Raw genomic sequence first — 57,671 nt, forward strand, 5'->3', positions numbered from 1 at the left:
CGATGTCAGTGACGCTGGCGGGGGAAGGGATGAGTCAGGGGGTGATGTTTTTAGGCGAGCTACACCAGAGTCCGCCGCTGCTCTCGTACCGTCTTACCCAGGGTTGGCGCAAGTTGTGGGGGCTGACCCCTTATCCCCTCTATCGGGTGGCCTTGCCGACTTCTTGCATTGACCTTATTGCGCCGCCGCTGGGGTGACTGACCCCGGTTCACCGTTTGGCAGAATGCGGATCAGCAAGGTATTGGGGGCCAGCATGGGGTCATAGCGGGGCTCCAGCTCAATGGCGCGGGAGCCCAGCAAGCGGGTGAGGGCCGTCAGCCGCACGCTCGCCATCCGCGCACTCTCCAGCATGTCGGTTTGCAGCCCGGGGCCGCTTACCAGCGCAATCCGGGCCGGATCTTTGCGTCCTAAAAACTGATGCAGCAGTTGCTCCTGATCCGCTGGCAGTTGTGTCTCCGCTTGCTGGTACTGCAGTTGCAGCTGGGGCTGTTCGGCCATTTGCTGTTCCCGCAACTGGTTGAGGATCGGCAGGGTCTCATTGACCGGCTCCTGACGGGCGCAACCGGTGAGGAGCAGCAGCGGCAGCATCAGGGGCAACAGGCGGCGCAGGGCGCTGTCTTTGGCTGTGGGGCGGGGAGTCTGGTTGGCCATACGCAGTCACTTCAGGAGGATGAGTTGGCACCAGTTTGCAATGTTTTCAATCCCTTGGCCAGTTGTTCAATCTCGCGGCGCCACTGGATCCAGGCGGCAGAGGGCAGTTGCTCTGCCACCTGCCAGCGGGTCGGCAGCTGATCGCGCAGGCGCTCCAGCAGCAGGGCGGCTTCCACCTGATAGCGGGCCTCCTGCTCCAGCCAGGCGAGCCAGCGCAGATCCTCGATGGCTTGCTGCAACAGCAACAGATCGTGGGAGAGGCGGTGCGCCTCGCAGGCTTGCGGGCCGAGCAGCATAAAGTCGCTCTCCCGCCCATCGGTGGGGTCATAGGGCAGGGCGGTGGGCATGCGGCCATGCCACTGCAAATAGCCCTCGGCGCCGCTCTGCCACAGATAGAACCCGGCGGCTCTCGGGGTGCCCAGATTGTAAAACCAGGGGGTGACCTTGTGCTGGCGCACCCGCGCCACATCGGCCCTGTCGGCGCCAAAGCCTGCGTTGATCAGGGCAATCTCCACCTCTACCAGCAGACCAGCCTGACCCGGATGATTGAAGTGGCCTGCGCGGATCACCGCCGGATCCCGCCGTTTCATCTCCCGCGCCAGGGTGGTAATGGCGGGCAGGGTAGCAAGATCGGGCTCATCAAACAGGCTCCATGCCAGCGGGGGCAAGCCGCTGGCGGTCAGCCCCTGTTGCCGGGCCTGCCATTGATCAAGCTGGCTGGCAGGGTCTCCCCCCCAGCGCTTGAGCGGGGTATAGGCCAGCAGGGGCGGCACAAAACCGAGCCCGACCGCCTCTCCCATGATCTCCTTCATCCCCGCTTCATCCTGTGGCAGGGCGGGCGAGAGGCCGCTGATCCCGAGCTTGGCGAGCCGCTGCAGGTCGCAGCGACTGGCCGCGGCGATCTGCTCTTTTAACGCCTCGGGGTTGGGGCTCAGCCAGTTGAGATAGGGGGGCGCTTCGACATAGATGCCGACCGGCTTGCTGGCCGCGGGCAGGGTCAGCGGCAGCACCTCGATAGTCAGTGGCAGCTGCACCAGTTGCTGTTGGCTGAGCAGCTGAATATTGCCCAGATAGCGCCCCGCCGGGGCGTCTCTGGGGACGGTCATTTGCAGCACCAGACGCCGAGGTGCGTCTGCCAGCAGGGTGAGCCCGGCGATCCCCTCGACCAGCTCCTGATCCGAGGGAGCCAGCAGGGTGCCGCTCGCCTGCGGGCGAACCAGATGCCACTTGCCGTAATAGGGGGTCAGCGCCAGCGGCGATCCTGCCTGCTCGGGGGGCTGGATCACCAGCAAGGGGGCCGGATCGTCGGTGGCGGTGTGGATGGCAAATTCCAGCAGCAGCTTGCTGCCACGGGCGGCCAGCACCGGTTGTGCAGCCTGCTGCAATGCATCGGCCGCAGATGCCGGGGCGATCTGCAGGGTTGGGGCGGCATCCGTAATCGGCGTGAGGCTGAGCTGCTGCGAAGCTGGGGCTGGGGTTGGGGAATAGGGGGCCAGAGTCCACTTTTCCAAAAACAGCTGGCGCTGCTTGGTCAGCACGCTTGCGGTAGCGTCGGCCAATACGGCGAGATCTTTTCCACTATTCGGGAGAGCCTCTTTGCGGGTGCTGGCCGGATAGGGGGCAAGCAGCAGCCCCGCCAGGTATTTGGCATCCGGTGAGTGACCCACCAATGTGATAGTGAGCGGGCCGCCGGGGTGGTTCAGGGTGACATGAACCGGGCCGCCCTGTCGTGCCCCGAACAGCTGCCAGGGATCCGGATTTGGCAGTGCCTCGCGAGATTGCCCCGCCAGATAGCGCTGCGTTAGCCACTCCTGCGGTTGCCACTGCTCGGCCCAGATGGGCTCGCCATTGACCAGCACGCTGCGCTCGAAGGGGTGGGGCAGGTACTCCCATTCACCTGGGTCATCCAGCCAGAGGGTGAGCTGGTAGCGCCCCTTGGCGACCTCCAGCCGTACGCCATCCAGATTGCGCAGCCCATCGCGCACAAGGGCATCGCCGGAGGGGCGCAAGATGGGGGTGGGATGGCCAATCAGCCGGGGATCCCCCGGGCTCAGGGGCTCAAAGCCGGTAAAGCGGGGGGCGGTGGAGGCCCCCAGATCCAGCGCAATGGTGCCATCAGGCAGAGTCAGACCGGGCACCCAGTACCAGCGGTGAATGGTCATGGAGGGGGCGTTATCGGCCATAAAGAGATAGAGCTTGGTGAGTTTGTCCAACGCCAGCGCTCTGGGTTGGCTGGTGCGCCACTCGCTCAAGGCAAAGCGCTGGGTGAAGGGGCCGGGTGCGACAATCCGCTCCAGATTGACCCGGCTGCGGTAGTTGACCGAGGCCTCGTCGTCGATACGCAGGATCAGGGTTTGCGGGTGGGCGCTGGGGTTATGGCCCTCGATCACCAGTTCATCATCGCTGCCTATTGGCCAGTTGTGGGTGCTCATATCGAGCCGCTGGGGTGTCTGGTTACTGGTTAGGGGCAGCGGGGTCTGCCCCTCCAGCCGGGTAGTGGCCATTGCTGCATTGGCGCAGAGCAGGATAACCAGCCAGAGCCCTCTGCTCATCCGGGCAGCCCCTTCAACCAGTTGTTCAGCTCGGCAGCCTTGTGATCCCAGCTTTGCAGGGCCACCTGCTGTTGGCGCGTGTGGCGCCCTTCGCTGCGGGTGAGCCCCTCCCAGCCACTCTCCTGAAACCAGCCCGGATTGGATTGATCAAAGGCGGCCCGATTGATGGCCTGGGCCAGGCTCTCCCCATCGTGGGGGAGCTGGATCTGATCCCGATAGCCATCGAGAGCCGGAAAATCGGTGCTGACGATAGGGCGCCCTGCGGCCAGATACTCGCGCAATTTCAATGGATTGCAGGCACGGATCTGGGCGTTGTCGACAAAGGGCAGCAGACTCACCTGCCAGTGCTGGGCATAGGCCGCCAGCGTGTGGTGGGGACGGGGCCCCAGCAGATGGATATTGGGGAGCCCCTTGAGGGGGGAGATATCGGTCTGGACCGGGCCAATCAGCACCAGATCCCAGTGGGGCAGGGCGGCCGCCGTCTCTGCCAGCAGGGGGATATCAATCCAGTCGCTCAGGCTGCCGTAAAATCCGGCAATGGGACGGCCGGAAGGGAGATCCGCCGGGCGTTCTCTGGGGGGCATAAACAGCTCGAGATCCACCCCGTGGCTGAGCAGCCGGGTTTTATGGGGGGGAAAGCGGCTGGCCAACGCGGGGCTGGCGGCCAGAATGAGATCCGCTTTTTCCACCAGTCGGGCTTCGCAGTGGGCAATGGCTTGATGATCCACCCCCGCCAGCGCCGAGAAGTCATCGCCGCAGTAGTAGATCACCGCCCTCTCATCCAGCTTGCCAATCAGATCGACGGCGCTGGGCAGGGAGATCCAGAGCAAGGGGCGATCCAGCTCGGGCAACTGACGCCGGATCTGCGCCGCCAGCCAGTGGCCATTGATCTTGCCCGCCAGCCGACTGCCCGGCAGTGGCAAGGCGAGCGGCGGCAGAACCCGGGGGCTGCAGACCTCTGATGGCGCAACCGACTGGCCGCCAGCATGGCGCGCGCCGCGCAGCACCGCCCCCAGTTTGCGGACGATGCGGGTGAGATCATGAAGGGTAAAACGGGGGCAGCGCATGCCGATGGAGTTGACCCAGAGCACCTGATAATCGGGCAACAGACGCTTGATCAGGTGCTGGGTGCTGGAGGGGTGCTGGCCCCAATCCTCGCCCAGCACCACCAGTTGCGGCAGTGAGTGTGGTTTCATGCAAGGGTCTCCGAGGCGTGTGCGAGGTCGCTGTGATCCTGTGGTTGCAAGGGACGCAGTACGGTGGCCGGTACACCCGCTGCCAGCACACCTGCGGGCAGATCCCGGGTGACGACGCTGCCTGCGGCGACAATGGTACCGGCGCCTATGGTGACACCGGCCATCACCATCACCCCGGTGCCGAGCCAGACATCCTGCTCCAGCACGATGGCCCCCACCTGTTCATCGCGATCCGGTTTGCCAAGAGCGCGGTCGCGGGCGTTGACCGGGTGCCCCGGGTAGCCCGCCAGAAAGGCGCGCCCTGCAATTCTGACGTTATCCCCCAGCACTATCTTGCTGCCCACCGCCAGGGTGGTTTGCCAGCCAATCCCGACATTGCGGCCAATGACCAGCCTTGGTGTCTGGCTCGATGCCCGGCCGCTGATGGTCATGGCGGCGCTGAGGCGGCAGTCGGCACCAATTTCGATGGTGACCGGACCGCTGATATAGGGGATGCCACCATAGAGATAGAGGCGCGGGGCGGGGGCCGTCAGGCGAGATTGAAACAAGGGGGTCCACCAAAGGGTGCGGGTCAGGGTCGCCAGCGCGTTGCTGCCGAGCAGATAGAGCCGATAAAGCAGCCGGTGCAGGGGAGGGATCACGGGGAATGACCAGTGGCGGGCACTTTTGGCCAGTCGCCATACCCGGCGAGCCAGTGGCGTTTCCCCCTGTTTGGCCCAGCTTTTCATCCGGTGCAGGTTGATGGTGTTCATGGCGACCTCTCCCTCTGGTGCAGTCCGTTGCTCGCTATGCAGAAAGCAGGGATCGGGCCAACAGGACGACCCCAGCGGGATCGGGCCAAATGGGGCTAAGAGGAGGGGCAGATTGCGCCGGTCGGTGCAATTTGCAGCCCGCGTTGTGCAAAACGCAAATGCCAGTCTCATTCTGGGCCTGTTCAAGCCGGTTAAGCCACACAGAGAGGCTATCGCTTCAGGGCGGGAGTGAGTGGCGTGGGCTTTGCATTAGCGGTAGCTGACCCGAAGCGGGATGCTTCGGGTGGCTGGGAGGCCCTATGAAACTTGGTGTGAACCAGATTGCCATGCTCTATTACGCCGGCGGCTTGCTCTTGATGAAGGGGATCTCCCTGCTGATGCTGCCGGTGCTGACCCATCAGCTGCTGCCTCGTGAATACGGCCAGCTGGAGGTGCTGCTGACCCTCATCAATCTGGGTTCCCTTATTTTGGGCTTCGGGCTGGTGGATGCCCTCTACCGCTTTGCCGGATTGGCGAAAGATGAGCAGGAGCGCCAGCAGGTAGTGGCCCGCATGTTTGGTCTGGTCTGGCTGATCGCCCTGGCCAGTCTGGTGCTGCTCTGGCTCATGGCACCTGTGGTGCAAGCCTGGCTGCCGGTGGAAACCCGCCTTGCGGATGTGCGCTGGGTGCTCTGCGCCCTGCCGTTTGAAGGGGTGATCGGCGTGCCACTGGCATGGCTGCGGATGCGCAATCAGGCCCGGCTCTTTTTCGTGGCGACCGCAGGCAAGGCGGTGATCCAGTCGGTGCTGACCGGCTGGTGGCTCTGGCTCGGCTGGGGCGTGAGCGGGGTGTTGGCCTCCGGCACCCTGACCTGCGTTGCACTGGCGCTGCTGCTGAGCCTCTGGCAATGGCGAGATAGCGGGATCCGCTTTGACTGGCAGCACTATCGGCCGCTGCTGCGCTATGGATTGCCCCTGGTGGTGAGCGGGCTGGCAGGTTTTGCCCTGAGCGGACTGGATCGCTGGCTGCTGGCCGATGTGGTGGGGGAGGCGCTGCTTGCCTACTACGCCGTAGCGGGCAAGCTGGCGCTGGCGGTGGGGTTGTTGCTGCAACCCTTTGCCCTCTGGTGGTATCCCCGCCGTTTCATGCTGCTGCGCGAACCGGATGGACTGCGACTCAATGCCCACTACAGCGTAATGGGGTCGGTGCTGGGGTTTGTCACCGCGGGGATTGTCGGGCTCACCGCCCCCTTGCTCATTCGCTGGCTGACCCCGGAGAGCTATCACGGGGCGATTGCCTATATTCCGCTGCTGGTGCTGGGTATGGCGGTGCGCAATGTTTCGGACTTGCTCAATGTCGGCTGCTTTAGCGGCGAGAAGAGCAATGCCCAGATGGTGATCAATCTGGGCTGCAGCGCCCTTGGGGTGGCAGGCTTTCTGCTCGCCATCCCCCCCTTCGGGGTTGCCGGGGTGATCTGGACCCTGCTGCTGGTCTATCTGGTACGGGCGCTGGCCTTTTATCTGGTGAGCCAGCGGTTGCTGCCGCTGCCGTATCGCCTTTCCACCCTCTGGGCCAGTTCGCTTGGGGCGCTGGCGATGGTCTGGCTCGGCCAATGGTGGGCAGGATCATGGCTCGTCTAACGCCAGCCATCTGGGCAAGCGCCATCTGTCTGGTGCTGGCCCTGCTCTGGTGGCGGCTGCCCCATCCCTTGCTGCTACCGGTGCTCGGTCTTGCCATTCCCGCCATCTGGTTTGCCCTGCGCTGGCCCTTCTTGATGGTGCTGGGGTTTGTCACCTTCTCCTTTTTCCGGCTGCATGAGGTGTTCCCCCAGCTCTATCCCCTCAAGATCCCGCTGCTCTTCTCGCTGGCTGCCATCGGCGCGCTGGTCTGGCACATTTTGTTGACCGGCCGGATCAAGCCCTACTGGAGTCCAGCGCTGAGCTGGCTGACGGCCTTCTTTGTGATGGTCTCCATCGGTGTGCTATTTGCCAGCAACCGGGGCGAGGCGATCGCCACCTGGACCGGCAGCTATAGCAAGATCTATCTGATGACCCTGGCCACCGCCTGGCTGGTGCGCACCCCGGGGGATTTTGCGCTGGCGGTGCGCACCTTCGTGGTTGCGGGCTGTATGGTGGCGCTGGTGGCCCTCTACAACAAGGCGAGCGGGATCGGGCTGGTGGAGGGCACCCGGGTGACCATAGGGCGCGAGCTGGGCTCTGTGCTGGGGGATCCCAACGATCTGGCGCTGGTGCTGCTCTTTCCTGCCGGTTTTTCGCTGAGCTTGCTGCTCAATCAGGGCAATGGGGTGGGGGGGCGTTTGCTGGGGGGGCTCGGCTTTGCGTTGACCGCCGCCGCCATTATCGCCACCCAGAGCCGCGGCGGCTTGCTTGGCGTGTGTGCGGTCAGCGGCCTGTTTGCCTGGCAGCGGGTGAAGTCGAAAACCCTGTTGATCTCGCTGGGGATGGTCGCGCTGGTGGTGCTGTTTGCCGCCGCCGGGATCAGCGACCGGGCATCTGGCGGCGCCGCCGAGAGCGGGGTCGATGCCTCGGCCATGGGGCGGATCTACGCCTGGCAAGCGGCCTGGGGCATGGCGTTGGGCCATCCGCTGGTGGGGGTGGGCTTGTCCAATTTCTATTACAACTACTTCTTCTACAGCCCCCATTGGGATGGACTCAATCATGCGGTGCACTCCACCTGGTTCGGGGTGCTGGCTGAAACCGGCTTTGTCGGGCTGGCGCTGTTTATCGGCATGGTGACGGTGACCCTGCGCAGTTGCTGGCGTTGCCAGCTTGCTGGCATGCCTCCTGCAGTGATCACGGCGATGCAGGGGGTGATGGCCAGCATGGTGGGGTTTGTGATTTCGGGATCCTTCCTGACCCAGGGCTTTACCTGGCCCATCTATCTGGAGTTGGCGCTGGCCGTCGCCGCCATCAAGTATGTGCAGCAGGCGGCCACAGAGGTGAAGGCCACCGCTGAGGATCATCAGGAGGCAACCCGGTTGCCGGCAGTGCCACCAACGGGAGCAAGAGGATGAACGCAACCCCTGTTTTGCTGGTTCACTACGGAGAGGACTGGATCCGCGGCAGCGAACGCTGCCTGCTGGATCTGCTGGCCCACCTCGATCGCAGCCGGTTTACGCCCCTGCTCTGGTGCAATAGCCCGACGCTGGCGGCAGAGGCGACCACCCTCGGGGTCGAAACCATGGTCGAGCCGTTCAGCCTGCTGCTGGGATGGCAGGCGCCACGTTTTGATCTTGCGGCCCATCGACGCCTCTCCCGGCGAGCCAGAGAGCTCATCACCGAGCGGCAGATTGGGCTGGTGCACGCCAACAGCGCGGCTCCTTGTCAGTGGCTGGCGGGGGTCTGTCGGGCGTTGCAGGTACCGCTGGTGTGCCACCTCCATGCCCGTTACCAGCCAAGAGACAGGTTCAGCCTGCGGGTCCATCAGGCAAACGTGCTGATCGGGGTGAGCGAGCCGGTGTTGACCGGTTGGCGCCAGGATGGCTGCACGGCCGATCGGTTGATCCGGGTTCCCAACGGGGTGGATGCCGCTCGTCTGAATGGCGGTGCTCACTGGCCGGTCGTCGGCATGCTGGGCTTGCCCCCGGGGGATATGATCATCGCAACCGTCGGCTCATTGATCAAACGCAAGGGGATTGATCTGCTGATCCGCTCGCTGGCTGCCCTGATGGCATCGGGGGAGGAGGCCCAGTTGCTGATCATTGGCAGCGGTCCGGAGCGGGAAGCATTGATGGCGTTGGCTGTCGAGCTCGGGGTGGCCGAGCGTGTCCACTTTCTTGGCGAGCGGCCGGACAGCGCCGCTATCTTGCGAGGCGGGGTGGATCTGCTGGTCTCCGGAGCCCGTGAGGAGGTGTTTGGTCTGACGTTGGCGGAGGCGGGCATGTTGGGGCTCCCGGTCAGTGCCTACCGAGTGGGCGGCATCCCCGAAGTGGTGGAAGAGGGGGTGACCGGTTTGCTGGCAATCCCGGGGGATTGGGCCGAGATGGCTGATCACTGGCGGCAATTGAGCAATCCGCAGCGCCGATGTGAAATGGGGCGGGCCGCTCAGTTGCGTGCCGCACAGTTGTTCACGGTGGCGCGCTATGTCGACGGGATCACGGCGGTGTGGGACGCCGCGCTGGCTGGTCGTTGGCACGCCACGGTCCCCACACCCTTCCGACCACTCATGCATTGGGCGGGACAACGACTCCTTGCCAGAGGTCGCAATATGCTGGCGAGTGGGATGGCAAGAGTGGCGCAAAAAGTGCAACTGGGGTTTGGCCGCCGCAAGGTGCCAGAGTAAGGGAGCAGCAAGATGAGCATGCAAACTGAGCCGGTGTTTGGAAAGATCATCGTTGTGGATCCCATCCCGTTTCGCGGTGGCTCCAAGGTTGCGACCGAAGTGCTGCTCGATGAGTTGGCCAAACGGATGCCCGGGCTCACATGCCATGTGTTGACCCAGGACCCCGACTCCTGGTCCCGTTGTCAGCATCATCCCCTTTGGCTGCCCCACATATTGAAGGGGCGGGAGTCCGGCATCGGCTATCTGCTCAAACAGGGGTGGCAGACCCTGCTGATCCTCTGGCTGGTGTTGCGTCTGGGGGAGGTGAAGTGCCTGGTGGCGGCGTCCGGGCCGGGGGTGGATCTCTGCTGTTACTGGGCGGCCCGCTGGTTGCGGTGCCGGGTGGTTCAGCTGATCCATGGCCCTGTGGGGTGCTCGGGGCTCTCTGCCAGAGCCTTGCAACGGGCGAGTTTTGTGTTTTATCTGGAGTCGACGCGAAGCTCCCTGGCGGCGTTACTGGCCCGGCTTGGCGAGACCGAGTTCCCGTCACACTGGCAGCCATTTACCAATGGTTTGAGCGAGATTGATTGGCCCAAAGCGACCCTGGGTGGTAACCGCATTTTGTGGGCTGCCTCGTTGCTGCGCTGGAAGGGACTGGAGACCATGCTGGCCGCCCATCAGATGATCCCTGATGCTCGCCCCGAGCTGATGGTGTGCTATCTGCAGCCCAAGGGTACGCTGCAGCCCTGCAGCCAACCTCAGCCACAGCTGCCAGACACGCACTGGTATGCCAACCCCGCCAATCTTGACGAGATCCGATCTCGATGCGGCATTTTTGTCTCCACCAGTCATCAGGAACCGTTTGGTCTCTCCATTCTGGAGGCCATGGCGGCAGGATTATGCGTAGTGATCCCGGCCGATGGGGCCTGGTGGGATCGACACCTCACCGATGACGTGAATTGCCGCAAATATCAGCCAAACGATCCCGGCGATCTGGCGCGGGTGCTGGCCAGCCTCAATGCCATGCCCGACGTGGTCAAGCGACTTGGCCATCATGCCCGCCTGCATGCCATGGTCCATTACAACGCGGCAGATACCTATCAAAGCACACTGGATCAGTGGGAAGGTATGTTGCGATGGGATGCGTTGAGCCTTGCCGTGCATGGTTAGCGTGCAGTGGTTCCCCGTGGGGAGGATGGTTACGCATGAGGGACTTATGGGCAGAGGGGTTACGGGAGGCTGGGTGACTCCGCCACTCTGATGCAGTTACGGCCGGATGATTTGGCGGTATAGAGCGCAGCATCAGCCAGTTTTACCAGTTCAGATGGCTGCCAGTGACTCGATGGTCTGAGGCAGGCAACACCCATGCTAACTGTCACCAGACCGGTGGCATTTTGTGCGTGTGGCTGCGCGAGTGCAAAAATCAGCCGCTGGATATGTTGGGCAATTTCATAGGCGGATTGACGCTCGACATGTGGCAACAGGATGACAAATTCCTCTCCGCCGTAGCGGGCCACCAACTCCCCCGAGCGGCGCCCGGATTGCGCCAGGGTATGGGCCAGCAATCGAAGGCACTCGTCACCGGCAACGTGGCCATAGAGGTCGTTGAACTGCTTGAAATGATCGATGTCGAGCATGATGAGTGCAATCGGCATCTCTGTCTGAATACAGCGCTCCCAGGCCTGGTTCAATGAGTTGTCGAACAGACGACGGTTGCCGATGTTGGTGAGCCCGTCGGTATTGCTGAGCGCTTCCAGTTTCCGGTTCGCTTCCGCCAGCTCCCTGGTTCTGAGCTCGATAATGAGCTCCAGCTCATGTTGGCGCTCCTCCAGACTGGTCATCGGGTAAATTTCGCTTTCCCGAGCCGCACTGTAAGGGATGGAGATACTGCTGTGAGCAATTTTCCACGCCATGGCTTCGTGTCGAAAAATCAATACCAACCTGGCGGTTCTGCGGGAGAGGATAGGTTCTGATTTCGGTAGATGGATATGAAAGAAGGCGGTGACCGCCACCACATCAGCGGCCAGATCTTGCAGGGTCACATCGAGTATTTCCAGGCGGATCCTGCCCGGGATCTGGGCAAAATCGCGGCGGGTTATCCGGATCCACTCATCTTTATCGGTAACCAGAACATCACTGCTGCCGGCAAAACCGCTGAAATTGTCGCTAAACCGCGTGGTGAGCCGATCATCCCGTGATGAATACAGCTCGATGTACTCATCAAACAGTGAGCGGATCAACTGTTCCCGTTCAGTGGTCATTGCGCTGGGTCCATGTGAAGTGGTCACGTTTTTCAAACGTTCGATTGAACTATAGTCAATTATGTCATTTAAATTGGCTATCTATCTTGATTTTTCTCGTTTTTTTGTTCAATTCCCGCACTTGGCAAGTGTCCGTAGGACCAGCCAGAAACAAGGCTCCATGGCGTGGTTATCAGAGGCTGTCAGGGGGAGGCTTCTCTGTGCAACTACGGCCGCTGCGGGCTGCATTTCACGAGCTGAGCAGGGCTGTCAACGAGTTCAAGTTCGATCAGGCAAGGTAGTGGCTGGAGCCACTGCTCGGCTGATGATTAACACGCTTATCGTTTGTCATGTTTATCGTCATCCAAACTCATTTTTTGGGGTTGCCATTGAACAAGAATAATTATCATCTATATCGATGGGAATGGATATTTACGCTCTGGTTAATTATGCAGGGTGACGTGAAGGTAAATAGTGTGAAGGTGGGCGGTAACATCTGTAACCGGATGAGCGAATGCATCGCGAGTTAAATATGATCACTATGTTGCATGCAGCCTTCCACCTTGCCTTTTCTCTCACCATTAATTTGAATGCAGATTCACGATGATGCGTAAACATATCCGTGAGTGCGATATTTACTCACCTCCATCCAGGACAATAAAGAGTGGGGGGGGCGTATTGATATGCATACCTCGGCGGCATCTTTTCATTAAGCGGTGTTAAACGGCAGGGAGGCTGAGCGGGGTTGTGCTGTGTGGGCTCGCAGTAGAACGTGTTGCACTGAAATGCAAACTGAAACCAAGCGACATGCAGGCCGTGCTTGCTACCGGTGGTAGCGGGCCGTGAGACAGTTCTGGTATGGGGAGGCAAGTCAGGATGTTGTCCCGTGGATGACTGTATGGAATATGCAATGGAATGAGTAAAGATATATTTAATGGATCATTTATTGGTGGGTATCAGTATTTTGAAATGAGCGGTATAGCCAAGATTTCAATCATGTTAATTTGGCTCACAGTGAAAGAGAGGATATGCGGTGATTAATTATTTAATATCCAATTAAGTTCATAAAATTTACGGGGATGCTAAATATCTCTTTGGGGGTAATTAATTTCATTTGTGATGTGCCTCGCTATGAAAATAGGGGTAAGCCGGTCGAAATTGATAGAGATCAATACTGCAGGGTGGGTGAGTCCTTAGCATTTCCGCTATTAAGCATTTATCAAACAAGTGCTCACTACGGGAATAAGTAGAATGGTCGAGGATAATTTTTTATCGGCTCATGGGATTAATCGCCGTGATTTTATGAAATTGTGTGCCGGGATGGCCGCAACCCTGGGATTAAGTCAGCATGCCGTCGCCAAGATGGCCACTGCGCTCACCAGCCCCGAACGGCCGCCGGTGATCTGGATTGGGGCGCAGGAGTGCACCGGTTGTACCGAATCGCTGCTGCGCGCCACCCACCCCACCATCGAGAACCTGATCCTCAACACCATTTCGCTGGAGTACCACGAGGTACTCTCGGCGGCCTTTGGTCATCAGGCGGAAGAGAACAAGCACAACGCCATCAAGCGCTATAAAGGCAAGTATGTGCTGGTAGTGGATGGCTCCATTCCGCTCAAAGATGGTGGCGTCTACTGCATGGTGGCCGGTGAGCCTATCGTCGACCATATTCGCCGTGCTGCCGCCGACGCGGCTGCGGTGATCGCCATCGGCTCCTGTGCTGCCTGGGGCGGTGTGCCTGCCAGCGGCGGCAACCCGACCGGCGCGGTCAGCCTGGAAGAGGCGCTCGGCAATATCGGCACTCCCATCATCAATATCCCGGGTTGCCCGCCCAATCCCCACAACTTCCTCACCACGGTTGCCTACTACATCACCTACGGCAAGCTGCCGGCGCTGGATAGCAAGAAGCGCCCGCTGTTTGCCTATGAGCGGCTGATCCACGAGAACTGCGAGCGTCGTCCGCACTTCGACGCAGGGCGTTTTGCCAAGGAGTTTGGCGATGAGGGCCACCGGCAGGGCTGGTGTCTCTACCATCTGGGCTGCAAGGGGCCGGAGACCTACGGCAACTGCTCGACTCTGGAGTTCTGCGATGTGGGCGGCGGCATCTGGCCGGTCGGCATCGGTCACCCCTGTTATGGCTGTAACGAGCAGGGGGTCGGTTTTAGCAAGGGGATCTTCCAGCTCGCCAAGGTCGAGAACCCGACTCCGAGGGTGGATAAACCCGATGTGAAGATCCAGGAGGGGGGCTATACCTCGCCCACCGCGACCGGCCTTATCGGTGGCGCCCTCGGGGTGCTGGTGGGGGTGAGTCTGATGACGGTGCGTGAACTCGGTCGCCAGCAGAAGCGCCACGAAGCCGGGCAGCACCCATCACGGGAGGAGTAACCGTGAACAGACGCAACTTCCTCAAATTTGCCTCCGTCGGTGCACTGGCGGCGGGCACAGCCGTACCCGGCACCGCACTGGCGGCGGCCAAGAACAAGCCGCCCATTCCCGGCGCACTCGGCATGCTCTACGACTCCACCCTCTGCGTTGGCTGTCAGGCCTGTGTGGCGGAGTGTCAGCGCCTTAACGGCAATCCGGCCAATCCAGCCGGGGCGCAAACCTGGTCCAACAACGACAAGCTGACCCCCTACACCAACAACATCATTCAGGTGTGGAAGAGCGGCACTGGCGAGCACAAGGATCAGCTGGTGGATGGCTACGCCTACATCAAGAAGCAGTGCATGCACTGTGTCGATCCCAACTGCGTCTCTGTCTGTCCGGTGCAGGCTCTTAAAAAAGATCCCAAGACCGGCATCGTTCACTACGACCCGAGCGTCTGCACCGGCTGTCGCTACTGCATGGTGGGCTGCCCGTTCGATGTGCCCAAATATGACTACGACAATCCGCTGGGGGCGATCCACAAGTGCGAGCTCTGCAACCAGAAGGGGCTTGAGCGGATCGATCAGGGCAAGTTGCCCGGCTGTGTCGAGGTGTGCCCCACCGGCGCCGTGATCTTCGGCACCCGCGAGGAGCTGATGGCCGAGGCCAAGCGTCGTCTGCTGGCGACTCCGGGCAGCGAATATGCCTATCCGCGCCAGACCCTCTCTGCCAACGACCCCTACCAGCACGAAGTGCCCAACTACCAGCCTTACGTCTATGGCGAGAAGGAGGGGGGCGGCACCCAGGTGCTGGTGCTGGCCGGGGTGCCCTATACCAAGCTCGACATGCCCGACCTGCCGGAGCTCTCCTCCGGTGCACGCTCCGAGCATATCCAGCACACCCTCTACAAGGGGATGGTGCTGCCCATGGTGGTGCTGACTGGCCTTTCGGTGCTCATTCGCCGCAACACCAAGAATGGTCACGATCACCATCACGATGATGGCCATGATCAGGGGAGTGCGCAGATCAAGGATCAGGGCACCACAAAGGGAGGCAAGGATCATGAGTAACCACAAGGCGTATCCCCTCGGCGGCAAGCTGGTCAGCTGGCCTGTGCTGGTGCTGGCCCCCTTTGCCGTGCTGTGCGGCATGTTGATTTTAAAACGCCTCGTCTTCGGGCTGGGTTCGGTCACCGATCTGAATGGCGGCTACCCCTGGGGGCTCTGGATCTCGTTCGATCTCTTGATCGGTACCGGTTTCGCCTGTGGCGGCTGGGCGCTGGCCTGGGCTGTCTATGTGTTCAACCGGGGCGAGTATCACCCGCTGGTGCGACCGGCCCTGTTGGCGAGCCTGTTTGGCTACTCGCTGGGCGGCCTTTCCATCACTATCGACGTGGGGCGTTACTGGAACCTGCCGTACTTCTACCTGCCCGGTCACTTCAACACCTCCTCGGTGCTGTTCGAGACGGCGGTCTGCATGACCATCTATATCGGGGTGATGGCGCTGGAGTTCGCTCCCGTGCTGCTGGAGAAGTTCGGCTGGAAGGCGTCACTCATTCGCCTCAACAAGATCATGTTCTTCGTGCTGGCGCTGGGGGCTCTGTTGCCCACCATGCACCAATCCTCCATGGGATCCTTGATGATAGTGGCGGGGGAGAAGATCCATCCGCTCTGGCAAAGCTACGAGTTGCTGCCGGTCTTTTCGCTGCTTACCGCCTTCATCATGGGCTTCTCCATCGTGGTATTTGAGGGCTCTCTGGTTCAGGCGGGACTGGCGGGGCGGGGCCCCAATGAGAAGTCGCTCTTCTACAAGCTGACCCAGGTGATCGATATCTTCCTGATCCTGTTTGTGGCGCTGCGCTTTGCCGAGATCGTCATCCACGACAAGTCGGAGTATCTCTCCGAGTTCAATCGCTTCTCCATCATGTTCTGGAGCGAGATTGCGCTGATGATCTTCCCGCTGCTGGTGTTCCACTGGGACAAGAGCCGCCGCGATTCGCGCATGTTGTTCCTGGGGGCCCTCAGCATGCTGCTGGGCGCCGCCCTCTGGCGACTGGATTACTCCCTGCTCGCCTTCAACCCCGGCAATGGCTACCACTACTTCCCCTCCGCGGAGGAGGTGCTGATCTCTCTGGGCTTTGTTGCCATCGAGGTGTGTGCCTATTTGCTGTTGATCCGGCTCTTGCCGGTACTGCCATCACTTGAACGTGTTCACCAAGATTATCAGGCCCGAGGGAAAGCCAACGTATGAGCCAACGTATCACCATAGACCCCATCACCCGCATTGAGGGGCACCTGCGTATCGACTGCGAAATCGAAGGTGGCAAAGTGACCAAAGCCTGGTCGTCCGGCACCATGTGGCGCGGCATGGAGGAGATCGTCAAGGGCAACGACCCGCGCGATGCCTGGATGATAGTGCAGCGTATCTGCGGGGTATGTACCTCCATCCACGCCATCGCCTCGGTGCGGGCGGTGGAGAACGCCATCGGCGCCAAGGTGCCGGTCAACGCCCAGTACATCCGCAACCTCATCATCGCGGCCCACAACATCCACGATCACATCGTCCACTTCTATCAGCTCTCCGCGCTGGACTGGGTGGACATCACCGCGGCCCTTGAGGCCAATCCGCAAAAAGCGGCGGACATGCTCAAGGGGGTATCAACCTGGTCCCTCAACAGTGCCGACGAGTTGACCAAGGTGCAGGATAAAATCCGCGCACTGGTGGCCAGCGGCCAGCTCGGCATCTTTGCCAACGGCTACTGGGGTCACAAGGAGATGAAGCTGAGCCCGGAGGTAAACCTCATCGCCGTGGCCCACTACCTGCAGGCGCTGGAGTGCCAGCGCGATGCCAACCGCATTGTCGCCATCCTCGGTGGCAAGAGCCCGCACATCCAGAATCTGGCGGTGGGCGGCGTGGCCAACCCCATCAATCTGGATGCACCGAGCGTGCTCAACCTCGAGCGGCTGCTCTATGTGAAGAGCTTTATCGACCGGCTCGGCGAGTTTATCGAGCAGGTCTACAAGGTGGATGCCGCCATCATAGCCGCGCACTACCCCGAGTGGCTGAACCTGGGGCAGGGTGCCAAACACTACCTGAGCGTGCCGGAGCTCCCCACCGACGCCAATGGCGGCAGCTTCCTGATGCCGGGCGGCTATATCGAGAATGGCAATCTGGCGGGGTATCGCGCTATCGAGAGCCATCAGGATGGCTGGCTGATGGACGGCATAGCCGAGAGCAACAAGCACGCCTGGTACAAGGATGACGAACCCCTCAAGCCTTGGGAGGGCAAGACCGAGCCCAACTACACCGGCTGGCAGGATGACGGCAAATACTCCTGGGTCAAATCCCCCACCTTCTACGGCAAGGTGGTGGAGGTGGGGCCGCTTGCAGACTTGCTGGTGAAACTGGCCGCCCAACACCCGGAGACGGTAGCGCACTTCGATCAGCTGAATGGCATCTACAAGGCGCTCACCGGCTCGGCCATCAAGACCGAACAGCTGCACTCCACCATGGGCCGCATCATCGGTCGCGCGGTGCGCTGCTGCGTGCTCAAAGATACACTGTCAAATCAGTGGAAGGCGCTGGTGGACAACATCGGCAAGGGGGATACCACCGCCTATATCAAGGCGGAGATCCCGGCGGACAAGGAGTTTCGCGGGGTGGGCTTTGAAGAGGCACCGCGCGGCATGCTCTCCCACTGGATCGTCATCAAGGGCGGCAAGATCGAGAACTATCAGGCGGTGGTGCCATCGACCTGGAACTCGGGCCCGCGCAACTTCAATGACGAGCCCGGCCCCTACGAGCAGGCGCTGGTGGGCACCCCGGTGGCGGATCCCGCCAAACCGCTGGAGGTGGTGCGCACCATCCACTCGTTCGATCCCTGCATGTCCTGCGCGGTGCATGTGGTGGATACCCAGAATGGCGAAACAACTCAGGTGAAGGTGTTGTGATGAACATCCTGATCTTGGGCGTCGGCAACCTGCTCTTGAGCGATGAGGCGGTGGGGGTTCGCATTGTCGAGGGACTGGGGCGGGAATACCGTTTCGCCCCCGGCATCGAGCTGCTCGATGGCGGTACCGCCGGCATGGAATTGCTCGAAGCCATGGCCAGTCGCGATCACATCATTCTGGCGGATGCGGTGCGCAGCGGTAATCCGCCGGGCACCGTAGTGACTCTGAAAGATGAGGAGATCCCGACCCTGTTTGGCCGCAAGATCTCCCCCCATCAGCTGGGGCTGGCGGATGTGCTCTCGGCGCTGCATATGACGGGGGAGTCGCCAAAGCGGCTCACTCTGATCGGCATAGAGCCTGAATCCCTCGAACCGCGCATCGGCCTCACCCCAGTGGTGGCGGCTGCCATGGGGGAGGCGACGGATCGGATTTTGACCCTGCTGGCCAGTGTCGGTGCCCCTGCCATCCCGCTCTCTGAGCAGGAGAAAGCTGAACAAGCGCGGGAGGGCCTATGGCGCAGTCCCATTTAAGCGAGGCTGAGAGAGTGCTGGAGAGAGTACCGGAGACGGCACAGGAGTTTGCCGGTTTTGCCCGCGATCCCGCGCCTCTGCTGGTAGCCCAGTATGAGCGGATCGCTCGCGAAGAGATGCAGGCGTTGCCCTTCTATCACGCCACCATGCCCATTGTGGCGGAGTGCACGTTGTTTGAAGACCAGTGGCTCGGCTGCGTGCTCACCCCCTGGATGCTGAGCGTGGTGCTGCTGCCGGGGCCGGATCAGCTTTGGCCGGTGCGCAGCAGCAGCGATCGGCTCGCCCTGCAGCTCCCCTGCGGCAACATGACCTTTATGGTGGGTGAATTGCCCGAAAGTGGTCAGTTGCTGGCCTGCTCCCTGATGTCGCCGCTCGATCCCCATCTCGGGGCCGGGGAGGGGCGAGCACTGGTGAGCAGCACCCTCAAGATGCTGCTCTCCTTGCCGGTACAACAAGGGGCTGGCGGCGTGGATCTGGGCCGCAGACGGCTATTCGGTGCCCGGCGCGGTCAACCGGCATAGTCGCTAGGTTTCACGCGAAATCAAGTTTAGAATAGGGGGCCATTTTGGCCCCTCACTCCCATGTTCAGACACGCATTCCGCCTCTTTTTTGCGTGATGATCCGTGAGTGGTACAAAACAAGAAGGATCCCCATGACTGTTCCACGCAATTCCCTTCGCCATTACGCCAGATCCAGCGCTACCGCCCTGTTGACCCTGCTGCTGGGCACTGCCTCTCACGCGGTGCTGGCCGCTGCCCAACCTGTGCCTGCCGAGCTCAAGCTCGCCATCGGAGCCGAACCCACCGAAGGGTTTGATCCTCTGCTTGGCTGGAGTCACGGCAGCTACCTGCTGCTGCACAGCCCGCTGCTCAAGCAAAACGCGGACCTCAGCTGGCAGGATCTGCTCACCAAATCGGTGACACCGAACAAGGATGGCAAGGGGTGGCTTATCACCCTCAAGCCCGGCCTGAAATTCTCAAATGGCGCGCCGCTCACCGCCGAGGATGTGGCCTTTACCTACAACAGCGCAGCCAAGGGCGGCGGCAAGATCGACATGGGCAACTTTGTCTCGGCCAAGGAGCTCTCACCCACCGAAGTGGCCATTACCCTGAGTGCCCCCCAGAGCACCTTTGTCAACGTGCTGGGATCCTTGGGCATAGTGTCGAAGCAGGATTACGACGCAAAAACCTATGCCCAAAAGCCGGTCGGTGCCGGCCCTTACCGGCTGGTGAGCTTCCTGCCCGGCCAACAGCTGGTGGTGGAGGCGAACCCCTATTACGCCGGCGGCAACAATGACTTCAAACGGCTGGTCTTTGTCTTTATCGATGAAGAGAGCGCCTATGCCGCCGCCCAGAGCAGCCAGCTCGATGTGGTGCGCATCGCCCCGTCGCTGGCGCCCACCGTGCCTGCTTCCCTCAAGCTCTGGGTGCGGCCGAGTGTAGAGAACCGTGGCATCGTTTTCCCTATTCCGCCTGCGGGTGGCAAGGATGCCAAGGGTTATCCCATCGGCAACGACGTGACCTCGGACGTGGCGGTGCGCCGCGCCATCAACTACGCCATCGACCGCAAGCTGCTGGCCGATCAGCTGCTGGAAGGACATGCCATCCCCGCCTACAGCGCGGTGGAAGGTTTGCCCTGGCTGAACAAAGCCACCGCCTTCAAGGATGGCGATGCCGCCCACGCCAACGCCCTGCTCGACGAGGCGGGTTGGAAGATGGGCAGTGACGGCATTCGCCACAAGGGCTCCCTGCGCGCCGCCTTTACCCTCTGGTACACCAGTGGCGACAGCACCCGCCGGGATTTGGCGGAAGCGGTGCGGGCCATGCTCAAACCCATTGGCCTTGAGGTGAGCCTCAAGTCCGGCAGCTGGGAGCAGGTGGAGCGCGAGATGCACGCCAATCCGGTGCTGATGGGGTGGGGGAGTCTGGATCCCATGGAGCTCTATCACCACTACCAGAGCGGCTCCGGTGGCGTGGAGTTCTACAACCCGGGCTACTACAGCAACCCTGTGGTGGATGGCCACCTCAAGCAGGCGCTGGATGCCCCGAACTGGCAGGCGGCCGTGCCGTTCTGGCAGCAGGTGGAGTGGGATGGCAAGACCGGCGCCGGAGTGCAGGGAGATGCCGCCTGGGCCTGGCTGCTCAACGTGCAGCACACCTATCTCGCCAACCGTTGCATCGACCTTGGCAAGGGGGCGCCGGAAATCCACGGTAGCTGGTCCCTGCTCAACAACCTGCAGGATTGGCGGTGGACGTGCCGGTAAGTTCGCCCTTGAGTCATTCAGGTTATCTGTTGCTAAAAGCCCTGCTGCGTCTGGCAGGGCTGTTATGTCTGGTCTCGGTCGCCACCTTTGTGCTGCTGAGCTACTCCCCCATCGACCCCATCAAGGCCTATATCGGCAACGACCTGCTCCATGTGCCGCCAGAGCAGTACGCCCGCATCGCCGCTCGCTGGGGGCTGGATCAGCCGCTCTGGCTGCGTTACTGGCACTGGTTTACCCAGGTGCTGCGGGGGGATCTCGGTTACTCCATGCTTTATAACGCACCGGTGGGTGAGGTCATAGGCCAGCGCTTTGCTGCCTCCTTCCTGCTGCTGGCGGGCGCCTGGCTGCTGTCCGGCTTTTTCGGGATTTTGCTGGGCCTCTGCGCCGGTCGCTATCTCAACCGCTGGCCCGATCGCCTTATTTGCCGTTTTGCCTACCTGCTCGCCTCCTTGCCCACCTTCTGGGTCGGCCTGTTGCTGCTCGCCCTGTTTGCGGTGCATTGGCCGCTACTGCCGGTCTGCTGCGCCTGGACGCCGGGGCTCGCTGCCGATGAGGCGGATTGGCTGATGCGGTTGCGTCATCTGCTGCTGCCGGTCACCACGCTCGCCCTGCTCGGGCTGGGCAATATTGCCCTGCATACCCGGGCGCGAGTGGCCGAGGTGCTGGAGAGCGACTTTATCCGCTACGCCCGCGCTCAGGGGGATGGCGGCTGGCCGATGCTGCGTTTTCACGTGCTGCGCCACGCCCTGACCCCGGCGCTCTGCCTGCAGTTTGCCTCGCTCGGTGAACTGATTGGCGGATCGCTCTTGGCCGAAAAGGTCTTCTCCTACCCGGGGCTCGGCCAGGCCACCGTGGATGCGGGGCTCAGGGGCGATATCCCCTTGCTGATGGGAATCGTGCTCTTCTGCACCCTGCTGGTCTTTATTGGCAACACGGTGGCCAGTTTGCTGCTGGCGCGCATCAATCGGGGTTGGGAGGGTGAGCATGTTGTTTAATCCGCTTCCCTCCATACTGCGGCTGGTTTTTGCCCTGCTCGGATTGGCGCTGCTGGCCACTTACGGCTGGAGCCTCTCTCATCAGGATGTGCCGATGGATCTGCTGGCGCGCCAGCAACCCCCCTCGCTGGCCCACTGGTTCGGCACCGATCAGATGGGGCGGGATCTCTGGTTGCGGGCTTTTCAGGGCACCCTCACCAGTCTGGAGCTGGGCATCAGCACGGCGCTCTGCAGTGGCCTGCTGGCCATGGCGGCGGCAAGCGTGTCGCTCATTCACCCCAGATGTGATGCGGCGGTGCGAATGGTGATCGACGCCATGCTGGCGCTGCCCCATATGCTGCTGCTGATCCTCATCTGCTTTACCGTGGGGGGCGGTATGCGCGGAGTGATCCTGGCGGTGGCACTGACCCACTGGCCCAAGTTGGCACTCATTCTTTGCGCAGAAGCGCGGCGGATCGCCTGCAGCGACTATGTGGTGCTGGCCCGCTGTCAGGGGATGAGGGCGCTGCGTCGCTGGCGCACCCACTTGCTGCCGGGGCTGCTGCCCCAGTGGTTTATCGGCACCTTGCTGATGTTTCCCCATGCGGTGCTGCACAGCGCGGCCTTGAGCTTTCTCGGCTTTGGGCTGGCGGCCCACGAGGCCTCGCTGGGCCTGCTGCTGGCCGATGCCCTGCGTTATCTGGCCGGTGGCGGCTGGTGGCTGGCCCTATTCCCCGGCCTGATGTTGTTGCTGCTGGTGTTGCTGTTTGATCAGGCGACCCGCGCCTTGCAACAGCTGCTTTGGCACAGGAGTGAACCATGCTGAGTTTTGATCAGGTGACCATAGAGGCAGCCCACTACTCCTGGCTGGGGCGGCGCAGTTGGCAGCCATTGCTGACCGATATCAGCCTGCAACTGGCGCCGGGGGAGATAGTGGCGCTGGTGGGGGGAGCGGCGAGGGCAAGAGCCTGCTGTTGCAAAGCGCTCTGACTCTGCTGCCGGACAATCTGCGGATGCGCGGCACCATCTCCCTCGATGGCACGCCTCTGTGCGATGCCAGTAGGGCCCGTCTGCGCGGTCACACTCTCTGCTATGTGCCACAGGGGGTGAGCGCTCTCAATCCGTTGCTGACGGTGGAGCGCCAGCTGGGCCGGGCGGCGCGTCTCTGCGGTCAGAGCGGTTCTCGCGAGCGGCTCGGCGAGCAGTTGCTGCGCTACCAGCTGCCCGCGACCACCCTGGACAGATTCCCGCGCCAGCTCTCCGGCGGCATGGCCAAGCGCATTCTGGCCTGCACTGCGGCGCTCGGCGGTGCCCGCTACATTCTGGCAGACGAGATCACCGCCTGGCTCGACGAAGGGCTGGCCTGCCAGCTGCTCAGCCAGTTGCGTGAATTGGTCAATCAGGGCTGCGGTATCCTCTGGGTGACCCACGATCTGGCGCTGGCGGCCCGCTTTGCCGATCGCATTGTGGCGCTGCATCAGGGGCAGGTGAGCGATACCTTGAGCTGCCACCATCTGCGCCAGGGGCAGGGGAGCGAGATGCTCCGCGCCCACTGGCAGGCGCTGCCCGAGTTCAATGCGCTCTTCTCTGTGCCGGAGGTTTCCTGATGTTTGAAGTACGAAATCTCACTATCGCCCAGGGGGAACGACCCCTCTGGCAGGGGTTATCGCTGACGGTGAAAGCGGGCGAGCGACTCGGTATCTCTGCGCCGAGTGGCCATGGCAAGACCACGCTGGGGCGGGTATTGGCGGGTTGGCAACCGGTTGGGGCTGGCGGGCAGATCCTGCTGGATGGGCAGCCAGTACCTGAACAGGTAAAAGGTTATAACCCCATCCAGCTGGTGCCCCAGCACCCGGAACTCACTTTCAATCCCTATCGCACCACCGTGCAGGCGCTCTGGGATGTATGGCGCCCCGATGACGCCATGCTGGCCCGCTTTATGGTCAAGCCTGAATGGCTTGGTCGTAAACCCGGCCAGCTCTCCGGTGGCGAGCTGGCCCGCATCGCGTTGCTGCGCGCCCTCGATCCCCGCACCCGGTTGCTTGTCGCCGATGAGGTGACCGCCCAGCTGGACCCGCAAATCCAGCGCCATATTTGGCAGGAGTTAATGCGTGAGTGCGAGCAGCGCGGGCTTGGCATCCTGATTTTTAGTCACCAGCAGGCGCTGTTGCGCCAGATCTGCCATCGGGTGCTGCGCTTTGGGGAGGTGCAGCCCGTGACTGGTGTATTGGCTGAAAATGCGGCCTGAGGATTGGCTTCCCCCTCATCCCCAGCCCTTCTCCCGCAAGGGGAGAAGGGAGTTGAAGGTGCCATCTCACCACGCTCGGGGTTTAGGGTTTGGAAAATCTCGGGGTTTGAAAATATGGCTGGTTGTTATGCTCGAAGCGCCCCCTGAGGGGTTTGAGGGAGTCGTATAGTTGCAGCATGCTGTCGGCATCCACAAACCGGTTCCCTCTCCCAGGGGAGAGGGCCAGGGTTCGGGGGGCGAGTATGAAACGCTGGCCATTCTGTACAGAGAGAACCGTTGGCAAAGTGCGCAGATAAAGAGAGGGAGGCATCAGCCTCCCTCTCTTGTTTTCTACCGTTATCAGTGGCGTTTAACTGGTTCAGGCACTGGCCAGCCAGTTGAGCCAGGCATCCATCCCTTCGCCCGTGGTGGCGCTGACCTGGATCACCTGAATATAGGGGTTGACCCGTTTGGCGTTCTCGATGCAGCGGGCCACGTCAAAGCTGACGTAGGGCAGCAGATCGATCTTGTTGATTACCATTAGCTGGGCGGCGGCAAACATATCCGGGTATTTCAGCGGCTTCTCTTCCCCCTCGGTGACCGAGAGGATCGCCACCTTGTACTTCTCGCCAAGATCGAAGCTGGCGGGGCAGACCAGATTGCCTACGTTCTCGATAAAGAGGATGCCCCCTTCATTGGCGGGCAGCTGGTGGCAGGCGTCGTGAACCATTTTGGCATCCAGATGGCAGCCCTTGCCGGTGTTGATCTGCACGGCAGGAACGCCGGTGGCACGGATGCGATCCGCATCGGCACTGGTCTGCTGATCCCCTTCGATTACAGCGCAGGGGCGCTTGTTGGCCAGCTGGCGCAAGGTTTCGCACAGCAGGGTGGTTTTGCCTGAACCCGGGCTAGAGACTAGGTTGAGCACCAGCTGGGCCGCCTCGTCGAAGTGTTCGCGGTTGTGGGCCGCCAGCGCATTGTTCTTGGCCAGCACATCCATCTCGATGGCGATCAGCTGGCGCTGCCCCATGCCGGGCACCGACAATCCCGCCTCCCCTTTGCCATAGTGCAGATCACCCTGCTGATGGTCATGGTCATGGTCATGGCTGTGATCATGGGAATGGCCGTGGTCATGAGAGTGGGCATGATCATGATGATGGTCGTGGGGGTGATCATGGTGGTGCTCATGGGGGTGATCATGCCCCTCTAGGCTTATGGGAGCCCGCACCCCATGGTAGTGGTGATGGACATCCCCCTGATGGTGATAGTGGTGGTGAATGATCAGGGTGCGCGGCGCGCTCTGCTCGTGATCATGATGATGATGGGCGTCATGAGCATGATGATGGTCGTGTTCATGACCATGTTCATGGTGATGTTCATGTTCGTGATGATGCTCATGATCGTGCTCATGGCCGGCGATCCGCGCCTGGCCGCATCCGCATACGCTACACATATCAACTTACCTCGATGTCGGTGATGCGCAGGCTATCACCCTGCGCGACTCGTAATTTGTATCCGCCACACTCGGGGCAGGCCTGCCCGCGCTCGGTGAGGGTGACCGTCTGGTTGCAGTCGTAACACCAGGCCTCTGCCGCCTGGTGCTGAAAGTGCAGCTGGGCCCCCTCGACGGCGGTGCCCTTGGCGGCCGCCTCGAAACAGAAGGCAATGGTGTCCGGGTCGACGCAGGAGAAGCTGCCAACCTCGAGCCAGAGGGCGGTCACCCTGGTAAAGCCCCGCTGGATGGCCTGTTCAGCCGCCAGATCGATGGCGGCCATGGCCAGAGACATTTCGTGCATGGTGGCTCCTTAACCGATATGGAGAGGAGCAGTGACTCCTCCCTGTAATTGACGGAACGGCATGGCCGCTCAACAGATCCGCGGCAGCAGTTCCCCCTGCGGCAGCTCCAGATAGCGGCGGCTGCCCCAGGGGTTGTTGAGGATCACCTTGTGGCGATCGCTCGCCTGCACCACGCCGATCTGGCTGGCAGCGGGGTTGAATTGCCGCAAGATGCCCAGCGCGTCCTGCGCCTGTTCGGCAGGCAGGGCTAGCACCATGGTTCCCTCGTTGGCGAGATCATGGGGCTCGAAACCGTAGAGCTCGCACAGGCCACGCACCGGATCGCACACCGGAATGGCGGACTCCTCCAGCTCGATGGCAACGCCGGAGGCGCTGCTCCACTCGTTGAGCACGGCCGCAAGGCCACCGCGGGTGGCATCGCGCAGGGTGTGAGGGGTAATACCCGCTTTTAGCAGCGCTTCTACCTGTGGCCAGAGGGTGGTGCAGTCGCTCTTGAGATCAGATCCCAGCTGCAGGGCGTCACGGGCCATCAGGATGCAGGCGCCGTGGCTGCCGATATCCCGCGACACCAGGATGGCGTCACCGGCTTTGAGGTTGCGCACCGAGATGCCCCGGCTTTGCTCAGGCAGCGGGAAGGTGCCGACCCCGCTGGTGTTGATAAAGATCTTGTCGGCTGCCCCCTTGGGCACCACCTTGGTGTCGCCGCAGACAATGCGGGCACCGCTCTTGGCAAGCTCTGCCGCCATCGACTCGACGATGCGGGCCAGATCGGCGTAGGGGAAACCCTCCTCGATGATAAAGCTGCAGCTCAGATACTCGGGCTTGGCCCCCATCATGGCGAGATCATTGACCGTGCCGGCGATGGCCAGCTTGCCGATATCCCCTCCCTCGAAGAAGAGCGGCGAGACGGTAAAGCTGTCGGTGGTGAAGGCGACGGGGCCGTTCACCGGCAGCAGGGCGGCATCTTCACCGCGCAGCAGGATCTCGTTGCCAAAGTGGCGAAAGAAGAGCTGGTTGAGCAGCTGGTTCATCTCCACGCCCCCGCCGCCGTGGCTAAGTTGGATTTCTCTCATCGTTCCTGGATCCCCATATATCGGTAGTAGGCATTGCAGGCCCCCTCGGAGCTGACCATGCAGCTGCCCATGGGCTGGGTCGGGGTGCAGCCCCGGCCAAAGACGTTGCACTGGTTCGGTTTGGCCAGGCCGCGCAGGATATCGGCGCACTGGCACGCCTTGTGGTCATCGATGGGGGTCTGATTGAGCGCAAAGTGACGCTCTGCATCGCGCTTGGCGAAGGCATCGCGCAGGCGCAGGGCGGAGGCGTTGATATCCCCCAGACCTCGCCAGCGAAAATGCTCGCGGGTCGCGAAAAAGCGCTCGACCAGCCGCTGGGCGGCTTTATTACCGCTGGCGGTGACGGCGCGGCTGTACTGCACCTCCAGCGCGTAGCGACCCTCCACCTTCTGGCGCACCATCATCAAGAGCGCCTCCATCACATCCACCGGCTCGAAGCCGCTCACCACCACCGGCACCTGATAGCGTTCGACGATAGGCAGGTAGATATCGGCGCCTGTGATGACGCTGACGTGGGAGGGGCCGATAAAGGCGTTCACCTTGGCCACTCCATCGGCCATCACCGCATGAATGGCGGGGGGCACCAGCACATGGTTGATATGAAACAGGAGGTTCTCAATCCCCTCAGCTTCAGCCGCAGCCAGCAAGGCGGCGGTCATGGGGGTAGAGGTCTCGAAACCGATGGCGAAGAAGACCACGGTTTTTTCCGGGTTCTCTTTGGCGATACGCAGGGCATCGAGGGGGTCATAGACCGGACGGATATCGCTCCCTTTGGCGCGCTGCTGGGCCAGCGTGCCTTTGGAGCCCGGCACCCGGATCATGTCCCCCAGGGTGACCAGAATGACATTCGGTTGACTCGCCAGCTCGATGGCCTGATCGATGCGCTCTTTTGGCATGATGCAGACCGGGCAGCCGGGGCCGTGGACAAACTCGATGCTGGCGGGCAGCAGCTGGTGCAGGCCGTACTTCATGATGGTGTGGGTATGGCCGCCACACACCTCCATCACCCGCAGCGGTTCGGGCAGATTTTTGGCCAGTTCTGTAATTTGGGCGGCGAGGGCGCGGATCACCTCGGGCTGGCGAAAGCCCTGAAACAGATCATTCAAGGTCAGCATGGCAAGATATCCTGTTTGGGCATCAGGGCCACCATCTGGCGGAAGCTCTCGAGGCTGGCCTGCGCCTCCGCTTCGTCAATCTTGCTCATCACAAAGCCGATATGGAGCAGCACATAGTCGCCCACCTGGAGAGGCTCTTCGAGCAGCATGCAGCTGACGCGCCGCTGCACCCCCAGGGTGTCGACGGTGACGCAGTTATCTTCGGGGTGCAGCTGCACCACCTGAGAGGGGATGGATAGACACATGGATTTCAGGACTCCGACAAGGTGGCACAGCCAGCTGTGGTTGGGCGGTGCGTGGCAATATGGTGGATGGCAAACCAGAGCTGACCGGCGGCGATGCTACCGTCATTGAGCGGCAGGGTTTCGCTGGTCAATACCTGCCGACCGGCCGCTTCGAGAGCGGGCACCAGCTGGTCCATCAGCACCCGGTTTTGAAAGACACCACCCCCAAGCGCCACCGGATAGCCGGGGAAGCGCTCGGCCAGGGCGATGACCAGATTGCTGATGGCTCGGATAAAACCGGCGGCCAGGCTGGCGGTGGCGGTGCCTGACCGCCTCTCGCTGACAAGGGTATGGAGCAGCTCTGCCCACTGGATCCGCAGCGGCCCCTCCGCTGATTGGCTGAGATCAAAGGCGAGGGGGAAGGGCTGTTCATCGGGTGCCAGCTGCAAGGCAGCCGCCTCCAGCAATAGCCCCGCTTCGCCCTCGTAATCGGGGGTGTCGATCACCCCCAAGAGCGCCGCCACCGCATCGAACAGCCGACCGATGGAGCTGGTGTAAGGGGCGTTGCGACCGAGATGCCAGAGCTGGTGCAGATTGTTGATCTGCTCAGGTGGCAACGTGTTGATCAAAGGAATGTCGAGGGCACTGATCTCCTCAGGGCTGTGCGATTCAAACAGCAGCCCCAGCAGCTGACGCACCGGCTCGCGAATGGCCGCCTCGCCGCCGATCAGCTTGAAAGGCGCGAGGTGGGCAACACGATCGAAGCCCTGAACGTCTGCGATCAGCAGCTCGCCGCCCCAGAGGGTGCCGTCATCGCCAAGGCCGGTGCCATCGAAGGCAACACCCAGCACCGGGCCCGTGATGTCGTGCTCGGCCATCACCCCCAGCAGGTGGGCGTGATGGTGCTGCACCTCGAGGTGGGTGGCACCTTGATTCTGGCAATAGCTTTTGGCCCACTGGTGGCTGAGGTAGCCGAGGTGGCGATCCGAGACCAGCAGTTCTGGCTTGAGATCGTAGAGTTCGCGAAAGGTGGCCAGGGTCTGCTCGAAGTGCTCCTGCATCGGCAGGCTGTGGAGATCGCCAATATAGGGGCTGTAGATGCGCTGGCGGCCGAAGGCGAGCGCCAGCTGGTTCTTCTGTTGCGCCCCGACTGCCAAGAGCGGCGCCTTGACCGCCTCTTGCAGGCTGGGAGTGCAGGGGGCATAGCCCCGGGCCAGCCGCAACGTCTGGCGTCGCCCGCCTGCCCACTGCACCAGACTGTCGTCGCACGGGTGCAGGATAGGGCGGTTGTGATCCAGGATGCCGTCAATCTCGCTGCCGAGTTCCCTGACCACCGCCTCGCACTCGATAAGGATTGGGCTGCCGCGACCATTGGCGCTGGTCGCCACCAGCGGCATGGCACAGGCGTCCAGCAGCAGCTGATGGAGCGGGGTATAGGGGAGCATAATGCCAAGGTAGGGAATGCCGGGGGCGATCCCCTCGGCCAGCGGCGCGGTTGTCAGTAGGGATTCTGAGAGCCGATCATCGTTAATGCGCTTGCGCAGCAAGGTGATGGGTCTGGCCTGAGAGGTGAGCAGCTTCCACTCGTCTTCGCTGCCGGTGACATGCAGTTTGGCCTCGGCAAGGGAGCCCATCATCACCGCCAGTGGCTTGCGCGCGCGCCGCTTGAACGTTCGCAATCTGGCAACACTCTGTTCATTGCGGGCATCGCATATCAGGTGATACCCCCCCATCCCCTTGACCGCAATCAGCGCCCCCGCCTGCAGTGCGCTTGCTGCTGCTTGCAGGGCATCCTCGCGCTCGGCCAGGGCATCGCCGAGGCCGCTGCGCCAGGTCAGATGCGGCCCGCACTCGGGGCAGCTCACCGGCTGGGCATGGTAGCGTCTGTCCAGCGGATTTTCATAGGCCGCCGCGCAGCGCGGGCACATGGCAAAGCCTGCCATGGCGGTATGGGGTCTGTCGTAGGGGAGGCGGCGGATAATGGTGTAGCGCGGGCCGCAGTGGGTGCAGTTGGTAAAGGGGTAGTGGTGGTGGCGATCGTTGGGGTTGGCCACGTCCGTGGCGCACGCCTCGCACATTCCCTGATCCGGCGAGATGGCGACCGTGGCCGCGCTCTGCTGCTGGCTTGCTTTAATTCGAAACTGGCCATGAAATTGGCCATCGAAGTCGGGATCATGAGCGAGGGGCAGTTCCCGCTCGCTGAAGTGATCGATGCGGCTCAGCGGCGGCGCCAGTTCCCGCAGTTCGCGGGCAAAGCTGGCCATCTGCTCGGGCGATCCTTCGGCGCCGATGGTGACGCCGCTCGCGTCGTTCAACACATAGCCGGCAAGGCCGTGGCGCAGCGCCAGTCCATAGACGAAGGGGCGAAAGCCGACCCCCTGAACTATGCCGTCGATATGAAATTCGCGGCGCAGCCGGTTGGCCACAGGATTGGCAGAGTCAGAGGGGGTGATGGTGGCGCTCATGCCGGCTCCATCTCATCTTGAGTCTGCGGCAAACGCAGCACCCGGCGCTCGTTCTCCTCGCGTCGTACCCAGCCATCCATCTCCATGCGCAGGCAGAACGGAATGGCGTATTTGCGCGACAAGCCGGTGATCTCCTTGAGGGATGCCATGTCGATCAGATCTCCCACCTGCTGGCCCGCCAGCACGGCGGCGACCATCTGGTTGTAAAGCTCGGCGTCGTAGTAGATGGGGCCATCGAGCTGCACCAGATACTTGAGTCGTGCCAGATTGCGCAGCTGCCTTTGCAACGCGCCTTTTTGCTGCAAGCCCTGCTGCAGGGCGGCGGGCAGTTTGCGGGTGATAAAGGGATCCAGCGCCACGCCGCCGGGGCCCAGTTTACCGGGCTCGTAACCCTCCTTGCCTTGATCTCGCACCACCTTGAGCACCAGTTGCGCCTCTTCTCCCAGATCGTCTTCCGACTCGCCGCTGCCCTGCTGCCACTTGTCATGGTGCAGGCGAACAAGCTGCTCGCTCTTGAGCTGCTGGAGCAGGGCCTGAGTGACCGGCAGGGCGATGCCAAAGCGGGTTGCAAGCTCTGCGGCGCTAAGCGGTTCGCTGGCCAATGTAGCGAGCAGCTGGTCGCGGCTCTGGGCCAGCCAGTGGTTGTCCAGCAGCCACTCACCGAGGGGGGTGACCTGCTCTGGCTGCTGGTCAAAGCGGCTGGCTAGCACATAGCCGTTGAGCCCCAGTTGCAGGGTGGCCGGGTTGTAGTGCTCGAGCTCATCTGGCAGCTCGCCCAGCAGGGTGTGCAGTGCCTTGCGTCTGGCGGGATGGATGTCGCCGCACCAGACGATGCGGGCGCCGTGCAGCAGTTCGCTGCTGCCGTGGCGAATGATGGCGAGCGGCTGGCCGAAGAAGCAGGGGATGGGGCTGGTAAAGATCAGCCGCGCCAGCCGGGTATCCTTGATGGGCACGAAACGGGCCCGGCCATGCCAGCTGCCAAGGGCCACTTCGATCTCCTTGTTGTGCAGAGAGGGGCGTAGCGTCTTGGTGCTCAGGCTCTCGGCGTTGAGTCGCACGATAAGGTGGGTCGCCGCCTTGCACTGGCCAGCGGCGCTGGTAAGGCAGTGACCGCGGGCCACCTCCTTGTGGGGCACTTTTTTAAGGCCCACCGCCACCCGACAGACGGCGCCGATCTCGTCGACGCTCTGGTGATAGGCCTGCAGCGAGCGCACCTGCACCTCCCGATCGGCGGGGTAGAGGCGCAGTTTGTCTCCCACCTTGAGGCGGCCCTGTTGCAAGGTTCCGGTGAGCACGGTGCCGGTGCCGTTGGCGGTAAAGACCCTGTCCACATACAGTCGCGGGGCGCTCTGCTCGCGGGCAGCGTGTGAGGCTGGCAGTTCGGCAAGCTGGCGCACGATAGCGGCGTGCAGGGCAGCCATATTGGCGCCGGTTTTGGCGCTGACGCTGACGATGTCGGGCACCATGCCGCTTTCGTCCATTACCCGCTCCAGCAGGCTCTCTTCCAACAGCAAAAGCTCGTCGGGGGAGACCAGATCGCACTTGTTGATGCAGACCAAGAGGCGCGGCACCCCCATCGCCTTGAGCAGGCGCAGGTGATCGCCGGTCATCGGCATCCACCCCTCGTCGGCGGCAATCACCAGCAGCACCAGATCCAGACTCCAGAGCCCCGCCACCATGTTGCGGATATAGCGCTCGTGGCCGGGCACGTCGATGACGCCGATGGTGTTGCCCTGACAGTCGTCGAAGTGGGCAAAGCCGAGATCCTGGGTCATGCCGATGGCCTGCTCATGGGCGCGGGCGGTGGTGATGCCGGTGAGAGCCTTGATAAGCAAGGTCTTGCCGTGATCCACGTGGCCGGCAAGACCGATAACGGCGCGATAGGGGGTCATGGGATCAGGGCTCCTCGCTCGCATTTGTTGCATTGAACGGGGCGGGCAGCAGCAATTCCCTGAGTTGGGCGATCAACAGCTCCATCTCCGCCGGCAGCAGGGTGGCCATATTGAGCAGCACCTTCTGCTGGCGCACGGTGGCGATGACCGGCACCGGCAGTTCGCGCAAATCATCGAGCAACTGCTGGGCCGGGCGCGGGTCGGTGCACTCCAGCGCAGGGGCCGGATAGAACTCGTCCGGCAAGGTGCCACCGCCCACCACCAGCTGGGCGGGGACCGGCACAAAACAGCCGGGCAGGGCGGCCATCAGCCGGGAGGCTCTCGCCTCCATGGCGGCCGGGTTGCTCAAGGTGCGCTGGGCAATACCCTCACCGATGGGGGATTTGTTGAGCTTGTGGATGAGCAGCCGTTCGAGCAGGGAGTAGACGATGCGGCTCGGGCGGAAGGTGCGCATCATGGGGTGTTTTTCCAGCCGCTTGATAAGGTCGCTGCGGCCGCTGATGATGCCAGATTGCGGGCCCCCCAAGAGCTTGTCGCCTGAGTAGCAGACCAGATCCGCCCCCGCCTTGATGTACTGGCGCACCGAGGTTTCATCCGGTGCAAACTCTTCTGTGGTCAAGCCAGAGCCCTGATCCACCGCCAGCACTACATGTTCGGGCAGGGCGCGGGCCACCTCGCCGATATCGGGGGACTCGGTAAAGCCGCGAATGGCGAAATTGGATCTGTGCACCATCAGCACCAGCGCGGTCTGATCGGTGATGGCATCGAGGTAATCTTTGGCGGTGGTGATATTGGTGGTGCCCACCTCCACCAGTTTGGCGCCGGAGAGGGCCAGAATATCGGGAATGCGAAAACCGCCGCCAATCTGGATCTGTTCGCCGCGCGAGACGATCACCTCGCGCCCCTTTGCTACCTCCTGCAGCAGCAGGAAGAGGGAAGCTTCGTTGTTGTTGACCACCAGCGAATCCTCGGCCTGGGTGAGGCAACGGAGCAGGGGGGCGATCAGCCCCTTGCGCCCACCGCGTTTGCCGGTGGCGAGATCCAGCTCCAGATTGTTGTAGCCGGTGTTGAGGTCACGCACCTCGTCCCACAGCTCATGACTTAATGGCGATCGCCCCAGATTGGTATGCACCAGGGTGCCGGTAGCGTTGATCACCCGGGTCTGACGCTGGCGCAACTGCTGTCGGCAGCGTTTGGCAATCAGCACCTCGATCTGCTCGGGGGCGACGCCGTGCTGGCGAAAATCTTCGCTCTGGCGCAGCTCGCTCAGGGTGTCGCGCACCGCCTGGGTCACCAGCGGGCGGCTCAGCGCCTCGATAAACCCGGCGAGAAAGGGTTGCTGCAGCAGCTGTTCCACTTGCGGCAGACGGCGGGTTTGTCGCTGTGAATCGTTGGCAGCCGTACCTGATGCGGGCTGGCGGTGGGGGATGGCTGGCGCGTGAGACGAGTTCGGCATGGGATTACCAGTGCAGTGCGTGGGTTCGGGATGCGCACCGGTTTGCCGATAGAGAGGCCGAGCTGACGGGTTATGGCACTGCTGGCGATTTGCGGATGAGTGCAAACTGGGTGCATCAATGAGCGGGTATAAATTAATGCTGCATCGATGCTGATAAATTAATTGTTGGCCAGCGAGATAACCTGAGTTCGGATTATATTGGCAAGCGGCAAGCACCTTTTTTAAGGTATTACTTCAAACATATTGAACAAACAATGGAAATAACATTCAGGCCGAAAAATTCAGCGGGAGAGTATTTGTTCAATAGATAAATTTGGCGGAAGAGGCAGGAATCGAACCTGCCAAAGCCTTCTCGGCTCACATCGGTTTTGAAGACCGAGGAGGCCACCAGACCCCATCAACTTCCGTAACGGTCGCCATTTTGTGGCAAATTTCTGTGACTGGCAACGCTTTTTTTGTCATAAAAAAGCGAGAGTTAGCGATTTTTTGAAAAAATCAAAGAACCTTGTTTTATATCAAGTTCAGCACAGTTAGCCCGATGTTTTTAATTTAACATCGGGCCTCGATCACATTGCCAAAAGCGTCAGTCAATAACGGTCGTTAACAACTCGCTAAATAATCACCGCTTGGCGTTGGCAATATTCCACTGATCCAGTTTCTCTATTAACAAGTCGGTATCCTTGGCGGCATCAAGGTGCTGATAAAGATAATCCATCGCCTCGCTCACCATATCGGTCATCGGGAAGGAGAACGCCACGATGGCCGGTTGTACCCCGACAAAGATCACCTCTGGGACAAAGGTCTTGAGCTCGTCGATCAAAAAATTGAGCGGCATATTGTGGGTCGAGAAGATAAACATCTCGGCGATGGTCTCGGGGGGGATCACCTGCAGGGTTCCCGCCTTTTCGCCGATCTCGGCGGCATCCACCAGTACCACTCGCTCCGGTTGCAGCTCCCGCACCTTGTAGACCACATTTTCCGGCGCGATGCCGCCGTCAATATGGATCCAGCCGGACAGGGGGGCGGCTTGCAGTTTGTCGGCAAGATAGGGGCCGGCACCGTCGTCCCCCATCATGGCATTGCCCACGGTCAACACGAGATTGCAGCCCATCAGCGGCTCCTTACCATCAGGTACATATGGGGGTCGTTAAAGAGGGCGGTGAGCTGATCCATAAAGGTGTTGGTCCAGCCCAGCTCCTGCTCATCGAGTAGATTGTCGGTTTTGCGCAGCCGGTCGAAGGCGCAGGCCAGCATATGGCAGTGCTCGCGATAGATGGTGATCTCGCCAAAGGTGAGAAACCCCTCCATCTTGCGGCGTGCTTCACTTCCCTCTGGCAGCTTGGCTACCCAGTCGCGATAACCGGTCAGCGAGCAGACCAGGTCTGCTCGCAGGCAATCGACGATGCCGAGGTGATGGCCGATGGCGAGGCTGTAGTACATCACCTCCCTGGCCTCTTCCGGCACGTCGAACTGCTCGTCGACGAACTTGCGCGAGAGTCGATAGAAGAAAACCTCGTCAGCCATGCACCGCCTCTCCCTTGCCGGCCGCCCGGTTGAGACAGGCGTTTGCGAGGTTGTTGACGATCTCCGAGAGGCGCGGATCATCGTGCTGATCGAGGTAGCTCTGAATGCGCAGATCCACATCCTGCTGGGTCGCCCCTTCGAGCAGGGCCATAAACTCGTCGGCGATGATCCGCCCCTGCCGATAACCGGCCATGCGGCGCGCTTCGCGCTCGATCATCACCCGGATTTCATTGGGGATGCCGGTGTGGCGCAGCTCGACCCGTTCACCCGGTTGCACCTCGTGGCTGGTGGCTTTGAGTTTCTGCTCAAGCAGACCGAGCGCCACCGCAAAGCCGTAGATGGTGGCTGCCGGTGTGGGGGGGCAGCCGGGGATATAGACATCCACCGGCACAATCTTGTCGGTGCCGCCCCAGACGCAGTAGAGGTCGTGGAAGATGCCGCCGTCACAGCCGCAGGCGCCGTAGGCGATACAGATCTTGGGATCGGGCGCCGCCTCGTAGGCGCGCAGGGCCGGAACCCGCATCGCTCGGGTCACCGCGCCGGTAAAGAGCAGGATGTCGGCGTGGCGGGGGGAGGCGACCACCTTGATGCCGAAACGCTCGGCATCGAACAGCGGGGTGATGGTGGCGAAGATCTCTATTTCGCAGGCGTTGCAGCCGCCGCAATCGACCCGGTAGACATAGGCCGAGCGGCGAATGTCCTTGAGCAGGGTCTTCTTGAGTTTGGTGATCTCGGGATCCTGTGCCAGCGGCACGGCGCGGGTATGGGCATGGCCGACAACCGGTTCTATGCCTTTGATCTTGCTCATCACATCCACTCCTTTTGTGCGGCCATCGGTGTGGCTATCGGTGTGATCAGGGCCGAGTCAGGCTGGCTCAGCATGCTCTGTTTTCGTTTGCAGTCGGGGCAGTGGTGCAGCCGCTCCGGGGTGGCCAGCGGCGTGCCCGCCTGCTTGAGGGTGTCCTCCATCAGCGCCACCAGCTTGCTCGGGGCAAAGTAGGTGCCGCACAGGGTGCAGGGGGCCAGCGCGAAGCGGGCCTCCTCATAGAGATCCGCCTTGTTGGTCACCGCCAGCTCGAACTCGGGGGAGAGGGCGATGGCGCGGGTCGGGCAGACCTCCTCGCAGCGGCCGCAGAAGATGCAGCGCGCCATGGAGATCTCCCAGCGCCGTTCGCCGGTCTCCATGTCCACTTCCATCACCAGCGCATTGGCCGGGCAGGCCTTGGTGCAGGCGGCACAGGCGATGCACTGATCCGCCTGATATTTCGGTTTGCCGCGAAAATCCCGGTTCACCTCGTAAGGGGCGAAGGGGTACTTGGCGGTCGGGGTGCCAGCCTTGAGGATGGTCTTGAACAGCTTGATCATGATGACCCCTTATTTCAACGGAGAGTTTTTGCGATCGATGCCGTAGCGCTCGATCTCCTTGTAGGAGACCACGGTGGATTTGCCCTTCTTGGGGTCGACCAGGGTGACCCGGTCGGTACAGGAGTAGCAGGGATCCAGACTGCCGATGATCAGCGGCGCATCAGCGACGGTATTGCCGCGCAGCATGTAGCGCAGGGCGGGCCAGTTGGCGTAGGTGGCGGCGCGGCAGCGCCAGCGGAACAGCTTCTGGTTGTCCCCGGTCATGCTCCAGTGGACGTTCTCGCCGCGGGGCGCCTCGGTAAAGCCCAGCGCAAATTTGCCCGGCTGGTAGGTGAAGCCTTCAGTGAGCAGTTGCCCTTCCGGCAGGTGCTCAAGACCAAACTCAATCATGTCGAGGGAGTTGTAGAGCTCGTGGATGCGCACCAGCACCCGGGATTGCACATCGCAACCCGCCTTGGTCTGGATCTCCATCGGCAGCTCGCGGTAGCCGGCAAAGTCGTGAACCCGGCGCACGTCGCGCTTGAAGCCGCTCGCCCGCACCATGGGGCCGACGCAGCTGAAATCGCGGGCAATTTGCGGCTCGAGCTTGCCGATACCGATCAGGCGGGAGGAGATGTTGGCGGTATCCAGCAGCATGGCCACCAGGGGTTTGAGCTCATCACGGAGCTCGCGCACCAGCTGGGCACCCTTGATGCGATCTTCCTTGAAGATGTCGCGGCGCACCCCGCCAATCAGGTTGAGACCATAGGTCTTGCGCGCGCCGGTCAGCAGCTCGGCCAGGGTCATGGATTTCTCCCGCACCCGGAAGAACTGCATAAATCCGGTGTCGAAACCGGTGAAGTGGCTCGACAGGCCGATGTTGAGGATATGGCTGTGCAGGCGCTCCACCTCCAGCAGCACGGCACGGATCATCTTGGCCCGCTCCGGCACCGGAATGCCCATGGCGTTCTCCACCGAGGTGGTGTAGGCGACGCTGTGGGTAAAGCCGCAGATGCCGCAGACCCGGTCGGTCAGAAATGCAACTTCGTTGTAGCCCATCCGGGTTTCCGCCAGCTTCTCCATGCCGCGATGGACATAGAAGAGGCGGTAGTCGGCATCGATGATGTCTTCCCCATCGACGAACAGACGAAAGTGACCCGGTTCGTCCGAGGTGATGTGCAGCGGGCCGACCGGCACGATGCGGTTGGCATCACTGCCCAGCTCGTTGACGAAGGGGTAGGTCTCGGTGTCAGTGGTGGGCATCGGGCGCTGGCGATAATCCATGGCGTCCTTGCGCAGCGGGTGGATATCCTCCGGCCAGTCATCCGGCAGCACCAGACGGCGTTCGTCCGGCAGACCGATGGCGCGCAGGCCATACATGTCGCGGATCTCCCGCTCGCCCCACACAGCCGCCGGAATGGTCGGGGTGATGGAGGGGTACTCCTGGGTATCGGCATCTACCAGCACCTTGACGGTGATCCAGCACTTGGTGTCGCCCTCCATGGAGAAGACGTGGTAGACGGCGAAGTGGCCGTTGAGGCTGCGCTCGTCATTGGCAAACGAGAGCGGAAGCCAGCCCCCCAGCTGATGGAAAATCAGGCTGGCCGTCTCGACCAGACTGGTGGGTTTGACGGTGATGGTGGCCTGATCGGCGGTTTGCCACTCCTCGTCGACGATGGCGTGGGGCAGTTGGGCTCGCACCTGCTGGATGTAGTCGCAGCCGATGCGATCCGAAATGGCGATGGTCATGCAGTTCTCACTTTAATGTTCGGGAATGAGCATTCACAAATGATGAAATCGGAAAAAGTTGCTGTGCTGGCGGGCATGGCTCAGACCCCGACCAGATAGGCGAGCAGCGCCAGCAGGGCCAGCCCCAAGCCGTAGCGGGTGAGCTTGTGGGTGCGCACGAACTGGGTACGGGCCATGGCGTTTTCGATGATGCCAGCCAGCAAAAAGGCCACCAGCAGCTTGCAGGCGAGGATCAGCGCCGCACCGATGAGTGCAGGCAGACTCCAGTTGGCTGCTTTGCCGAAGGGCAGGAAAATCACCAGAAAGAGCTGCACCACTACCAGTTGCTTGAGGCCGATGGAGAGCTTGAGCAGGGCCAGCCCCGCACCGGAATACTCGGTGAGCGGCCCCTCCTGCAGCTCCTGCTCGGCTTCGGCGCAGTCAAAGGGCAGCTTGCCCATCTCGACAAACACCGCGAAGGCGCAGGCGGCACCGGCCAGCAGGGTGGCGATGGGCGCGGCCAGCGGCTGGGTCGCCACATAGCTGCTGATGTTGCCCAGATCCGAGCTGCCCACCATCATCGCCATGATGAAGCAGGCGAGCACCAGAATGGGCTCCACCAGAATGCCGAGAGTCAGCTCGCGGCGGGCACCGATCCCTGCAAACATGCTGCCGCTGTCGAGACCCGCCAGCGAAAAGAAGAAGCGGAAGATGGCGAACAGATAGATGTCGGTGATGAGATCCCCGGCGATGGGGAAGGGGGACTCGTGAGTCAGGGTCGGCAGCGCCATCCCTACCAGCAACAGGGCGGCGATGAGCAACGCAGGCATCAGGTTGAAGATGATGCCGGCAGGCTCGGGGGTCACCTCTTGGCGGCGCAGGAGCTTGGCGATATCACGGTAATCCTGCAGCAGGCCCGGCCCCTGACGGGAGTGCATCTTGGCTCGTAGCACCCGGTTGAAACCGGTGGCGAGCGGGGCCAGCGCCAGCATGGCGATGGCCTGGGTCAGGGCGAGGGCAACCATGCCCCAGCTCGGCATTTCAAGAACAGGCATATCAGACTCCTACAGCCATCAGGATAAAGAGCGCCAGCACCACGCAGTGCAGCAACCAGCCGGTTGTCCCGCTGGTATCGCTCACCCCGTGCAGGGCGCTGGCCAGATCGAGCTGCGGCTGCTTGCGATAGAGTGGCGCGCAGAGTTGGCGCAAGGTGTGGGTGACACCGCCAGAGGTGAGGCTCATGCGCTCCTCATAGGCGTAACCACAGGCCCACGGGGTGCCAGCGTGACGACGACCCAGCTTGGGCCCCTTGAAGATGGCCAGTACCAGCAACGGGATGAGGAACAGCCCCAGCAAGGTGATGGCGATAACGGGTGGGGAGAGGATCGCCTGGCTGCTATCGAGTGGCAGCAGGGTGGCGCCGGTGGCGACACTCATCTGGCTGGCAACGAGTGCCTGACCATAGCTGGCGATATGGGGGGCAATCCAGGGGGCACCCAGACCCAGCACCAGACAGACCGCAGCCAGCAGCAGGGTGCCTGCCACCATGGCGCCCGGCACTTCGCGGGCGTGGCTCGCTTTCTCGCTGCGCGGGGCGCCGCAGAAGCAGATGCCGTACACCTTGACGAAACACATCACCGCCATGGCGCCGGTCACCGCCAGCATTACTACCGCGAGCGGCGCGACGACGGAGGTGCCGAGTTTGGTCATGGAGAGCAGGGACTGGTAGATAAACCACTCGCTGACAAAGCCGTTGAGCGGCGGTAGCGCCGAGATGGCCATGGCACCGATGAGGAACGCCAGCGCGGTCCAGGGCATCAGCTTGGCCAGGCCCCCCATCTTGTCCATGTCACGGGTGTGCAGGCGGAACATCACCGAGCCGGTGCCCATAAAGAGCAGGCTCTTGAAGATGGCGTGGTTGAGCAGGTGATAGAGGGCGCCGAGCAGCCCCAGCACCACCAGTGCCGGTTGCTGGTTGGCGATGCCGATCATGCCGATCCCCATTCCCATCAGGATGATGCCGATGTTCTCCACCGTGTGGTAGGCGAGCAGCCGCTTGAGGTCATGCTCGGCCAGCGCAAACAGCACCCCGAGCACCGCCGAGCAGGCACCGAAGATCAGCACCACATAGCCCCACCAGAGCTGGCTGGCGCCGAGAAAATCGATGCTGACCCGCAAGATGCCAAAGAGACCCAGCTTCACCATCACGCCGGACATCAGCGCCGAGATATGGGAGGGCGCAACGGGCTCGGCCACCGGCAGCCAGCCGTGCAGCGGTACGAAACCGGCGCGCAGGCCAAAGCCGCAGAAGCTGAGCAGAAACACCAGCGAGGCCAAACCGCCCGCCAGATGGTGCTCGCGCAGCGCGGCGAACTCCAGCGAACCGCTTTCACGGCAGAGCAGCCAGAAGGCGATCAGCACCAGCGCCATGCCGATATGGTTCATCACCAAGTAGAGACGGCTCTGTTTGGCGGCCTCGGGGTTGGTCTTGACCAGCCAGTAGGTGGTGAGGGTCACCAGCTCGTAGCAGAGCAAGAAACCGAGCGCGTTGTCGGCCAGCACCATGCCCACCATGGCAAAGAGGAAGAGGTTCATCAGTGCGCCGATGGCCACATCGCCCTTGCCCTGATATTCGCGGATATAGGCAAAGGAGTAGAGGGCGACGGCGACGCCGACGGTGCTAATCACCAGCAGCATCAGTGCGGCCAGCATGTCGAGGTGCACTGAGCCCAGCAGCCAGAGTTGGCCGTCGACGGGGGCGCCTTGGGCAAAGATCTGGATGGCGGCGACCAGACCCGTGAGTGACCCCAATAGGGCAAGGCCGCTATTGAGGCGGTTGGCCAGTGCGGGCAGCTTTTGCAGCAGCAAACCGGCGGCAGCGCCCAGCAAAAAGAGCAGGAGCGTGGCCATTACAAGGGGGGACAACATCAGCGAACTCCCTCTGTGGTAGATAAATCGGATGCAGGGAGCGCCGTGGCGGGCGCCGGGAAGGCAGAGGCCCCTTGCGGGTTGGTGTCGGCCGCTTGCTGGCGACGGATACGGGCGGCGCGTTCGGTGTCGCCGTCATTGACCAGCTTCAGTGCCTGGGAGGGGCAGGCTCCGACACAGGCGGGGCCGTCGGCGCGAAACTCGCACAGGTCGCACTTGACGGCGATGCTGCGCACTCCCGGCTCCCAGCTCAGCAGATCCTCGCCAAAGCAGCGCAGGCCTGCGGAAGTTGAGGGGTTGCTGGAGCGGATGGAGCAGGGGATATAGGTGTCGTAGCTGTTGGCCACGGCTACCGGACGGCTGCCGCCGCTCTGGATGGCGCCAAAGGGGCATGCAACGGCGCAGAGATTGCAGCCAATGCAGAGCGACTCGTTGAGTTGCACGCAATCGCCGGTCTGGCGAATTGCCTCGACCGGGCACACCTTGATGCAGGGGGCATCGTCACAGTGACGGCACTGAACCGGCATGGTCGCCTGCTCGTGTCGCATAACGGTTAAACGGGGGGCTTGCTGCAAACCTTGCGCCTTGTGTACCTCGCTGCAGGCCGCCATACAGGTGCCACAGCCGATACAAAGCTTGGGGTCAGCGATAACGAAGCGGTTCATAGCCTACCTTGTCGTGTCGCGAACGGAGAAAGTAGGGGCAGGTTGGCAAGATACGGGCCAGAATGGTTTTTGCAGCTAAATTAGTCTTAAGTTGCTGTTTTTAAATAAATAAAAATCTTCGCGTAGTTGAGTGAACGCGCTGATATGGCTGTCGAACTGTGACGTTCGTCACTTGTGACGAAGCCGCCAAGAGGGTTCGTCACCTTGGAAAACACAGCATGAGTAGGGTGCAAAGAACGAAGTGAATTGCACCTCTCCGACATATGTTCGCGGTGCACGGCGCTGCGCTTGTTGCACCCTATGGTGCTCTGTCTGTTCGGATAGAGGCCGCCTGTTTTGAAACCGTAGGTTCGATTAGCGAAGCGTAATCGGACGCACGAGAACGCAAATATATCGGCAGTATGCCGGGAGCAGGGGCAAAGAACGAAGTGAATTGCACCGTTGGCAACATATGGTCGCCGTGGTTTGCTCCCTTCTCCCCTCGCGGGAGAAGGGTTGGGGATGAGGGGGTCGGTAATCGGGGTTAACGGAAACAAGAGAGGGAGGCCAATGCCTCCCTCTCTATTTGCTGACGTTTTCTATGCCATCAAGAGGCCATCAACACGCCATCAGATATCCACCTGGGATCCCAGCTCGATAACCCGGTTGGGCGGGATCTCGAACTGATCCGGCGCGCGCAGGGCGTTGCGCTGCAGCAGCATAAAGAGCTTGCCGCGCAGATAGAGATACCAGGGGCGCTCTTTCATGATCAGCGACTCGTGGGCCATAAAGAACGAGGTTTCCATCATCCGGCAGCTGAGCCCCTCGGCGTTGCAGCGGTGGAAGATCTCCTCCACGTTCGGGGTCTCGCGCCAGCCGTAGCTCGCCACTACCCGCCAGAAAGTGGGGGAGAGCTGCTCGATGCAGACCCGGCGCACATTGTGGACGTAGGGCACATCCTCCACCCGCAGGGTGAGCAGGATGATCCGCTCGTGCAGCACCTTGTTGTGCTTGAGATTGTGCAGAAGCGCATGGGGGATCACATTGACCACCCGCGACATATAGACCGCAGTGCCGGCCACCCGGGTCGGCGGGGATTTCTCCAGCGAGGCGATCATCGGCTCAAGGGAGTTGCCGTGCTCGTTCAGGCGGCGAATAAGCTGGAAACGCTCGCTCTTCCAGCTGGTCATCACGGTGAACATCACCGCGCCCAGAGTGAGCGGCAGCCAACCACCGGAGAAGATCTTGGCGAGGTTGGCGGCAAACAGCGGCACGTCGATACAGAGCAGCGCGGCAAACAGGATGGCCACCAGATACTTGTTCCAGTGCCAGCTGTTCTTGGCCACCGAGCAGGAGAGGATGGAGGTAAGCACCATGGTGCCGGTCACCGCGATGCCGTAGGCCGCCGCCAGATTGCTGGAGTGCTCGAAGCTCATGATGACGATCACCACCGAGATATAGAGCATCCAGTTGATGACCGGAATATAGATCTGGCCGGACTCCTGCTCGGAGGTGTGAACGATGCGAATGGGGGAGAGATACCCCAGCCGCACTGCCTGCCGGGTCAGCGAAAAGACCCCGGAGATCACGGCCTGCGAGGCGATCACCGTCGCCATGGTCGCCAGCAGCAGCAGCGGCACCAGCGCCCATTTCGGCGCGAGCAGGAAGAAGGGGTTGGCAATGGCGGCGGGGTTACTCAGCAGCAGCGCCCCCTGACCGAAGTAGTTGAGTACCAGCGACGGCAACACCACGATAAACCAGGCGAGGCGAATTGGATTCTTGCCAAAGTGGCCCATATCCGCGTAGAGCGCCTCCACCCCGGTGATGGCCAGCACCACGGCGCCGAGGGCAAAGAAGGAGGTGGTCTGGTACTGGACAAAGAAGCGCACCGCCCAGATGGGGTTGAGCGCACCCAGCACCTCGGGGTTGTGGATGATGCCGCGCAGCCCCAGCACCGCCAGCGTCATAAACCAGATCAGCATGATGGGGGCAAACAGCTTGCCCACCATGGCGGTGCCATGTTTCTGGATGGCAAACAGCAGGGTCAGCACCAGCACCGAAAGGGTGACGATATAGGGGTCGAGGGCGGGGGTGAGAATGCTCAGACCCTCGATGGCCGACATCACCGACATCGCCGGGGTGATCACCACCTCGCCATAGAAGAAGCTGCCACCAATCAGACCGAGGATGATCAGCAGCGGTGTCCAGCGGGTGGAGGCGTTGCGGGTCGCCAGCGACATCAGGGTGAGAATGCCACCCTCACCGGCGTTGTCGGCCCTCATCACAAAGGAGAGGTACTTGACCGACACCACCAGGATCAGCAGCCAGAAGATCAGCGAGAGAAAGCCGAGAATGGAGGCCGGCTCGACGCCGAACCCGAATTGACCTGACAGGCACTCGCGCAAGGTATAGAGCGGGCTGGTGCCGATATCGCCATAGACTACGCCAATCGCCGCCAGCATAACGCCGGGAGTGGCTTGTTGTTTATCACAGTTCATGAGTTCATCTTGTCAGTTTGATGTTTACACGTTTGCCAACGCACAGCTGCCCGACCTACCAAGAGAGTCGTGATATTTAATCGGGAGAGAATTAATGGATTGCGATGGGAAAGGGCGCTAACGGAATAGTGATCTGCTTGTCATGGAACACAGTCTGTTCATCTGTCATTAAGCTTATAATGACACACACTCTGCGGGACTATGCTCAGTTATAAATAATCAAAAGTTCAATTTGAGTAAGAGAATTAATTATCCGGCGATTGAAATATTACGCGGTAATGCAGGCAACTGTTTGTTTTATCTAGCGAAGTGGTTTGGCTAAAATCTTTTTCCAAAACGGATAATAAATAGACGATAAAGTAATCGCTAATTAAATGCTGGCAGGATGGCAAAGGGGATGCAGTTGAGCTGCGATGGAGTCTTTATTCGCCAGAGGGGAAGGTAGAGTGCAATGAACGAAGTGAATTGCACCAAGTATTTAAATAGGTAAGAGGTGCAATGCGCTGCGCTTATTGCACCCTACAGTAATTACTACTCTCCATGATAGTGCTTCAATAAAAAATAGCGGTCAGGACTATTTTTAACGCCGCTCACTTTACCGACTATTTCAAATCCCATTTTTTCATAAAATTTGGGTGCTTGAAATGAGAGGGTGTCGACTTGAGCAGCAATACATCCCCGTTTTTTTGCCTCGCGTTCAGCAATCTCTATTAATTGAATGCCAAGCCCCTGTCCTCTCTTGTCATTGTGTACCCAAAGTACTTCGATCAACAGTTGATGATAAATAGTACGTCCGGCAATGCCACCGACAACTTCGTCATTATCATCATGAATGGCAACAATTAAAGGTTGGGAGCGTTCCTCACCCATTTTATCAAAGTTAAATTGTCTAAGGTTATCAACAAGTACATTGAAGATATCATCTTTATGTTCATTATGGATTTTTATATTCATCAAATCTTACTCCATTAAAATATAATCGTAGGGTGCAATGAACGAAGTGAATTGCACCAAGTATTAAAAGAGGCAAGAGGTGCAATGCGCTGCGCTTATTGCACCCTACGGCACTAATTAATGCACCAAGTCCAATTTTGATGGTTGTATCAAGAATTTTCAAGTAGGTGATTGCCATAAGATCCTGTGCTTGATAATTTTAAGGGCTGATTTATATCTGAGTCAGATACTATCTAGCATAATTTTATTGTTTGTGTCTCACTGTGGTAGTGGATACTTCAATTTGACTGGTCTAGTTTTCACTTCTCTAGGTCCTAAGTTTTTATCGTAGAAATACCAAATGTTGAATTTACGCTCAGATGGTTTCGTATCTGCCTCAAGATTTATCCATCCAAGATAGTCAGAAATTTCTTTTTGAATTAAAATCTTACCTTCTGAGGTGGCTTTCTTTTGCCATGCAGCCATTACAGCACCAAGTAGTAAATCACACAATTGAATTTGAACAGATGTCTTGGAGTCTTTAGTTACATAACTATCGATGACATCGGAGAGTTTAGTTACTTGGTGTATTTGGTTATTGACAATAATATGTGAGGCCTCATCTGCTTTTTTATATCTTGATGCAATAGGATCTACAACTATGCGAAACTGGCATTCTCTATTTGGATGTGCTTTTAAAACTGATTTAATTTTTGAGTTAAGTAATAGATTGAAATGTTTGCGTCGAGCTAAATCGTAGTCACCATTGTGGCATTCTTTCTTTACATCTGACTTTTTAATAATTATGCAATGAAAAGCAAGCCATTCTCTTTTGAAAAATAGTTCTATTAGCTCTAGATAAAAACTTCGGAATTGTTTGCTATGTGCCTTTTGCCACTTTATTTCATCATGATAGTGGTGTTTCTCTCTTAAATCTGAAACTAATTTTGAAAAATCACCTCGCCGCTGCCATTTCATCCAAATACTACCAAAGCCATAATATCTAGCACCATCAACGCCAGACTCATCGCATGCAATGTTCCAAATTAATTTACCTGGATCTTCCATTTTCACCTCATTTATTTAATCCTACATAGAGTGGTATTAAATTTAAATTGTGAGAACAATAACGTCCTATTTAAGGAGACGAATAAAGTAATTGGCTAATCTAGTGAATGCATACATAGAAAGTTGTCTCTAGCCACTGTCCTGAACATCCAGACTCCCAGTCTGCTGTTTTTAATCTGTGCGGTTGTATGCTTATCAACATGGAAACGCCCTTAACAGACAGGTTGCCAACTGAAGCATGCTATCCAATCGGGTAGGGGGTAAAAAGGGCAATCGGCGCATAATCTGTCCGAGATCAATAAATTAGTCATTGATTGGTTGTTGTTTGTTCGCTTGAGCTGAAAGGGTAGTGTGATACACCTTGATCAGCCGGTGTCGAGCTCGTCACTTTTGTCGTGTCGATCACACTTCCCATCCCGTCGTTACCCTCGTCAGAGGTGGCAATCAGCGCGCTTCTCTTTCTGATTAACCCTTTATTTTCAGTTGGTTGTAAATTTTTATCGCACCCTTGGCCCGTTTTGGTCTGATAAATGCTTTGTGGGGGGCTGGCCGCCTCTTTGCCTGTCGGCGGGCGGCCCGGTGTAACGAACCATTTAGGGAAGGTGCGATTTAATCAGTCATGACGATCCAGAGCCTGGATATCCTCCTTACGCGGCAAAGTAAGCACCCCAGTTTGGACAATATTTAATCTCCCCCATCAACTCAGGGTAAGCAAAATGTCACTGCTCCACTGATATTACAATGATTTTCACGACATCCCCGCCAGTTGTCCCGCCCGCACCAAATTGCACATTGCAAACAGCATTGAAAGCCGGTTGTGGTTCTTCATCAGTCCCCGTAATCGTGTTTTGCTGAAACCAAACTGGCACTTCAGTATCCGGAAAGGATGCTCAACCTTTGCCCTAATACCTGCTTTCACATATTCATCATGCAGCGCCTGCTTATTCAGCCGGGGATGCTGTCTGAGCTTTTTTACGGCATGAGGACCTTTGGCAATAAACCACTCTTTAACCCGATGTGTCAGAGAGTCCCGTTTTTCTGCCCCGCGATATCCGGCATCGGCGAAGACAATTGCTACCGGCTCCGTAATCAGGCTATCCGCCGCATTCAGGTCATGCACATTTGCCGCCGTGGTCACTACTTTTTCCGTCAAGCCTGTGGCCGCATCAACAGCAATATGAGCTTTCATACCAAAGTACCACTGATTTCCCTTGCGGGTCTGATGCATTTCAGGATCCCGTTGACCGGCTTTATTTTTTACGGAACAGGGAGCGGAAATAATGGTCGCATCGATAATGATGCCCTGACGTAACATCAGTCCGGCCTGCTTCAGTTTCTGGTTAATCAGTGCCAGTATCTGTTCTCCTGCATGATGTTTCTCCAGAAAATGGCGGAAATTCATGATGGTTGTGCGATCTGGCACCGTGTCACAGATCCCCGCAAATTGACGGAACGGCAGGACATCATGCAGGGCGTCTTCAGCCGCTCCGTCACTGAGGTCAAACCAGAGTTGCAGGCAGTGGATACGGAGCATAAGCACCAGGGGGAAAGGCCGTCGGCCGCGACGGGATGACGGATAGACGTGAAGCAGCTTATCAGCAATATCCTGCCACGGCACCAGAACATTCATACGGTCAAGAAAACGGGATTTACGGGAGGAATAGCTGGAAATGGCAGGCATTGTAAACAGCTCATGATAAAGAAAGCTTTATGTTCTCACATATGACGATTAAATCGCACCTTCCTTAGGATCCCTCTCTATGAACAGCTTCGTGATTGCAGATCCCAGTCTCTGTATTGGGTGTCGTACCTGTGAGGTGGCCTGCGCCGTTTCACACCAGTCAGGGTCTTGCAGCGGGACCCTTGAGCGGGAGGGCGGCCTGCATCTTGCCATCGAGGATGGACATCTGGTCTCCAGGGACAGCTACTTTCAGCCGCGCCTGAAGGTGATCGTGGGCAGCAAGGTGACCACGCCGGTGCTTTGCCGCCAGTGTGAAGACAAGCCCTGTGCCATGGCCTGCCCGAACAATGCCATCGTCAGCGAGGATGGCTGCGTCAAGGTGTTGCAGGAGCGCTGCATCGGCTGCAAGTCCTGCGTAGTGGCCTGTCCTTACGGCGCTATGGCGGTGGTGCTCAAAGAGGTGGCACCCGCTGCTGATTCGCTCTTCAAGCGTCCGCAGACCAAGGCGCAGGCGCTCAAGTGCGATCTCTGCCGTCACCGCGAGGCGGGCCCGGCCTGTGTCGAGGTGTGTCCGACCCAGGCACTGCGGCTGGTCACGCCGGAGCATCTTGAAAACCTGAACCGGCAGAAGCAGCTGGCCAGTGCCGAGGCACTGCTGGCGATGCCGGCGCGGGTGTGAGCGGGCTTGCCGAGCCGTTTTTCGTTAACAAACAAGAGTGTGAGTCATGAAAAAAGTCATTACCGTGTGCCCCTATTGCGGCACCGGTTGCAAAATCAACCTGCTGGTTGAAAACGACAAGGTGGTGGGAGCCGAAGGCGCCAACGGCCGGACCAACGAGGGGCAGCTCTGCCTCAAGGGCTATTACGGTTGGGATTTTTTGAACGACACCAACCTGCTGACCCCCCGTCTCAAGAGCCCGATGATCCGCCGCGAGCGCGGTGGCAAGTTCGAAGCGGTCTCCTGGGATGAGGCGATCGAGTTTGCCAGCAGCCGTCTCTCTGCCATCAAGGCGAAATATGGCCCGGACGCCATCATGACCACCGGCTCTGCCCGTGGCCCCGGCAATGAAGCCAACTATGTGATGCAGAAATTTGCCCGTGCGGTGATTGGGACGAACAACGTCGACCACTGCGCGAGGGTGTGACACGCACCCTCAGTCTCCGGTCTGGAGACAACTGTAGGCAACGGCGCCATGAGCAACGCCATTCCCGAAATTCAAGAGACCAAGTGCCTGCTGGTGTTTGGTTATAACGCTGCTGACTCTCACCCCATCGTCGCTCGCCATATCCTCAAGGCGAAGGCGAACGGGGCCAAGGTGATTGTGTGTGATCCCCGCATGGTGGAGACCGCCCGCATCGCCGATCAGTGGCTGCCGCTCAAAAACGGTTCCAACATGGCGCTGGTTAACGCCTTCGCCAATGTGTTGATTAATGAAGGGCTCTACAACAAGGCCTTTGTCGCCAACTACACCGAAGGGTTTGAGACCTTCAAGGCGACGGTGGCCAAGTACACCCCGGAATATGTGGAGGGGATCACCGGCCTCAAAGCTGCCGATATCCGCGCTGCCATTCGTACCTACGCCGAGTCGCCTGCTTCCATGATCCTGTGGGGCATGGGGGTGACCCAGTACGGTCAGGCGGTGGACGTGGTCAAGGGGCTGGCGGGTCTGGCGCTGCTGACCGGCAACTTCGGTCGCCGTGGCACCGGCTGCGGGCCTGTGCGCGGTCAGAACAACGTGCAGGGCACCTGCGACATGGGGATGCTGCCCCACCAGTTCCCGGGTTATCAGTCGGTGGCCGATCCCGAGATCAGCGCCAAGTTCGCCAAGGCGTGGGGCGTGGCGTCACTCTCCCAAAAGCCCGGCTATCGCCTGACGGAGCTTGGCCACAAGGTGGAGGAGGGCAAGTGCAAGGCCTTCTACATCTTCGGTGAAGATCCGGCCCAGACCGAGGCAGACCTCGGTCAGTTCCGCCGCACTCTGGCGGGGATGGAGCTGGTGATCGTGCAGGATATCTTCATGACTCAGACCGCCGAGATGGCAGATGTCATTCTGCCCGCCACCAGCTGGGGCGAGCACGAAGGGGTCTACAGCTCGGCAGATCGCGGCTTCCAGCGCTTCTACAAGGCGGTGACGCCCCCCGAGAACGTGAAACCGGACTGGGCCATCTTCTCGTTGATGGCGACCGCCATGGGGTATCCCATGGAGTACCACAACACTGAAGAGATCTGGGACGAGATGCGTGCGCTCTGCCCGCTCTATGCCGGGGTCAGCTACGACAAGATGGCCGATCTCAAGAGTGTGCAGTGGCCTTGCCCGACCGAGGACCACCCGGGCACCAGCACCCTGTTCGAGGGGAATGTGTTCACCACCCCGAGTGGCAAGGGTCAGCTGATCGCCTCCGAGTGGCGCCCGCCGCTGGAGCAGCCCTGTGCCGAGTACCCGCTGGTGCTCTCTACCGTGCGCGAGGTGGGTCACTACTCCTGCCGCTCCATGACCGGCAACTGCTCGGCGCTGCAAACCCTGGCCGATGAGCCGGGCTATGTGCAGATCCACCCGAGCGATGCCAAAAAGCTCGGGGTGAAGGATCAGGCGCTGGTCTGGATCTCGTCGCGCCGTGGCAAGGTGATCACCCGGGCCAACTACAACGACCGGGTCAACGCCGGGGTGGTCTACATGACCTACCAGTGGTGGATCGGGGCCTGCAACGAGCTCACCATCGAGCACGTCGATCCCGTCTCCCACACGCCGGAGTACAAGTACTGCGCGGTGAAGATCGAGCGCATCGACAATCAGCCTGAGGCGGAAGTGTACGTCCAGACTGAATACAGCGCGCTCAAGGCGAAATTGCGCAGCGCAGCCAAAGGCTGATCGCCCTAAAAAAGAGGTTCTGCACAAATAAGGGAACCCGACTCGGATTTATCGAGTCGGGCACCCTTTTATTACCCAAAAACAGGGGATAAATGATGCAACATGAAATTGGTCGCTTATTCGGGATTTTCTATATTGGTACCTATCTGGCGGCGATATTGCTGGGAATAGGTTGCTATATTTGGCGCGACGAGATGATATTTCTGCTGGGCTTCGGTTTTTTCGGCTGTTTTATGGCAGCAAGGCTCGCCATGAGCAGCGTATTTTCCGCCTTGAGTATTTCCAGTGCCTGGCTGATCGGGTTTATCTCCACCACCTTGATCAACGGCCTGCTGTTGGGGGTGATCACCCTGCTGGTCTACCTCACGCACCAGAGCGTCACCGCCGAGCTTGCCGATAACGCCAGCTGGCTGCTGATGGCCTTCCAGAGCTTGTCGGCCCTCTTTATCTTCGGTGGCCTGAAGTGCTGCCACAGCCGGATCATCACCTCATGAATTGCCGATGAATGGGCAGCAAACGCCATCTCGAAACCCGCAGCCAGCGAAGAGGAAAGGGCAGATCTGACAGTTGACGGCGGCCCACTTTTCGGGCGCCTTAATTGAGATCAAGAACTGATGAAATAACCGGTTAAATATGGCCATCAGATATATTAAATCGGATTGTAATGAAATTTGAGCTCATCTATGATGAGTCGCCATTCCAATATATCCCCCGATAACGATGTTACTTTTTGTTGTCGTTCGTTAATAACAACTCTGGAATTGCAACATGCGACAATTTTCGTCACCGCTTTTCTTATTGGCAGCCGCTTTTACGGGCTGCGGCTATTTATTTTGGTGACGGGTGCTTGTCGTGATGCGATGGCATGGACAGCCTGACTGGTGACTAAATCGATATAACGTGAGGCCGCAATGCTAAATGTGAGTGCCATCCCCCTGGACGAGATCTCTCCCATCTGGGACGACGGTTTCCTCCTGCTCTCCAAATCCCTCCTGTCGGCCGTGACGCTCGATGATTTTATCCACAAACTCAACAAGATAGATGCCAGCTTCGGCGGCGTGACCCGGGTCAACCTGATCCTCAACATGGGTGCGGACGAGGAGGCCATCTTCTACTTCATGGGACATTCCGGCCCAAAGCATCTGGTCTGCCCCAAGGCAGAGCTGCACCTCTCCCCCCGTCCTACCAAAGAGACCCCGGAACAGGCCATCATTCTCGCTGCCGCCCGCTTTGAGAATCGCTGCCCGGCGCTGGATCGCGAAGGGGTCTACGGGGGGCTGCGCTCCTACTGCCAGCTCCCCATCACCACCGCCCGCAGCCACCTTGGCGGGGTCGAGTTTATCAACACCCAGCTCGACAGCTTCACCATGGAGACCCTCGCCAAGCTGACCCAGCTGGCGGCCATTATCGCCATTGCGCTGGAGAACGTGCTCGACAAGGAGCGCACCCTGGAGCAGGCCAACTCCCTGCGCCTTGAGCGCGACAGTTGCAAAATTCTGGTGGATGTGACCAATGCAGTGATCAAACTGGTGCGCATCGCCGAGCTGCCCAAGAGCCTGTTTGCCATCCTGCATCACCACTTTGGCATCAGCAGCTTGTGTCTGGCGGAGTACAACGCCACCTCCGACAGCTTCAAGAGCTATCTGGTCAATCAGCACCAGAGCGAGCAGCCGGGCATCATTGACCACTCCTGTTTTGAAAAGAAGTGCCTGCAGGGGGCCCTTGGCCACAGCGAACCGTTTTTCGTCTATCGCGAACACGGTCACGGCTGCAGCAATCGCTGCCGGTTTACCTCCCAGATCCTGCCACCCGAGGCTGACAGCTCCTGCATTTTGCCGCTGCGCTATCGGGGCAACCTGCTGGGGGTGTTGATCCTTTCGCACCCCAACGCCGACTTTTTTGCCGATATCGATATCTCCTTGCTGGAGCAGGTGGCGGCGCGCACGGCGATTGCCATGAACAACGTGCAGGCCCAGCAGGAGATCTCCAACACCAACGGCGCCAAAGAGAAGACCATTCGCATCAACGAGCCGCAGATGCAGGGGGAGTTCCCCCACATCATCTACCAGAGCGCGGTGATGGAGAGCGTGCTGGAGAAGGTGCGGCTGGTGGCCGAGAGCGACAGTACCGTGCTGATCCTCGGTGAGACCGGTACCGGCAAGGAGCTGATCGCCCAGGCCATTCACGCCCTGAGTGCCCGCCACGACCACGAGATGGTGAAGGTGAACTGCGCCGCCATCCCCACCGGCCTTATCGAGAGCGACCTCTTTGGCCACGAGAAGGGAGCCTTTACCGGCGCCCTTACCCAGCGTATCGGCCGCTTCGAGCGGGCCCACAAGGGGACCCTGTTCCTCGACGAAGTGGGGGATATGCCGCTGGACTTGCAGCCCAAACTGTTGCGGGTATTGCAGGAGCACGAGCTGGAGCGGGTGGGCAACAGCAACCCCATCGCGGTGGATGTGCGGCTGGTGGCCGCCACCAACTGCGATCTGCTCTCCATGGTCAAGAACAAGCGTTTCAGAAGCGATCTCTACTACCGTCTCAACGTCTTTCCCATCGAGCTGCCACCCCTGCGGGAGCGGCGCGAGGATATTCCGCTCTTGGTCAATTTCTTTATCAAGAAGATCGCCAAGCGGATGCGCCGCACCATCACCTCGATCCCCGCCGATGCCATGAAGATGCTGGTGTCACTGCCTTGGTACGGCAATATCCGCGAGCTGGAGAACGTCATCGAGCGCGCCGTGGTGATGACCCGTGGCCATGTGCTCAACCTCTCGCCTGATGAGCTGATGCCCCTCAAGGGCTACCACAAGATTGAGACCCTGGTTTATGACGAACCCGCCACGCCGCTCTTTGCCGAGGAGGGGCCGACCGATGAGCGCGAGGCGATCATCGCTGCCCTGCGTGACTGCAACGGCATCGTCGCAGGTGAACGGGGGGCGGCCAACCGCCTCGGCATGAAGCGCACCACCTTGCTTTCGAAAATGAAGCGTCTCGGCATTTCGGCCAGAGATCCCGAGATCATTGACGGGGTTGCACCATGAGAGAGCAACTTGAGCTTGAGGCGCGTGACGAGCTTAGCGAGCAGAGAGAACAGAACGAACTGGCCCGCTGCGCCATCCACCGCGAGGTGGTGCACTACCGCGCCGATACACTGACATGCGACAGCGAAATGGCGCTCCCCTCCGAGACGCCGGTGGCGCTGGTCTACAACGGCATCGCCCACAGCGTGATGATGTGCTCGGCCTCCGATCTGGAGGATTTTGCCATCGGCTTTTCGCTATCCGAGGGGATCATCGACAGCCTGCTCGATATCCACGACATCGAGCAGATTGACGGCTGTCAGGGGATTGAGCTGCATATCACCCTGGCCAATCGCTGCGTTTATCGCCTCAAAGAGAAGCGGCGCACCATGGCGGGCCGTACCGGTTGCGGCATCTGCGGCAGCGAGAGTCTGGAGCAGGTTATCCGCACCCAGCCAAGCTTGCCTGACAGCCAGCGTCTGGCGGTGGGCCATATCGACAAGGTATTGACCGCGCTGCGCCCGCTCCAGCTGCTGGGCCAGCGCACCGGCGCCACCCATGCGGCGGTGCATCTGGACGGGGAGGGCAATATTCTCGCCATCCGCGAGGATGTGGGGCGCCATATTGCGCTGGACAAGCTGGTGGGCCATCTGTGCCGCAGCGGTCGGCGGGATGGCGCCATTCTGGTAACCAGCCGCGCCAGCTTCGAGATGGTGCAAAAGTGCGCCAGCGCCGGGGTGGAGATCTTGCTCGCCATCTGCTGCCACCGAGCTTGCGGTCGAGCGGGCCGAGCAGACCGGCCTCACCCTGGTGGGTTTTTGCCGCCCCGGGCGGGCCGAGATCTACAGCGGCTGTCAGCGTATTCTGCTCAAGTAGTGACAAGGCCGTGACCCGCTAAACAGGGCACGAAAACTGGCAATAAAAAAGGGCGGGGAGTGTGACTCCCCGCCCTTGTTGTATCTGCTGCTGTGGCGGATTAGCGCGCCAGCAGGATACGCAGCATGCGGCGCAGCGGCTCGGCGGCGCCCCACAGCAGTTGGTCACCCACGGTAAAGGCAGCCAGATACTCAGGGCCCATATTGAGTTTGCGCAGACGGCCCACCGGAATGCTGAGGGTGCCGGTGACGGCAGCCGGGGTCAGCTCGCGGGCTGTGATGTCGCGATCGTTGGGGATCACTTTCACCCAGTCGTTGTGGGCTGCCAGCAGCGCTTCGATCTCCGCCAGCGGCACATCCTTTTTCAGCTTGATGGTGAAGGCCTGGCTGTGGCAGCGCAGGGCACCGATCCGCACGCACAGACCATCCACCGGAATGACGGCGTTCTCGATACCCAAAATCTTGTTGGTCTCGGCCTGACCCTTCCACTCTTCACGGCTCTGGCCGTTGTCGAGCTTGGTATCGATCCAGGGGATAAGGCCACCGGCCAGCGGCACGCCGAAGTTGTCCACCGGCAGGGTGCCGGAGCGGGTCTTCTCGGTGATCTTGCGCTCGATGTCGAGGATGGCGGAGGCAGGGTCTGCCAGCTCGACCGCCACTTCGTCGCGCAGCATCCCCATCTGGGTCACCAGCTCGCGCATATGACGGGCACCGCCACCGGAGGCGGCTTGATAGGTGGCTACGCTTACCCACTCCACCAGATCGGCCTTGAACAGGCCGCCGAGGGCCAGCAGCATCAGGCTGACGGTGCAGTTGCCGCCGACGAAGGTCTTGATGCCATCGTTGAGGGCCTGCTCGATGACGTCGCCGTTGACCGGATCCAGAATTATGACGGCATCTTTCTCCATCCGCAGGGAGGAGGCGGCATCAATCCAGTAACCCTGCCAGCCAGCGGCTTTCAGGCGCGGATAGACATCCTTGGTGTAGTCGCCGCCTTGGGCGGTGATGATGATATCCTGCTTGGCTAGCGCCGCGATATCGAAGGCGTCTTGCAGAGTACCGGCATCGACGCCGAAGTTGGGAGCGGCCTCACCGGCCTGGGAGGTGGTGAAGAATGTGGGTTGAATATGGGCGAAATCCTGCTCTTCCTGCATCCGGCTCATCAGAACCGATCCCACCATGCCACGCCAACCGACCAAACCTACTTTTTTCATAATGTCCTACCCTGGATTGCTGCTAAAGAAACTCGCGGTGACACCCGTAACCTCTTGTCTGGCGACGCCTGTTTACAAGCGGTTTACAGGCCATTTAAAAAATATGCGCTGCGAAAAATGCGTCTATCCACATTACGGATTGTGACGGCTTGCGCAAGTCGAATTGCGCAATATTCTGTGCCGTTTGCTGCATTAACCGGCAGCCAGAGCACCGCTCAGGCAGACGGGGAGCGAGAAGGTCAACATCAGACGAAAAGGCCACCGTTTTTGGCGGTGGCCTGTCAATAAAGCGGTTGAGAACGTCCTCTGCTGTTGTCTGGGGGCGCAGTTGGCGTGTGAAACAGCCCGACAGCTTAGGTGCTTAGCCGTAACGAGCCAGAGTGAGCCCCTCATCGCTGATGGTGGGCTCGCTGCCGCTGATGAGATCGCACAGAAGCTGACCCGAGCCGGCCGCCATGGTCCAGCCCAATGTGCCGTGGCCGGTATTGAGCCAGAGGCCGGGAATGGGGCTTGGCCCCACCAGTGGGGTGCCGTCCGGCGTCATGGGACGCAGGCCGGTCCAGAACTCGGCTTGGCTGATATCGCCCCCCTCGGGGAAAAGATCCCCCACCACCATCGCCAGGGTGTCGTGGCGCCTCGGGTTGAGGGCGAGGTTGTAGCCCGACAGCTCCGCCATGCCGCCTACCCGGATCCGCTCGTCAAAGCGGGTGATGGCCACCTTGTAGGTCTCATCGAGCACGGTACTGCGCGGCGCGGCCTCGGCATTGATCATCGGCAGGGTGAGGGAGTAGCCCTTGACCGGATAAACCGGCAGCTCCAGCCCGAGCGGGCGCAGCAGCGGCCGCAAAAAACCGGTGGCATAACTGCCAAGTGCACAGACGATGGCATCGGCGCGATAGCGCTGCTCGCCCGCCCGCACCGCCACGGCGCGGCCGCGGGCTTGCTCAATCTCGTCGATATCGCAGTTGAAGACGAACTTGACCCCGAGCTTCTCGGCTTCAAGGGCAAGGGCCTTGGTGAAGCGGAAGCAGTCGCCGGTCTCGTCGCCGGGCAGACGCAAGCCGCCGACGATTTTGCCGCGCACCCGCGCCAGCGCAGGCTCTGCCGCTTCGCAGCCGCTGGCATCAAGGGATTGGTAGGGGACGCCATACTCCTCCAGCACCTCGATATCGCGCTGACTGGCATCGAGCTGGGACTGGCTTCTAAACAGCTGCAGGGTGCCGAGCTGGCGCCCTTCGTAATCGATGCTCAGCTCGTCGCGCAGCAGCTTCATGCAGTCGCGGCTGTATTCGGCCAGACGCACCATGCGCCCCTTGTTGGTGGCATAGGCGGTCGGAGTGCAGTTGGCGAGCATTCTGAG

Annotated in this window: 46 protein-coding genes, 1 tRNA gene and 2 pseudogenes (2 of these 49 running past the window's edge); 21 read left to right on the forward strand and 28 right to left on the reverse strand. The window is 60.3% G+C overall.

What is annotated here, in order from left to right:
* A protein-coding gene (locus ACTG20_RS11525) for a hypothetical protein (protein ID WP_439987658.1) crosses the window boundary here: on the forward strand, window positions 1–197 show its final stretch. Its footprint begins 250 nt before the window's first position; 197 of the gene's 447 nt are visible here — the last part of the coding sequence; its start codon lies off the left edge, out of view; the stop codon is at window positions 195–197.
* On the opposite strand, the gene ACTG20_RS11530 is transcribed toward ACTG20_RS11525, so the two are convergent.
* Genes ACTG20_RS11530 through ACTG20_RS11545 form a run of 4 tightly spaced genes read right to left on the reverse strand, consistent with a single transcriptional unit; the run spans window position 175 to window position 5,151 of the window.
* Window positions 175–651 carry a hypothetical protein gene (locus ACTG20_RS11530; RefSeq protein ID WP_194496160.1) on the reverse strand — a complete coding sequence of 159 codons (477 nt, stop codon included), beginning with the start codon at window positions 649–651 and terminating at the stop codon, window positions 175–177. The two genes, ACTG20_RS11525 and ACTG20_RS11530, sit on opposite strands and share 23 nt — an antisense overlap.
* Before the next feature lie 11 nt (window positions 652–662).
* Window positions 663–3,203 carry a hypothetical protein gene (locus ACTG20_RS11535; protein WP_439987660.1) on the reverse strand — a complete coding sequence of 847 codons (2,541 nt, stop codon included), beginning with the start codon at window positions 3,201–3,203 and terminating at the stop codon, window positions 663–665.
* Window positions 3,200–4,399: a glycosyltransferase gene (locus tag ACTG20_RS11540; RefSeq protein ID WP_194496162.1), complete on the reverse strand. Its 1,200-nt coding sequence runs from the start codon at window positions 4,397–4,399 to the stop codon at window positions 3,200–3,202. The genes ACTG20_RS11535 and ACTG20_RS11540 overlap by 4 nt, the downstream gene beginning before the upstream one ends.
* A complete protein-coding gene (locus ACTG20_RS11545; protein WP_194496163.1) occupies window positions 4,396–5,151 on the reverse strand; it encodes an acyltransferase in 756 nt (251 codons plus the stop codon). The genes ACTG20_RS11540 and ACTG20_RS11545 overlap by 4 nt, the downstream gene beginning before the upstream one ends.
* Before the next feature lie 299 nt (window positions 5,152–5,450).
* On the opposite strand from ACTG20_RS11545, the gene ACTG20_RS11550 reads away from it, so the two are divergent.
* The 4 genes from ACTG20_RS11550 to ACTG20_RS11565 are packed head-to-tail and all read left to right on the forward strand — an operon-like array spanning window position 5,451 to window position 10,581.
* Window positions 5,451–6,770, forward strand: a complete 1,320-nt coding sequence (locus ACTG20_RS11550) for a lipopolysaccharide biosynthesis protein (protein ID WP_194496164.1) — start codon at window positions 5,451–5,453, stop codon at window positions 6,768–6,770.
* Entirely contained in the window at window positions 6,758–8,164 is a 1,407-nt protein-coding gene (locus tag ACTG20_RS11555; RefSeq protein ID WP_194496165.1) for an O-antigen ligase family protein, read from the forward strand. Before ACTG20_RS11550 ends, ACTG20_RS11555 begins: the two co-directional genes overlap by 13 nt.
* Complete coding sequence (locus ACTG20_RS11560) at window positions 8,161–9,432, forward strand: glycosyltransferase family 4 protein (RefSeq protein WP_194496166.1); 1,272 nt, start codon at window positions 8,161–8,163, stop codon at window positions 9,430–9,432. Before ACTG20_RS11555 ends, ACTG20_RS11560 begins: the two co-directional genes overlap by 4 nt.
* Window positions 9,433–9,444: 12 nt before the next feature.
* Window positions 9,445–10,581: a glycosyltransferase family 4 protein gene (locus tag ACTG20_RS11565; RefSeq protein WP_194496167.1), complete on the forward strand. Its 1,137-nt coding sequence runs from the start codon at window positions 9,445–9,447 to the stop codon at window positions 10,579–10,581.
* A gap of 59 nt (window positions 10,582–10,640) precedes the next feature.
* Here the strand turns inward: ACTG20_RS11565 and ACTG20_RS11570 are convergent, their stop codons facing one another.
* Entirely contained in the window at window positions 10,641–11,672 is a 1,032-nt protein-coding gene (locus ACTG20_RS11570) for a GGDEF domain-containing protein (protein ID WP_194496168.1), read from the reverse strand.
* A gap of 1,230 nt (window positions 11,673–12,902) precedes the next feature.
* Between ACTG20_RS11570 and hybO the strand changes: the two genes are divergently transcribed.
* The 11 genes and pseudogenes from hybO (at window position 12,903) to ACTG20_RS11625 (ending at window position 23,980) form a co-directional block, all read left to right on the forward strand.
* Window positions 12,903–14,036: a hydrogenase 2 small subunit gene (gene hybO / locus ACTG20_RS11575; RefSeq protein WP_005345182.1), complete on the forward strand. Its 1,134-nt coding sequence runs from the start codon at window positions 12,903–12,905 to the stop codon at window positions 14,034–14,036.
* Between the two features lie 2 nt (window positions 14,037–14,038).
* Window positions 14,039–15,085 carry a hydrogenase 2 operon protein HybA gene (gene hybA / locus ACTG20_RS11580; RefSeq protein WP_194496169.1) on the forward strand — a complete coding sequence of 349 codons (1,047 nt, stop codon included), beginning with the start codon at window positions 14,039–14,041 and terminating at the stop codon, window positions 15,083–15,085.
* Window positions 15,078–16,265 (forward strand): Ni/Fe-hydrogenase cytochrome b subunit, encoded by a 1,188-nt coding sequence (gene hybB, locus ACTG20_RS11585; RefSeq protein ID WP_021230238.1) that lies wholly within the window; start codon window positions 15,078–15,080, stop codon window positions 16,263–16,265. The genes hybA and hybB overlap by 8 nt, the downstream gene beginning before the upstream one ends.
* Complete coding sequence (hybC, locus tag ACTG20_RS11590; RefSeq protein WP_194496170.1) at window positions 16,262–17,965, forward strand: hydrogenase 2 large subunit; 1,704 nt, start codon at window positions 16,262–16,264, stop codon at window positions 17,963–17,965. The genes hybB and hybC overlap by 4 nt, the downstream gene beginning before the upstream one ends.
* A complete protein-coding gene (locus tag ACTG20_RS11595; protein ID WP_194496171.1) occupies window positions 17,965–18,495 on the forward strand; it encodes a HyaD/HybD family hydrogenase maturation endopeptidase in 531 nt (176 codons plus the stop codon). Before hybC ends, ACTG20_RS11595 begins: the two co-directional genes overlap by 1 nt.
* Window positions 18,477–19,016 carry a hydrogenase-2 assembly chaperone gene (hybE, locus tag ACTG20_RS11600; RefSeq protein ID WP_194496172.1) on the forward strand — a complete coding sequence of 180 codons (540 nt, stop codon included), beginning with the start codon at window positions 18,477–18,479 and terminating at the stop codon, window positions 19,014–19,016. The genes ACTG20_RS11595 and hybE overlap by 19 nt, the downstream gene beginning before the upstream one ends.
* A gap of 131 nt (window positions 19,017–19,147) precedes the next feature.
* On the forward strand, window positions 19,148–20,758 hold the full coding sequence (locus ACTG20_RS11605) for an ABC transporter substrate-binding protein (RefSeq protein WP_194496173.1): 1,611 nt from the start codon (window positions 19,148–19,150) through the stop codon (window positions 20,756–20,758).
* The gene (locus ACTG20_RS11610) at window positions 20,743–21,753 is read left to right on the forward strand and encodes an ABC transporter permease (RefSeq protein ID WP_194496174.1); all 1,011 of its coding nucleotides are present in this window, start codon (window positions 20,743–20,745) and stop codon (window positions 21,751–21,753) included. Before ACTG20_RS11605 ends, ACTG20_RS11610 begins: the two co-directional genes overlap by 16 nt.
* Window positions 21,743–22,558 (forward strand): ABC transporter permease, encoded by an 816-nt coding sequence (locus ACTG20_RS11615; protein WP_194496175.1) that lies wholly within the window; start codon window positions 21,743–21,745, stop codon window positions 22,556–22,558. Before ACTG20_RS11610 ends, ACTG20_RS11615 begins: the two co-directional genes overlap by 11 nt.
* A pseudogene (locus ACTG20_RS11620) lies at window positions 22,552–23,339 on the forward strand (ATP-binding cassette domain-containing protein). Before ACTG20_RS11615 ends, ACTG20_RS11620 begins: the two are co-directional and overlap by 7 nt.
* Window positions 23,339–23,980, forward strand: a complete 642-nt coding sequence (locus tag ACTG20_RS11625; RefSeq protein WP_194496177.1) for an ATP-binding cassette domain-containing protein — start codon at window positions 23,339–23,341, stop codon at window positions 23,978–23,980. Before ACTG20_RS11620 ends, ACTG20_RS11625 begins: the two are co-directional and overlap by 1 nt.
* Before the next feature lie 358 nt (window positions 23,981–24,338).
* Here ACTG20_RS11625 and hypB read toward each other — a convergent pair whose 3' ends face one another.
* From hypB to ACTG20_RS11730, 21 genes are all read right to left on the reverse strand, one after another.
* The gene (gene hypB, locus ACTG20_RS11630) at window positions 24,339–25,412 is read right to left on the reverse strand and encodes a hydrogenase nickel incorporation protein HypB (protein ID WP_194496178.1); all 1,074 of its coding nucleotides are present in this window, start codon (window positions 25,410–25,412) and stop codon (window positions 24,339–24,341) included.
* Window position 25,413: 1 nt separating this feature from the next.
* Window positions 25,414–25,755, reverse strand: coding sequence for a hydrogenase maturation nickel metallochaperone HypA (gene hypA / locus ACTG20_RS11635; protein WP_194496179.1), 342 nt, complete (start codon window positions 25,753–25,755; stop codon window positions 25,414–25,416).
* Between the two features lie 69 nt (window positions 25,756–25,824).
* Window positions 25,825–26,829 (reverse strand): hydrogenase expression/formation protein HypE, encoded by a 1,005-nt coding sequence (gene hypE, locus ACTG20_RS11640; RefSeq protein WP_194496180.1) that lies wholly within the window; start codon window positions 26,827–26,829, stop codon window positions 25,825–25,827.
* Window positions 26,826–27,944 (reverse strand): hydrogenase formation protein HypD, encoded by a 1,119-nt coding sequence (gene hypD / locus ACTG20_RS11645; protein WP_194496181.1) that lies wholly within the window; start codon window positions 27,942–27,944, stop codon window positions 26,826–26,828. The genes hypE and hypD overlap by 4 nt, the downstream gene beginning before the upstream one ends.
* Complete coding sequence (locus ACTG20_RS11650) at window positions 27,938–28,189, reverse strand: HypC/HybG/HupF family hydrogenase formation chaperone (RefSeq protein ID WP_033115859.1); 252 nt, start codon at window positions 28,187–28,189, stop codon at window positions 27,938–27,940. The genes hypD and ACTG20_RS11650 overlap by 7 nt, the downstream gene beginning before the upstream one ends.
* Before the next feature lie 5 nt (window positions 28,190–28,194).
* Window positions 28,195–30,633 carry a carbamoyltransferase HypF gene (gene hypF, locus ACTG20_RS11655; protein ID WP_194496182.1) on the reverse strand — a complete coding sequence of 813 codons (2,439 nt, stop codon included), beginning with the start codon at window positions 30,631–30,633 and terminating at the stop codon, window positions 28,195–28,197.
* Window positions 30,630–32,525, reverse strand: a complete 1,896-nt coding sequence (selB, locus tag ACTG20_RS11660) for a selenocysteine-specific translation elongation factor (protein ID WP_194496183.1) — start codon at window positions 32,523–32,525, stop codon at window positions 30,630–30,632. Before selB ends, hypF begins: the two co-directional genes overlap by 4 nt.
* Before the next feature lie 4 nt (window positions 32,526–32,529).
* Complete coding sequence (gene selA / locus ACTG20_RS11665; RefSeq protein WP_439987663.1) at window positions 32,530–33,981, reverse strand: L-seryl-tRNA(Sec) selenium transferase; 1,452 nt, start codon at window positions 33,979–33,981, stop codon at window positions 32,530–32,532.
* Between the two features lie 314 nt (window positions 33,982–34,295).
* Window positions 34,296–34,387, reverse strand: a tRNA-Sec gene (locus ACTG20_RS11670).
* Between the two features lie 213 nt (window positions 34,388–34,600).
* Window positions 34,601–35,092, reverse strand: coding sequence for a hydrogenase maturation peptidase HycI (gene hycI, locus ACTG20_RS11675; RefSeq protein WP_440008014.1), 492 nt, complete (start codon window positions 35,090–35,092; stop codon window positions 34,601–34,603).
* The gene (locus ACTG20_RS11680; protein WP_439987666.1) at window positions 35,092–35,505 is read right to left on the reverse strand and encodes a formate hydrogenlyase maturation HycH family protein; all 414 of its coding nucleotides are present in this window, start codon (window positions 35,503–35,505) and stop codon (window positions 35,092–35,094) included. Before ACTG20_RS11680 ends, hycI begins: the two co-directional genes overlap by 1 nt.
* Window positions 35,498–36,313 carry an NADH-quinone oxidoreductase subunit B family protein gene (locus tag ACTG20_RS11685; protein WP_005333324.1) on the reverse strand — a complete coding sequence of 272 codons (816 nt, stop codon included), beginning with the start codon at window positions 36,311–36,313 and terminating at the stop codon, window positions 35,498–35,500. Before ACTG20_RS11685 ends, ACTG20_RS11680 begins: the two co-directional genes overlap by 8 nt.
* Window positions 36,313–36,870 (reverse strand): formate hydrogenlyase complex iron-sulfur subunit, encoded by a 558-nt coding sequence (locus tag ACTG20_RS11690; protein WP_439963975.1) that lies wholly within the window; start codon window positions 36,868–36,870, stop codon window positions 36,313–36,315. Before ACTG20_RS11690 ends, ACTG20_RS11685 begins: the two co-directional genes overlap by 1 nt.
* A 9-nt stretch (window positions 36,871–36,879) precedes the next feature.
* Window positions 36,880–38,598: a hydrogenase large subunit gene (locus ACTG20_RS11695; protein ID WP_439963974.1), complete on the reverse strand. Its 1,719-nt coding sequence runs from the start codon at window positions 38,596–38,598 to the stop codon at window positions 36,880–36,882.
* An 80-nt stretch (window positions 38,599–38,678) separates the two neighbouring features.
* Window positions 38,679–39,632, reverse strand: a complete 954-nt coding sequence (locus tag ACTG20_RS11700) for a respiratory chain complex I subunit 1 family protein (RefSeq protein WP_064337846.1) — start codon at window positions 39,630–39,632, stop codon at window positions 38,679–38,681.
* A gap of 1 nt (window position 39,633) precedes the next feature.
* The gene (gene hyfB, locus ACTG20_RS11705; protein ID WP_439987667.1) at window positions 39,634–41,505 is read right to left on the reverse strand and encodes a hydrogenase 4 subunit B; all 1,872 of its coding nucleotides are present in this window, start codon (window positions 41,503–41,505) and stop codon (window positions 39,634–39,636) included.
* Entirely contained in the window at window positions 41,505–42,170 is a 666-nt protein-coding gene (locus ACTG20_RS11710; protein WP_439987668.1) for a 4Fe-4S dicluster domain-containing protein, read from the reverse strand. Before ACTG20_RS11710 ends, hyfB begins: the two co-directional genes overlap by 1 nt.
* 608 nt (window positions 42,171–42,778) lie before the next feature.
* Window positions 42,779–44,647 carry a low affinity potassium transporter Kup gene (kup, locus tag ACTG20_RS11715; RefSeq protein ID WP_439987669.1) on the reverse strand — a complete coding sequence of 623 codons (1,869 nt, stop codon included), beginning with the start codon at window positions 44,645–44,647 and terminating at the stop codon, window positions 42,779–42,781.
* Between the two features lie 531 nt (window positions 44,648–45,178).
* Window positions 45,179–45,601 (reverse strand): GNAT family N-acetyltransferase, encoded by a 423-nt coding sequence (locus ACTG20_RS11720; protein WP_128816030.1) that lies wholly within the window; start codon window positions 45,599–45,601, stop codon window positions 45,179–45,181.
* Window positions 45,602–45,859: 258 nt separating this feature from the next.
* A complete protein-coding gene (locus ACTG20_RS11725; protein ID WP_439978501.1) occupies window positions 45,860–46,648 on the reverse strand; it encodes a DUF3800 domain-containing protein in 789 nt (262 codons plus the stop codon).
* A gap of 748 nt (window positions 46,649–47,396) precedes the next feature.
* Entirely contained in the window at window positions 47,397–48,329 is a 933-nt protein-coding gene (locus tag ACTG20_RS11730; protein WP_004235553.1) for an IS5-like element ISKpn13 family transposase, read from the reverse strand.
* A 79-nt stretch (window positions 48,330–48,408) separates the two neighbouring features.
* On the opposite strand from ACTG20_RS11730, the gene ACTG20_RS11735 reads away from it, so the two are divergent.
* The 5 genes and pseudogenes from ACTG20_RS11735 (at window position 48,409) to fdhD (ending at window position 55,098) form a co-directional block, all read left to right on the forward strand.
* Entirely contained in the window at window positions 48,409–49,008 is a 600-nt protein-coding gene (locus tag ACTG20_RS11735; RefSeq protein ID WP_047435276.1) for a 4Fe-4S dicluster domain-containing protein, read from the forward strand.
* Window positions 49,009–49,054: 46 nt separating this feature from the next.
* Entirely contained in the window at window positions 49,055–51,199 is a 2,145-nt protein-coding gene (gene fdhF, locus ACTG20_RS11740; protein WP_236323328.1) for a formate dehydrogenase subunit alpha, read from the forward strand.
* Between the two features lie 95 nt (window positions 51,200–51,294).
* Window positions 51,295–51,693, forward strand: coding sequence for a hypothetical protein (locus tag ACTG20_RS11745; protein WP_139411806.1), 399 nt, complete (start codon window positions 51,295–51,297; stop codon window positions 51,691–51,693).
* 417 nt (window positions 51,694–52,110) lie between these two features.
* Window positions 52,111–54,243 (forward strand): sigma 54-interacting transcriptional regulator, encoded by a 2,133-nt coding sequence (locus ACTG20_RS11750; RefSeq protein ID WP_021230206.1) that lies wholly within the window; start codon window positions 52,111–52,113, stop codon window positions 54,241–54,243.
* A pseudogene (gene fdhD, locus ACTG20_RS11755) lies at window positions 54,240–55,098 on the forward strand (formate dehydrogenase accessory sulfurtransferase FdhD). Before ACTG20_RS11750 ends, fdhD begins: the two are co-directional and overlap by 4 nt.
* A gap of 100 nt (window positions 55,099–55,198) precedes the next feature.
* Here fdhD and asd read toward each other — a convergent pair.
* Together asd and ACTG20_RS11765 are read right to left on the reverse strand one after the other, a co-directional pair.
* Window positions 55,199–56,311 (reverse strand): aspartate-semialdehyde dehydrogenase, encoded by a 1,113-nt coding sequence (gene asd, locus ACTG20_RS11760; protein ID WP_033112620.1) that lies wholly within the window; start codon window positions 56,309–56,311, stop codon window positions 55,199–55,201.
* A 361-nt stretch (window positions 56,312–56,672) separates the two neighbouring features.
* Window positions 56,673–57,671: the 3' portion of a D-amino acid dehydrogenase gene (locus tag ACTG20_RS11765; RefSeq protein WP_376787910.1), read on the reverse strand. 309 nt of this gene lie beyond the right edge of the window; the window shows 999 of its 1,308 coding nt (coding positions 310–1,308); its start codon lies off the right edge, out of view; it ends in the stop codon at window positions 56,673–56,675.

The sequence above is a fragment of the Aeromonas sp. 84A genome (genome assembly GCF_051919345.1).
Lineage (GTDB): Bacteria > Pseudomonadota > Gammaproteobacteria > Enterobacterales > Aeromonadaceae > Aeromonas > Aeromonas veronii.

Bases quoted from the DNA above. Each gene is read 5' to 3' on its own strand.
- ACTG20_RS11535 (WP_439987660.1), bottom strand. From the start codon at position 3,203: ATGAGCAGAGGGCTCTGGCTGGTTATCCTGCTCTGCGCCAATGCAGCA.
- hybE (WP_194496172.1), top strand. From the start codon at position 18,477: ATGGCGCAGTCCCATTTAAGCGAGGCTGAGAGAGTGCTGGAGAGAGTA.
- hybB (WP_021230238.1), top strand. From the start codon at position 15,078: ATGAGTAACCACAAGGCGTATCCCCTCGGCGGCAAGCTGGTCAGCTGG.
- ACTG20_RS11650 (WP_033115859.1), bottom strand. From the start codon at position 28,189: ATGTGTCTATCCATCCCCTCTCAGGTGGTGCAGCTGCACCCCGAAGAT.
- ACTG20_RS11730 (WP_004235553.1), bottom strand. From the start codon at position 48,329: ATGCCTGCCATTTCCAGCTATTCCTCCCGTAAATCCCGTTTTCTTGAC.
- ACTG20_RS11625 (WP_194496177.1), top strand. From the start codon at position 23,339: ATGTTTGAAGTACGAAATCTCACTATCGCCCAGGGGGAACGACCCCTC.
- hycI (WP_440008014.1), bottom strand. From the start codon at position 35,092: ATGGGCTGCAATCTCGTGTTGACCGTGGGCAATGCCATGATGGGGGAC.
- ACTG20_RS11560 (WP_194496166.1), top strand. From the start codon at position 8,161: ATGAACGCAACCCCTGTTTTGCTGGTTCACTACGGAGAGGACTGGATC.
- selB (WP_194496183.1), bottom strand. From the start codon at position 32,525: ATGACCCCCTATCGCGCCGTTATCGGTCTTGCCGGCCACGTGGATCAC.
- ACTG20_RS11695 (WP_439963974.1), bottom strand. From the start codon at position 38,598: ATGACCATCGCCATTTCGGATCGCATCGGCTGCGACTACATCCAGCAG.
- ACTG20_RS11570 (WP_194496168.1), bottom strand. From the start codon at position 11,672: ATGACCACTGAACGGGAACAGTTGATCCGCTCACTGTTTGATGAGTAC.
- ACTG20_RS11530 (WP_194496160.1), bottom strand. From the start codon at position 651: ATGGCCAACCAGACTCCCCGCCCCACAGCCAAAGACAGCGCCCTGCGC.
- hypE (WP_194496180.1), bottom strand. From the start codon at position 26,829: ATGAGAGAAATCCAACTTAGCCACGGCGGCGGGGGCGTGGAGATGAAC.
- hybC (WP_194496170.1), top strand. From the start codon at position 16,262: ATGAGCCAACGTATCACCATAGACCCCATCACCCGCATTGAGGGGCAC.
- ACTG20_RS11540 (WP_194496162.1), bottom strand. From the start codon at position 4,399: ATGAAACCACACTCACTGCCGCAACTGGTGGTGCTGGGCGAGGATTGG.
- hyfB (WP_439987667.1), bottom strand. From the start codon at position 41,505: ATGTTGTCCCCCCTTGTAATGGCCACGCTCCTGCTCTTTTTGCTGGGC.
- hypB (WP_194496178.1), bottom strand. From the start codon at position 25,412: ATGTGTAGCGTATGCGGATGCGGCCAGGCGCGGATCGCCGGCCATGAG.
- ACTG20_RS11680 (WP_439987666.1), bottom strand. From the start codon at position 35,505: ATGGCTGACGAGGTTTTCTTCTATCGACTCTCGCGCAAGTTCGTCGAC.
- hybO (WP_005345182.1), top strand. From the start codon at position 12,903: ATGGTCGAGGATAATTTTTTATCGGCTCATGGGATTAATCGCCGTGAT.
- ACTG20_RS11595 (WP_194496171.1), top strand. From the start codon at position 17,965: ATGAACATCCTGATCTTGGGCGTCGGCAACCTGCTCTTGAGCGATGAG.
- hypD (WP_194496181.1), bottom strand. From the start codon at position 27,944: ATGCTGACCTTGAATGATCTGTTTCAGGGCTTTCGCCAGCCCGAGGTG.
- ACTG20_RS11565 (WP_194496167.1), top strand. From the start codon at position 9,445: ATGAGCATGCAAACTGAGCCGGTGTTTGGAAAGATCATCGTTGTGGAT.
- asd (WP_033112620.1), bottom strand. From the start codon at position 56,311: ATGAAAAAAGTAGGTTTGGTCGGTTGGCGTGGCATGGTGGGATCGGTT.
- ACTG20_RS11545 (WP_194496163.1), bottom strand. From the start codon at position 5,151: ATGAACACCATCAACCTGCACCGGATGAAAAGCTGGGCCAAACAGGGG.
- ACTG20_RS11550 (WP_194496164.1), top strand. From the start codon at position 5,451: ATGAAACTTGGTGTGAACCAGATTGCCATGCTCTATTACGCCGGCGGC.
- ACTG20_RS11745 (WP_139411806.1), top strand. From the start codon at position 51,295: ATGCAACATGAAATTGGTCGCTTATTCGGGATTTTCTATATTGGTACC.
- selA (WP_439987663.1), bottom strand. From the start codon at position 33,981: ATGCCGAACTCGTCTCACGCGCCAGCCATCCCCCACCGCCAGCCCGCA.
- ACTG20_RS11700 (WP_064337846.1), bottom strand. From the start codon at position 39,632: ATGCCTGTTCTTGAAATGCCGAGCTGGGGCATGGTTGCCCTCGCCCTG.
- ACTG20_RS11685 (WP_005333324.1), bottom strand. From the start codon at position 36,313: ATGAGCAAGATCAAAGGCATAGAACCGGTTGTCGGCCATGCCCATACC.
- hypF (WP_194496182.1), bottom strand. From the start codon at position 30,633: ATGAGCGCCACCATCACCCCCTCTGACTCTGCCAATCCTGTGGCCAAC.
- ACTG20_RS11615 (WP_194496175.1), top strand. From the start codon at position 21,743: ATGTTGTTTAATCCGCTTCCCTCCATACTGCGGCTGGTTTTTGCCCTG.
- ACTG20_RS11750 (WP_021230206.1), top strand. From the start codon at position 52,111: ATGCTAAATGTGAGTGCCATCCCCCTGGACGAGATCTCTCCCATCTGG.
- kup (WP_439987669.1), bottom strand. From the start codon at position 44,647: ATGAACTGTGATAAACAACAAGCCACTCCCGGCGTTATGCTGGCGGCG.
- ACTG20_RS11735 (WP_047435276.1), top strand. From the start codon at position 48,409: ATGAACAGCTTCGTGATTGCAGATCCCAGTCTCTGTATTGGGTGTCGT.
- ACTG20_RS11710 (WP_439987668.1), bottom strand. From the start codon at position 42,170: ATGAACCGCTTCGTTATCGCTGACCCCAAGCTTTGTATCGGCTGTGGC.
- ACTG20_RS11555 (WP_194496165.1), top strand. From the start codon at position 6,758: ATGGCTCGTCTAACGCCAGCCATCTGGGCAAGCGCCATCTGTCTGGTG.
- ACTG20_RS11720 (WP_128816030.1), bottom strand. From the start codon at position 45,601: ATGAATATAAAAATCCATAATGAACATAAAGATGATATCTTCAATGTA.
- ACTG20_RS11690 (WP_439963975.1), bottom strand. From the start codon at position 36,870: ATGATCAAGCTGTTCAAGACCATCCTCAAGGCTGGCACCCCGACCGCC.
- ACTG20_RS11725 (WP_439978501.1), bottom strand. From the start codon at position 46,648: ATGGAAGATCCAGGTAAATTAATTTGGAACATTGCATGCGATGAGTCT.
- ACTG20_RS11605 (WP_194496173.1), top strand. From the start codon at position 19,148: ATGACTGTTCCACGCAATTCCCTTCGCCATTACGCCAGATCCAGCGCT.
- hypA (WP_194496179.1), bottom strand. From the start codon at position 25,755: ATGCACGAAATGTCTCTGGCCATGGCCGCCATCGATCTGGCGGCTGAA.